The sequence below is a fragment of the Leisingera sp. ABM4_060 genome (assembly GCF_056158765.1).
Genome location: NZ_JBSWTX010000001.1, coordinates 1,953,643 through 2,010,508, shown reverse-complemented (window position 1 = coordinate 2,010,508; position 56,866 = coordinate 1,953,643). Strand labels below are relative to the sequence as shown.

The window sequence follows — 56,866 nt, the reverse complement described above, 5'->3', positions numbered from 1 at the left end:
CCGTGGCTTTGCCTCAGTCCCCGGCCAAAGAGCAAGACCGCTACCGGGCCGTCACCGCCGCTGGTGAGATCGAAGCCAGCGAATTGCATGTGTTCTGGGTCACGAAGGACGCCGAGACAGGCTATCGCGTCATCGCACCGTTTGTGACAACCGATGGCAGGCGGGTTCTGCTGGACCGCGGTTTCATTCCGGCCGCTGAGAAGAGTGCGGCGCGCACTTACGGATCCGCGTCAATCACCGGAAACCTGCTCTGGCCGGACGAAGGCGATTGGACCACGCCCGCGCCGGACGCTGCCGCCAATATTCTGTATGCCCGGGACGTGGCCTACATGGCAGAACAGCTCGAAACAGAGCCTGTCCTGATCGTCGCCCGCTCCGCTGCGCCCGAGGCCGCTGTGACGCCGCATGCCGTGACAACTGCGGGCATCCCCAACAACCACTTGCAATATGCGATCACCTGGTTTTCGCTGGCCTTTATCTGGGCCGCGATGACCCTCTACTTCCTGCGGCGCAGCCGCCCCTGAACTGAAAAGAGCTGAAGGCGATGAAATATATCTCGACCCGGGGCCAAGCGCCCGAGCTGACCTTTGAAGATGCCATGCTGACCGGGCTGGCGCGTGACGGCGGCCTTTATGTGCCGGCCGAAATCCCGCAGATGTCCCACGACGACATCGCGGCGCTGGCGGGCCTCTCCTACGAAGAAACCGCTTTCCGCGTTATGCGTCCCTTCATCGGCGATTGCTTCACTGACGAAGAATTCCGCGGCATCATCGCCCGTGCCTACGAGGGCTTCGGCCATGCCGCCCGCGCGCCCTTGAAGCAGCTGGCGCCGAACCACTTCCTGCTGGAGCTGTTCCATGGCCCCACGCTGGCGTTCAAGGATTTCGCCATGCAGCTGATCGGCCAGCTGTTCCAGGCAGCACTTGAGCGCCGCGGCGACCGGGTGACCATTGCGGGCGCCACCTCCGGCGACACCGGTTCGGCCGCCATGGAGGCCTTCCGGGGCCTGTCGAACGTCGACGTCTTCATCCTCTACCCGCATGGCCGTGTCTCTGAGGTGCAGCGCCGCCAGATGACCACGCCGCAGGACGCCAACGTCCACGCACTGGCGGTTGATGGCGACTTTGACGACTGCCAGGCGCGCGTCAAAGACATGTTCAACGACTTCGATTTCCGCGATGGCGTGAAACTGGCGGGCGTCAATTCGATCAACATCGCTCGCGTGCTGGCGCAGGTGGTCTATTACTTCTCCTCTGCCGTCTCCCTGGGCGCACCGCAGCGCAAGGTGAGCTTCACCGTCCCCACCGGCAACTTCGGCGACATCTTCGCAGGCTTCATCGCCAAGCAGATGGGCCTGCCCATCGGCCAGCTGGTGGTCGCCACGAACCAGAACGATATCCTGCACCGCTGCCTGTCGGGCCAGGGTTATTACAAAGGCGACACCCAGCCCTCGATCTCGCCTTCGATGGACATCCAGGTGTCGTCCAACTTTGAACGTGCTCTGTTCTACGCATACGGCAAGGACAGTAAGGCCATCGCCCAGCTGATGGATGAGCTGAAGACCGGCGGCTTTGACGTCTCGCAAGGCGCGATGCAGGCGCTGTCCGAGACCTATGCCTCGGGGCGTACCTCTGAAGAAGAGACGCTTGCCACCATCAAGTCCGAACTGGCTGCTTCGGGCGAGCTGCTCTGCCCGCATGGTGCCGTCGGTGTGAAGGTTGCCAATGAGCACCGTAACGCAGACGTGCCGATGATCACCCTGGCCACCGCCCATCCGGCGAAATTCCCGGCCGCCGTGGAAGATGCCAGCGGCATTCATCCGCCCTTGCCTGCGCGCATGGCAGACCTGTATGAGAGGCCGGAACGGGTGACCCGGATCGCCAACGATCTGGCTGCCCTTGAGGATCACATCAGAAAGAACATCGCGCATTGACCGTACAGCAGCACACACTCGCCAACGGGTTCCGCATCGTCTCCGAGCATATGCCGGGACTGGAATCCGCGGCGGTCGGGATCTGGGTGAGCGCCGGCGGCCGCCACGAGCGGCTGGAGCAGAACGGCATTGCCCATTTCCTGGAGCACATGGCCTTCAAGGGCACCAAGATCCGCTCGGCCTTGCAGATCGCAGAGGAGATCGAGGACGTGGGCGGCTACATCAACGCCTACACCTCGCGCGAGGTGACGGCCTATTACGCGCGCGTGTTGAAGGATGACGTGCCGCTGGCGGTGGATGTGATCGGGGACATTCTGCTGAACCCGGTGTTCGACCAGCGCGAAATCGAGGTTGAGCGCGGGGTGATCCTGCAGGAGATCGGCCAATCGCTCGATACGCCCGATGACGTGATCTTTGACTGGCTGCAGGAGGAAAGCTACCGCGGGCAGCCGCTGGGGCGGACCATTCTTGGCCCGGTCGAGCGTGTCAGCAACTTTTCGCGTGAGGACCTGCAAGGGTTCGTGGCAGAGCATTACGGCCCCGGCCAGATGATCCTGGCCGCGGCCGGTGGTGTTGATCACGACGCGCTGGTCAAGCTGGCGGAACGTCTGTTCGGCCACATGGAGCCCAAACCCGATTTCACTGCCGAGGGCGCCACCTTCACCGGCGGCGAGGCGCGGCAGGTGAAGGATCTGGAGCAGGCGCATTTCGCGCTGGCCTTTGAGGCCCCCAGTTACCGCGACCAGTCGATGTACACCGCGCAGATCTATGCCAGCGCCCTGGGCGGCGGCATGTCCTCGCGGCTGTTCCAGGAGGTGCGTGAGAAACGCGGCCTCTGCTACACGATCTTCTCGCAGGCGGGGTCTTATGCCGATACCGGCTCGATGACCGTCTATGCGGGCACCTCTGGTGACCAATTGACAGAGCTGGCGGGCATCACCATCGACGAGATGAAGCGCGCCGCGGATGACATGAGCGACGCCGAGGTCGAACGCGCCCGGGCGCAAATGAAGGCCGGCATGCTGATGGGGCTGGAAAGCCCCTCGAACCGGGCTGAACGGCTGGCGCGGCTGGTGCAGATTTGGGGCAAGGTGCCGTCGCTGGAGCGCACCGTGGAGCGCATCAACGCGGTGACCACCAAAGACGTGCGCGAATTGGCCGAGACCATGGCAGTCGCGGCTCCAGCAGCGCTGGCGCTCTATGGCCCGGTGGATGGCGCGCCCGCATTGGAGAGGCTGCAGGAGAGGCGCGCCGCCTGATGCTGCTCAACCGCCGCAAGGTCCGTATCGAAACCGAACGCCTGACTCTCAGGCCGCCGGTGCATGCGGATTTTCACGGCTGGGCGGCGCTCAGGCTGCAAAGCCAGGCCTATCTGACACCCTGGGAGCCGAGCTGGGCGGCGGACCATCTCAGCCGCAAGAGTTTCACCAACAGGGTCTACTGGGCGCGCCGTTCGGTCTCGGGCGGCACCGCGCTGCCGCTGTTCCTGGTCCGCCGGTCGGACAATATGCTGGTGGGGGCGATCACGCTCGACAACATCCGCCGCGGCCCGGCGCAGGCGGGGACGCTGGGGTATTGGACCGGCCAGAGCTTTGCCCGCCAAGGCTACATGCGCGAGGCGATTGGCGCGGTGGTGCACTATGCCTTCAGCAAGCTGGACCTGAGCCGCATCGAGGCCGCCTGCCTGCCGGAAAACCAGGCGTCCCGCGGGCTGTTGGAGAAATCGGGTTTCAAATACGAAGGCGTCGCCCAGTCCTATTTGCAGATCAACGGACGCTGGCGCACCCATGTGCTCTATGCCTCCCTGCGCCACGACCGCCGCGGCAAGACACTGGCGGGGCAGGCCTGACCGCTGCAGGAAAGCCGGTGAGTGCAGGGCGGGATCTCTCCCGCCCGTCGCAGGTGCATCTGTGATGCACCGCTCCCGTTGGGCGTAGCGCCGCCCCTGCGGCGCGGCGCAGTCCGCTCTTGCGGCCGGAAGAACCGGGTGCAGAGACGAACCGCCCGCGCCGGGCCGCAGGCCCGGCGCTCTGCCCAACTGCGACGCAGAATTACCAATTCTGACGGAGCAGGCGGGAGCGCTTCTGAGAGGATTTTCCACCCAAAGGGCTGACAGCGGGCAATTGCGCCCTAGAACCTGCGTCATGCGCGCTTTGTTCTGGTTCCTCTGCCTGACCCTTTGTGCCGGTGCCCTGCAAGCGCAGGAGCGGCGGCCGAGCCATTGCATCGCCTTGGCCGCCGGCACGGACGGGCTGGAATATCTGCAAAACGCCAGCTGGCAGGACCCGGTGGCAGAAGACAGCGTCCATATCCGCTACATCGCTCATGCCTCCTTCCTGCTCAGGACCGAAGGCGGGCTGAACGTGGTGACCGATTTCACCGGCTTCACCGGTGCGGCACCGCTGATTCCCGATGTGGTCACCATGAACCACGCCCATGAGACCCATTGGACCGCCCATCCCGACCCCGCGATCCCGCATGTGCTGGAGGGCTGGGGGTCGTTTGGTGCAGGTATCGAGCATCACCTCGACCTTGGCGAGATGCTGATCCGCAATGTGCCCACCGACATTCGCAACATGTTCGGCGGGGTGGAGGAAAGGGGCAATTCGATCTTTGTATTCGAGGCCGCAGGCCTGTGCATCGGCCATCTGGGCCACCTGCACCATGTGCCGACGCCGGAGCAATATGCCGCGCTGGGGCGGCTGGATGTGGTGATGGCGGCGGTGGATGGCGGCATCACCCTGCCGCTTGATCAGATGCTGGAGGTGCTGGGGCGGCTGCGGTCCTCGGTGATCATCCCGATGCATTGGTTCAGCGACTACTCGCTGCAGAGTTTCCTGTCCCGGATCGGCCCTGAGTTTGATGTGGTGGACGAGGGCAACAGCGAACTGTCAGTGTCCCTGCGCAGCCTGCCCAGCCGCCCGACCATCCATGTGCTGCGGCCCAAGTACCTGCTGGCGGACGAGTGAGCCGCCTTGCCAGCCGCGGGGCCTTGCGGCATGGATAGGGCATGACGCTGAACCCCTTCGATCCCGCCTTTGCTGCCCGTCTTGCAACTCAGCTGCCTGAGGACGCGCTGCGGGATGCGGAACCGCGCTACCTGGAAGAGCCGCGCGGCCGCTATCAGGGTCAGGCGGGGCTGCTGGCGCTGCCGCGCAGTGTGGAGGAGGTCTCCATCCTGATCCGCGAAGCCAATGCCGCGCGGGTGGCTGTGGTGCCTTACGGCGGTGGCACCGGGCTGGTGGGTGGCCAGGTGATGGCGGACGGGGTGGCGCCGCTGGTGATCTCGCTGGAGCGGATGGCAGCGATCCGGGCGGTGCACGCCCGCGAGAATGTCCTTATCGCAGAAGCGGGCGCCATTCTGGCGGATGTGCAGGCCGCGGCGCAGGAGGCCGGGCGGCTGTTCCCGCTGTCTTTGGCGGCGGAAGGTTCCGCGCGGATTGGCGGCAACCTTTCGACCAATGCAGGCGGCGTCAACGTGCTGCGCTACGGCAATGCCCGCGACCTCTGCCTGGGGCTGGAGGCGGTGCTGCCCTCGGGAGAGATCTGGCACGGGCTGTCGCGGCTGAGGAAAGACAACACCGGCTATGACATTCGCAATCTCTTGATCGGGGCCGAGGGCACATTGGGGGTGATCACCGCTGCGGCGCTGAAATTGTCGCCGATCCCGGCGTCGCAGGGCACCGCGGTCTTCACCGTGACGGACCCGCGGGCCGCCATTGATCTGCTGGCCCTCGCCCGCGATCACGCGGGCGAGGGTGTCAGCGCCTTTGAGCTGATCCACCGGCAGGGGCTGAAATTCCTGGCAGAGACGCAGCCGCAGGTCCGCCAGCTCTTTGCGCAGGCGCCGGAATGGTGCGTGCTGATCGAGCTGGGCCTGCCGCGCGGGCTGGAGGCGGAAGACACCCTTGCTGCGCTGTTTGAAGCCGCGGAGGCGGCGGGGCTGGCCAATGACGGGGTGATTGCCCAATCGGACAGCCAGCGGCAGATGCTGTGGGCGGTGCGCGAGCATATCCCGCTGGCCAACAAGGCCATAGGGTCGGTGTCCAGCCATGACATTTCGGTGCCCATTTCGGACATCCCGGCCTTCATCGAACAGGGCCAGGCGGTGGTGGCCGGGCTTGGGGATTTCCGCATCAACTGCTTTGGCCATCTGGGCGACGGCAACCTGCATTACAACGTGTTCCCGGCCAAGGGCCGCAAGCGGGAGGACTATGAGGCCCTGCGTGGTGCGGTGAAGGAGGCGGTGCATGATCTGGTGCATGCCTTCGGCGGCTCCTTCAGCGCCGAGCATGGGGTCGGGCGGATGAAATCAGGCGATCTGGAGCACTACGGCGATCCGGCCAAACTGGCCGCGATGCGGGCCATCAAACAGGCGCTGGACCCCAATGGCATCATGAACCCGGGTGCGGTACTGCACACGGAGTGATTTGGTTTTGTGTCTTTGGAGGGCTCCCGCACCCGCGGCTGCCCGGCTGTGCCGGACCGCCTGGCGGCTTTGGGCCCGGCGCCGCGCGGAGGCGCGGCGTGCCTTTCAGGCTCCTTCAGGAGCCTGAAAGGCCATGCCCAACTGGTGAAGCCCATTCTATGAATGGGTTGAGACGGGCGGGAGTGTTTTTCTGTGGTATGTGCCAGGCAGGAGCAGTCAAAGACCTTCGAATTCACAGAGCACATGCACATCCATGCCCGCGTCCTCCAGCAGCTTGCGGCCGCCCAGTTCGGGCAGGTCGACGATGAAGGAGCAGGACACGATCTCACCGCCCAGCCGCTCGATCAGCTTGATGCCTGCACCCGCGGTGCCGCCGGTCGCCAGCAGGTCGTCCACCACCAGGATCTTTTCGCCCGGCTTGATGGCATCGTTGTGGATCTCGACGATCGCCTCGCCGTATTCCAGCTTGTACTCCTGGCTGATGGTGGTGCCGGGCAGCTTGCCCTTTTTGCGGACCGGCACAAAGCCGACGCTCAGCTGGTGGGCAATGGCGCCGCCCAGGATGAAGCCGCGGGCCTCAAGCCCCACCACCTTGTCGATGCGCTCGCCCGCATAGGGGTGCAGCATCTGGTCGATCGCCATGCGAAAACCGCGCGGATCGGCAAACAGGGTGGTCACGTCGCGGAACATGATCCCTTCATGGGGAAAGTCCACGATGGTGCGGATGTAATCCTTGACGTCAGCTTTCCTGGGCATGGGCGGGCTCCCCTTGGCTCAATTCATCTTTACTGGCCAGGTCTGACCCGGGCCACCGGCGGTTTCGCCGAAGCGGCCGGTTCATGCAAGGGGGAACCGGTGTCTTTCCCGCCGAAGTGACCGCCCGGGCGAGGGCTGGGCCAGACGCTCAGGCCGGCTGTTCAGGCCGGGCGGCGCAGCAGCGCGGTGGCGGCCCCCATACCGATCAGCGCCAGCCCGCCGGTACGGGTCACCGCGGCAGCAGCTGCGGGCCTGGCAATCCAGCGCCTCAGCTTGTCCGCCAGCAATGCATAGGCCAGGGTGTTCAGCGCGGCGAGGCCCACGAATGTTGCTATCAGAACGGCAAACTGCGGCGCCAGGCTGTTCCCGGGCTGGAGGAACTGCGGCACAAAGGCAATGAAGAAAGCAATGGATTTCGGGTTCAGCGCCGTCACTGCCGCGGCATGGCCAAAGACACCGCGGGCCTGCACGCTGCTGTCCGGCTTGAACCGCTCAACCGCCGCTGCCGGCGCGCTGCGCCACAGCTTTATCCCCAGCCAGACGAGATAGGCGGCGCCTGCCCATTTCAGTATGGAAAACAGCGTTGCGGATGCGAGCACCAGCGCACCCAGCCCTGCCAGCGAGGCGCTCATGGCAATGAAATCCCCCAAGGCCACGCCAAGCGCCGAGGCCACCGCCACCTGCCGCCCCTTGGAGAGCGCATAGCTCAGCACAAGCAGCACGGTCGGCCCCGGGATCATCAGAAGGGCGATGGACGCGGCGCAGAAGGCCAGCCAAAGGTTCAGGTCCATGGGTCTCTCCAGGCATAGGTTCGATTGCAGCAAGCCCGGGAAACAGCCCCGCGTCAACGGGGGAAACTTGTGCTCCAGCGCATCAGCGCCTCCAGCGGGCCGCGTTTGGCAATGAGGAGCCAGACCCGGGACAGCACCATCGACAAGACGCAGAAACCCAGAGAATAGCCGAAAATCCGGGCTGCGCTGAGGGAGCCATCCAGCTGCCCCAAGGCCTCCAGCGTGCCCATGCCCAGCAGGATATGCGCCACGTAAAGGCTCAGCGCCTGCTGCCCCGGTGCCGCCAGCCATTCGGCCAGTCCGGCCCTGTGCAATGCGGGCCCCGCCGCCAGCAGCAGCCCGGTGACCGCCAGAGCGCTGCCGGAGGCCGAGACAATGTAGAACGGCCCTGGCGGGATGGCACTGGTGTTTACCAGGTCGATCAGCTCTGGATCCTGCACCAGCAGGCCCGGCAGGGCGCCCGCCGCCGCTGCAACTGCCCCCCACAGCACCAGTTGCGTCTGCACGCTGCTGCTGGCCAGGTTCAGGCGGCCGGCCCACATGCCCAGAAACAGGAAGGCGGTCCAGGGAAATACCGGGTGCCAGCCGTTGAAGAAGGAATGGCGCAGAAAGCCTTCGAGGGTCCAGAAATCCGCGTAGGTCAGGGTTTCCCAATCCCAATGCGCCTCGTAGTCCAGAGCCAGAAGCGCGGCCAGCCCGGTCAGCAGCGTGCCAGCGGCGGCCCAGAGAAGCGTTCGGCTGGACGCTGTCAGGAAGGGCAGCGCCGCCAGGAAGTAGAGCGCGTAGAAATGCAGGATATCGGCGTCGAAAACGGTCAGGTTCAGCACGCCGGCCGCAAACAGGAACAGCGCCCGGCGGAACAGGGTGGCCCGGTCCGGGCGGCCCAGCGACACCCCGATCCCGGCCAGCACCACAAACAGCGCCGCGGCGCGGCCTTCCAGCGCGTTGGTGAACAGCGAGATGGCATCATCGCCGGGTGCCACCTGCGCGGCGATGCGGAAGTTGACCAGCACCATGCCGCAAAAGGCGAGGAAACGGGCAATGTCCAATCCGTGCAGGCGCATGGGAAAGTCCTGAAATCAGCGGGTTCAACCTGCCGCAAGATAAAGGCACGGAGGCCGGAAAAGAAAAGGGGCGGCACCCTGCGGCCCGCCCCCAAGCTTGCTGTCTGTTGCCGTCCGGCCTCAGCCCAGCACCCGGCCCGCAACCGCGTCCAGCTTGGCCAAAAGCGCCGGGTCGCGCTTTTCGGGCGCGGTCATGATCGCGTATTCCAGCGCGGTGTCGCAGCCGTGCGGGCAGGCCGCGCGGGTCTGCCCCAGGAGTCCGGGCAGGCGGCGCACCAGTGTGCGCGCATTGGCCGAGTTTCCTTGCAAAGTCGCAATGATTTCAGTGATTTCCACGGCGCCGTGCTCCGGGTGCCAGCTGTCGTAGTCGGTGACCATGGCGATGGAGGCATAGCACAGCTCCGCCTCGCGGGCGAGCTTGGCTTCGGGCATGTTGGTCATGCCGATGACGTCGCAGCCCCATTGCTCGCGGTAGAGTTTGCTTTCCGCCATCGAGGAGAACTGCGGTCCTTCCATGCACAGGTAGGTGCCGCCGCGATGGACCTTGACGCCAGCATCCCGCGCCGCGGCCTCCGCCGCGTCAGAGAGCCGCTCGCAGGTCGGATGCGCGACGCTCACATGGGCAACACAGCCGGTGCCGAAAAAGCTTTTCTCGCGCGCGAAGGTGCGGTCAATGAATTGATCCACAACAACAAAATCGCCCGGCGCCATCTCCTCGCGGAACGACCCGCAGGCCGAGACCGAGAACACATCCGTCACCCCCAACCGCTTCAGCGCATCGATATTGGCGCGGTAGGGGACCTCGGTCGGCGAATGCACATGGCCGCGGCCGTGGCGGGGCAGGAAGGCCATCTTCACACCGTCCAGGGAGCCGGTCAGGATCTGGTCCGACGGCGCCCCCCAAGGGGTTTCCACCGAGACCCATTCGGCGCCTTCCAGCCCGTCGATTTCATAAATGCCCGAGCCGCCGATCACGGCAATCATGGTTTCACGGGGTGTTGCTGCGGTCACGTGCTGCCCTCCTGATGCTGCTGGTTGGGATATGCGCAAGCGGCGCCGGATTTGGCAAGAGCAAGGTGATAAACAGGGGGTGACACGCGTGCACCGGCTGTGCACCACCCGTGCACCGGAGGGGTGCCGCACGGTCGGGTTTTGCCTTCGGCAAGAGTATTTGGGAAAGATGAAAAGGCGGGGCTATTCGCGCCGGATGATCCCGGTCAGCGCCGCGGCACCCAGGGCGGTGACGATCCAGCCCAGGGTGGTGAAGACCCAGCGCTGCCACCAGAGGTGATACCCCCAGGCGCCGCGCTCGGCCGAGGGGGCCCAGGCGTCGGTCTGGCCGAAGTCGATGATGGGGATCACCACGTCCGCGGCATAGGCGAGGGAGTGGAAGCTCTCCCAGTCGCGGCCAGTGGGTGTTTTTGAGGTCCAGGTGGCCGCGGCGTTGCCTTCCAAGGGAAGGGTGTTCCACTCCGGGTGCTGGAGCATGACGGCGGAGTTCGGGGCGAAGTCCCCTGCGTACCAGGTACCGATCGTGGCGATCCAGAAGGCAGCGATTAGGCCGGTCAGAACGGCCAGGCTGCGGAAGGGTTTGTACCCGTAGCCGACAACAATGCGCAGCAGAATGCCTGCGACGTGCTCTCCGCTCAGCAGCAGGCGGCTGGAAATTGCTATACCCATTTCCGGAGCTAACCGCCTAACATTGGCTATCTCACGGCGCAGTTCTTGACGCCGCTGTTCACCAAGTTTGCGTGAGAGTGTGTAAAGTACTTCTCGTGCTTCTCTCTCATGCCCCATGTTGTTGAGAACTTGGGCGAGCTGTTTGTAGGGTTGGGGGTAGAAGCTATCCTGCTGCCCCTCGCTCAATTTTAGCCATTCCAGCCGCTTAGTTGCGTTTGTGGAACCGTGAAGAATAGTATACCTGAAGCCGTTAATGTTTAGTGGGCCTCGACAGGCGGTTTCCCAATCAATTTGGTTGTCTACTAGATCCCTGGCGAAGGCTGCGGTCAGATCGATACCACCTACAAATTTTGTCTTACCATCAAGGAACAAATTCGAGTTTACCTTGGCGTCTTGCATATCGAGTGAAACATCACCTTTCTTGATGTGCCTAAAAGTCGTCCCCGTGATCGAAAGCTGGCCGTTTACTTCGACCCCGACAAAATTTGAGAACCCGTGAACTTTTAAATCTCTCAAAAAACAGTCACTTCTGAATTTGGCGGCTTGGAAATGTAACGGGGGCAAGCTGTAAGATTTAAGTTCTATGCGTTCCAAAATTACTTGTGAGTGGAATTCAGATTCCGCAAAATGCAGATGTGTTACGGCACAGTTCTCAATGTTGAGCGGGCTGCGCCAGATTGACCGTTCGGCAGTTATTCCCATAGAAAAGCGGCAATCAAGTAGACTAAGCGAATGATGAACATTAACCTCCGTGAGATCTAATTGGCCTATAATATACCCCCCCTATTATCTTTATGCCTTGTTGCGCAGAAGGGGAATTGATCTTCTTCTCAAGAAAAAAACGTAAGACACCGGATCTTACCGAGCGGCGTTCAGGAATGTTGTTCCAGTTACTCTGCGTTTCTGGGAGTTCCTTGCGGATGCCCAATATGCAAGGGTGTCCAACTTCTACAGCTCTTTTGAGCTTCAACTCCGCTTCCGTAGCCGTCGGTTCAATCTCCGCCCAAGAGGTAAAGCGCTGCATTGATGTATCCTTCAACTCAATGCCCAACTCATGCGCAGGGAAACCATACTTGGCAAGACTGGTGGCGAGCCGCCAACCCTTAACAAACGCTAAAGTTTAACGTCAGCGGTTTTGACCCAATGTTTCGTGCGCGAAACATTGGGGCAGTATTGCTGACCTGTTTGCGGAGTGTCAGTCCAGCAGGCTGCGGGCGGCGGCTTGGGTCTGGAAATCGGCAAAGGCCGCGGCAAAGCCTGCCAGCGGCCAGGTGAGGTCCTGCGCCATGCCATGGCGGTCGCGGAAGGTGAAGCGGAAGGCGCCGCCCGATTGCATCCGGGCGATCAGCACATCCGCTTCCTCGCCGGTGAACGTGCAGCTGAGGCCGGTCAGGCAGCCGGGGGCGCGGCTGCGCCAGGCGGTCTCTCCATTCTGGTCGATGCGGAAGCCGCCGGGGGTGAACAGGGTGCCGGGCTCGATGCCGAAGTCTGCCTTCCAGCCGCCGTCCTGCGGCGTGATGAACAGGAACTGGGCGGCGAACTTCGGGTGCGGCGAGAACACGTCCACCCAGCGGATGTAGCAGCGCTGGACCAGGGTGCCGTCCTCCTCGCGCTCATCGCAGACCGAGTTCCAGATGCCGAAGCTTTCGTAGTGCTTGACCCGCCAATTGCCGGGGGTGTCGTTGCCGTCGCGGTCCTGGGCTGCGGCCGGGGCGGCAGGGACGGCGAGGAGGGCGAGGCAGGTGAAGAGGGCGCGCATGGGTCATCTCCCGGGGTGACGGCAGCAGCCTGCGGCTGACGGGAAAGCGGTGCAAGTCACATTGGCGCGACGGCTGATGCGCGGGCGGCTGGCGGGCGGAGGGAGAGCGGGGCAATCAAACCTTGTGGCAAAGGCGGATTTCCGCTAGGGGCGGGCAGCGAACCCCCATCCTCCCGAGCACAGGTACTGACATGAGACGCGCAGCCGTGGCTTTGCTGGCCAAGCAGATTTCCCCGCCCAATCTTTCGATCATGCAGGACGAGGGCTTTACCGTGGCCCGGGTGCGCACCGAGCTGTTGTCGGGGCTCACCGTGGCGCTGGCGCTGGTGCCGGAAGCGGTGGCCTTTGCCTTTGTCGCGGGCGTGCATCCGCTGGTGGGGCTTTACGCTGCCTTTATGGTTGGGCTGATCACCGCTGTGTTCGGCGGCCGGCCGGGGATGATCTCTGGTGCGACCGGCGCGCTGGCGGTGGTGATGGTGGCGCTGGTGGCGCAGCACGGGGTGGAATACCTGTTTGCCACCGTGGTCCTGATGGGGATTTTGCAGATCATTGCGGGGGTGATGCATTGGGGCAAATTCATCCGCCTGGTGCCGCATCCGGTGATGCTGGGCTTTGTCAACGGGCTGGCGATCGTGATCTTCCTGGCGCAGCTGACCCAGTTCAAGGTGCCGGGCAGCGGCGGTGCGGAATGGCTGAGCGGGATGCAGCTTTACATGATGCTGGGGCTGGTTGGCCTCACCATGCTGATCATCTGGGGGATGCCGAAGATCACATCCGTTATCCCGGCGCCGCTGGCAGGGATCGGTGTTGTGGCGGTTCTGGTCATTGCGCTGAATATCGACGTGCCGACCGTGGGCGATATGGCCTCAATCAAGGGCGGGTTCCCGAGCTTCCACAACCCGTTTGGCACCGGTGAGGGGCTGTATGGCACTGCGCTGGCGCCCTTCACGCTGGAGACGCTGTGGATCATCCTGCCCTATGCGGTGATCCTGGCCGCCATCGGCCTGATCGAAAGCCTACTGACGCTGAACCTGGTGGGGGAGATCACCGGCAAGCGCGGCGGTGCTTCGCAGGAATGCATTGCGCAGGGCGCGTCCAATGTGGTCACGGGCTTCTTTGGCGGCATGGGCGGCTGTGCGATGATCGGCCAGTCGATGATCAACGTGAAATCCGGCGGCCGGACGCGGATTGCGGGCATTGCCGCGGCGCTGTTCCTGCTGTTGTTCATCGTTGCCGCCTCGCCGCTGATCGAGCAGATCCCGCTGGCCGCATTGGTCGGCGTGATGTTCATGGTGGTGATTGGAACCTTTGCCTGGAACAGCCTCAAGATCATGCGGAAGGTGCCGCCGATGGACGCCTTTGTCATCGTGCTGGTGACGGTGGTGACGGTGATGTCGGACCTGGCGGTTGCGGTGGTTGTCGGCGTGATCGTCTCGGCGCTGGCCTATGCCTGGAACAATGCGCGCCGGATCCACGCCTATACCCGCGAGTCCGAAAGCGACAAGGGCGCCAAGGTTTATGAGATCGAGGGGCCGCTGTTCTTTGGCTCCACCGACGGGTTCATCGAGCTGTTTGATGTGGCGGGCGATCCGGATCATGTGATCGTGGACTTTGCCCGCAGCCGGGTGGTGGATCAGTCGGCGTTGCAGGCCATCGAGGCGGTGGCCGGAAAGTATGAGGCCGAGGGCAAGAAACTGGTGCTGCGGCACCTGAGCCGCGATTGCCACCAGCTCTTGACCAAGGCGGGCCATCTGATGGTCGATAGCGATGACGACCCGGAATATGAGGTCGCGGTGGATTACTCGGTCAAGACCGGGATCCTGGGCGGCCACTGACGCCTGGCCGGTGTTGGAAAAATGTCCGCGGTTCTGGCGAACCGCGGGCTTTTTTGTTTTGAAGAGGGGGCTTCGGGCCCACCATACCAGCAAAAGCTGGTCTTGATCCGCCATCACCTGATCCGTGCCTGCCACCGCTCCTCGCGCCGGGCAAGCACAATGGCCGCATCCACGCCTGGCGGCGCGGAGCCTCGGCAATTCTGCTGGCCCGCCGCTGCGGGCGATGCCCGTCCGGCCTCAGGCGACGGCGGCTCCGGACCAGCAAGGGCCGGGTGTGCGGTCAGTCGGGGGCGAGGGTTTCGAGCATGTCGAGATCGCCGGACAGCAGGGCGGGTTCGGCGCGGGTGATCAGTTCGGGCGGCCAGTCCCACCATTTGAGGCTGAGGAGGCGGGCGATCTGCGGTTTGGGGAAGCGGAAGCCTTGCACGGCGCCGGGGTTGCCGGTGACGATGGCATAGGGCGGCACCGTGCCGCGCACCACCGCACCGGCGCCGATGATGGCACCGTCGCCGATGCGGGCGCCCGGCAGGATCAGCGCGTTGAAGCCGATCCAGACGTCTTTGCCGACGGTGGTATCGCGGGTGTCGGGCTGGTAGCCCGCCATCTGGCCCGGGTCGAACACCGGGAAGGGGTAGCAGCTAAGCCCGTCCTGGGCGTGGTTGGCCGAGGCGGTGATGAAGCGCGCGCCATGGGCGATCTGGCAGAAGCGGCCGATTTGCAGCCGCTCGCGGGCGCCGGGGAACAGGTAGGGGGCAAGGTGCTGCGCCCAGTTGTCCGGCGGGTTGAAGTCGGAGGCATAAGAATAGTCTCCGGCCTGGATATTGGGGTGATCCAGCACCTGGGACAGCATCACCGTGCCCGCGTGGGGCGTGCCGTCCGGCAGGAGGATCGGATTGCGTTTGCGGGGATCGGGAAGCGGCATGGCGGGCCTCACTCGCCGGGGCGGGACAGGGAAAACAGGTCGCGCACGACCGAGTAGTCGCGGTAGCCGAGGCGCGCCAGCGGCTGGAAGGCGGTGACGTCGAAGGCGCCGTCCTTCAGGCAATCGTCGCGCAGGTGCACGCCGGTGACCTCGCCGAACACCACCTTGTTGGCCTCGCCCGGCAGGGTGACGATTTGGGTGAGCCGGCATTCCAGCGCAGCGGGGGCGGCGGCGGCGCGGGCGCAGGCGATGGTCTCGCATTCCACCGCCTCCAGGCCGGCATGGGTGAATTCATCCGCCTCCTTGGGCAGGGCGGCGGAGCTGGCGTTCATCGCATCGCGCAGCGCATAGGAGACCACGTTGACGCAGAAGACGCCGGTGGCCGCGATATTGGCAACCGAGTCCTTGGTGCCTTCCTGGTCCGGTTTGCTGCTGGTGGAGGCAAACATCACCTGCGGCGGGGTATAGGCGACCGCGTTGAAGAAAGAGTAGGGCGCCAGGTTGTTCACCCCGTCCGCCGAGCGCGAGGAGATCCAGCCGATCGGGCGCGGCGTGACGATGGCGTTGAACGGGTTGTGGGGGAGGCCGTGGCCGTCCTCGGGGCGGTAGAACATGCGGGGGTCCTGCTCTGGTCTATAGGTGTTTGCCCAAGGCTTACGCCCGTGTTAGGCCAAACGCCAGCCTGCAGGGGAAATTGGCGGAGACTGCGGCGTGGTGAGGGGCGGAGACTTGGCGGCGTGATCGAGCTGACAGCGGAAACTGCGGACGACCGGTGGGAGGTTGAGGCGCTGTATGACCTGTGCTTTGCGCCGGGCCGAGAGGCGCTGTCGTCCTACCGCCTGCGCGACGGGGTTCCGCCGGTGGCGGGCCTCAGCCAGGTGGCGCGCGACAGCGACGGCATTCTGGCTGCGGCGATCCGGTTCTGGCCGGTGCTGATCGGGGACGCGCCTGCGCTTCTGTTGGGGCCGGTGGCGGTGCACCCGACCCGGCAGGGCGAGGGGCTGGGCGGGTCGCTGATTCGCGACAGCCTGGCCAAGGCCGGGGAAACCGGCTGGGCGCGGGTGATGCTGGTGGGCGATGCGCCCTATTACCGGCGCTTTGGATTTACCAAGCTTTCCGGAGTGGAAATGCCGCCGCCGACCAACCCGGAGCGGGTGCTGGGGCTGGCGCTGGAAGACGGTGCCTGGCAGGGCATTCAAGGCCAGGTCGCCCGCTGGCAGGGTTGAAATCAGGCCTCTTGCTGCCGATCTTTGAGAGGGCAGAGGAGGCACATGTGGCAGATATTCTGACAACGGCGCGGGACATGAGCCCGCAGGATGTGGAAGCCGAGCTGGACGCGCTGGCCAAGCGGTACCGTGCGGCCGGCGGATTTGGCGTTGACCTGCTGAACAAGCTGGGCGGCAGCGGCGAGAGCCTGCTGGAACGTTTGCCCGCACCGGTGCGGGAGGGGCTGACAGGAGCCGCGGAATCCGCGCTTCGGCTTGCTATGAAGGGCGCCAGCCGGTCGCGCCGCCTGGTGCCGGACCAAAGGCCGGGTGTCGACCGGGTGGTGAGCGCTGCCATGGGCGCGGCAGGCGGTGCTGCGGGCCTGCCGGGAGCGCTGGTGGAACTGCCTGCGACCACGGCCTTTCTGCTGCGGAGCATTCAGGGGGCGGCCGCTGCCGAGGGTTTTGATCCCGAGGCCGAGAGCGTGACCTTCGATTGCATCCAGGTGTTTGCGTCGGCCGGGCCTCTGGCGGAGGATGACGGGGCGGATCTGGGCTTTGTCTCGGTGCGGCTGGGGCTGCCGGGGGGCTTGCACAAGCTGATCGCCCAGGTGGCGCCCAAACTGGGGGCGGTGCTGGGGCAGAAGCTGGCCGCCCAGGCGGTGCCGGTGGCGGGTGCGGTGGCGGGCGCAACCATCAACTATGTGTTTGCGGGCTATTACCGGGAAATGGCGCATGTGCATTTCGGGCTCAGGCGGCTGGCGGTGGAGGCCGATGTGCCGCAGGAGGAGCTGGCGGCCCGGTTGCGGATGCGGCTTGCGCGCCCCGGAGCCGGGGGGTGAGCGCCAAGGGGCCTTGCACTTGCCTCAAATGGAGATTTAATCAGCCTTTCCTGCTAAGAGGGAAAGCATGATTCAATACAGCCTCAAATGTGCGGACGGCCATGCGTTCGACAGCTGGTTCCAGTCGGCGGCGGCGTTCGACAAGCTGGCAGCGGCCGGGATGGTCTCTTGCGCGGTCTGCGGCGGCACCAGCGTTGAGAAAGCCATTATGGCACCGCGGGTGCGTCCCGGGCGCAAGGCGGTGTCCGGCGTGGGCGAGCCGGAGCGGCAGGCGGCAGCGGCCCCGGCCCCGGCGCCTGCTCAGGTCCCTGCGCCGGTTCCTGCTCCGGCAGGTCCGGGCATGCTCAGCCGCCCGTCCGGGGAGGTCGAGCAGGCGATTGCCGATCTGCGCAAGAAGGTCGAGGAAAACTCCGACTATGTCGGGGACAGCTTTGTGCAGGAAGCCCGTGCCATGCATCTGGGCGAGGCGCCGGAGCGGGCCATTCATGGCGAGGCCCGGCTGGAAGACGCGCGCGAGCTGATCGAGGAGGGCGTGCCGGTGATGCCGCTGCCGTTCCGCCCGGGCCGGAAATCAAACTGACGTAATTCGAAGTGAAGGGCCTGAGGCATGCATGCAGTTGTGACGGGAACCAGCCGCGGGATCGGCAAGGAGCTGGTGAAGCGGCTGCAGGAGGCCGGCTATGAGGTGACCGGCACCTCGCGCGACCATTCCTCGGGCGTGCGGCTGGATGTGTCGGACCCGGGCCAGCAAGCGCGCTTTGCCGCCCAGATCAAGGACCGGCCGGTGGACCTGCTGGTGTGCAACGCCGGGGTCTATATCGACAAGGCGATGGGGCTGGAGGATTATTCGGCCGAGGTCTGGGCCAAGACGCTTGCGGCCAATGTGACGGGTGTGTTCCTGACGGTGCAGGCGATGCTGCCGAACCTGCGGCTGGCGAAAAACCCCAAGATCGCCATTCTGTCGTCGCAGATGGCCAGCCAGGCGCGGGCGCCGGGCGGCAGCTATGCCTACCGCGCGTCCAAGGCGGCGGCCTTGAATATCGGCCGCAACCTGGCCACCGATCTGCAGCCTGAGGGGATCGCGGTGGGCATTTACCACCCGGGCTGGGTGCGCACCGATATGGGCGGCGATGAGGGCGACATCACGGTCGAGGAGTTGGTGGCCGGGCTGATCAATGAATTCGAGGTCCTGACTGTGGAGACCTCCGGCTGTTTCCACACCTGGGACGGCCGTATTCATCCTTATTGATTTCCACCTGGTGAACCGGGCCGCCCGGCACCGGGCGGAAGGCTCCCGCGCCCGCAGGTGCCTGGCTGCGCCAGCCCCCTTGGCAGCCTTGGGCCGGGCGCCGCGCATCCGCGCGGCGCGGCACCGCACCCAGGTGCGGTGCCATGCCCAACGGGGGAAGGGCCTGAACAGGCCCGAAGCCGGGCGGGAGCACTTCGCCGTAGTGTGTGAAAACTCTCTGGCCGGCAGAAAAAAGCCGGTGCGGGGAACGCACCGGCTGATGATTTTGGAAGCGGATGGCCCTGCAGGGGCCCGGCGCTTATTCCCAGCAGCTGACCAGTACGGTCATGCCGGAAGCAAGCCGGGTGATTGCCGCATTGGGCAGGCTGCCTGCGGAGGCGCTCTGTTCGGCGGCGCTGAGGCCTGCGGCGCTGAGGGCGCCGCGGATGGCTTCGGCGTTGACCGCAAAGCTCACGCCTTCCGGCAGCTGCTTGCCTTCGATCTGGCGCGGCAGCAGCATGCCCAGCACCGCACCGGTGCTGTCCAGCACCGGGCCGCCGGCATCGCCGGGCTGTGCCGCCAGATCGAGGCGGGCCACACCGGTGTTGCCGTCCAGGCTTTTGACGTCGGCGATCTTGCCCCAGGTGAGGCTGGGAGCACCCAGTACGCCCTCATAGGAGAAGCCGGAGACCGCGACCTCGGATTGAAGCCGCGGCGAGGCGGTGCTGAGGCCGGCCACCGCGGCAGGCGCCAGCGCCTGTGCGGGCTTCAGGATGGCAATGCCGTCGGCGGTGTTATTGGCGGCAACCTCTGCCTGGTAGCCGTGGTCCAGGGTGATCCTTGTGCAGCCGGCCACCACATCGGAGGTGGTCAGCACGCTGCCGCTCCCGTCCACAAAGAAACCGGAGCGCGACAGTTTCGGCTTGCGGATGTCCAGACCGGAAACCAGGTCGATGCTTTGCACGGCATCGCCGCCCTCAGCCGGGTCCAGCACGCCGTCCAGACGGGTGAAGCTGGCTTGCATTGCCGCCAGCACACGGGCGCGGCGGTCTTCGTCGCCTGCGGGCCAGATCAGGGTGAATCCCTTCACTTCGCCGTTCTTCAGGCTGGCCTGGGTGAAGGAGACGATCTTATCGTTGCGGCCTTCGATGGTGAAGCTGTCACTGCCGCGCTGGCGCGGGCCTTCCAGCGGCACGATCTCCAGCGTTTGCAGGATGTCGTAGAGGCCGAACAGGGTGCGCTTGTCGCCGGGCTGGCTGATCAGCAAAAGCTGGGCGCCAAGATCGCCTGTGCCGGTGTAATGGGCAAAGGGCGATTCATAGCGGTCGAACCCGACCTCACCCGCCGGGATCTGCAAGGCGATGCCGGCCTTGGCGTCCTCAACCCGGGCCATGCCGACAGAGATCAGCGGCGCGTTGTATTCATCCATCAGCACCTGGCGCTGGGCGGTGGTCAGCACGCCGGTCGGCTCAAAGCCGCGGGCGGCCTGCCAGTCGCTCATCGAGGCACGGGTGCCGCGCCCGAAAGCGCCGTCGATCGAGGAGGTGTAGAACCCGGCCGCCTTCAGTGCCACCTGCAGTTCCATCCGCTGTTCGCGGCTGAGCGCACGCTCGCTGCGGCGGGCCTCTGCCGGGGTCTCGTCGGGCAGGGTGGTCTGAATGGCCGCCTGCTGCTGCGGTTCCGGCTCTGTCTGCGCGGGCGCTGCCGGGGCAGGGGCCGGTTCCACCGGCTGGGTGGCATCTGCCGCCACCGGGTAGAACTGGCTGCGCAGGTTGCGGCGGAAGGCGATGAAGCTGTCGCGCGGGATCTGGCCTTCGGCGCGGTAGACCTGCAGCACGCGTTCGGCGTCTTCACGGGCGTAGGGCCCGATCACCACGCCGTACCAGCCGCCGCCAAGCGCATAGCCCGAGACATCGGGCAGGCGGGCGGCATAGGTGCGGGCTTCAGTCTCGGCCTCGCGCAGGGAGGGCCGGGCGGCGATCTGGATCCAGACCGCGTCGCGGCTGCTTTGCGCAGACACCGGCGCAGCGAACGCAATGGCCAGCGCAATCAGCGGCAGGGCCAGAGCGGCAATCAGTTTTTTCATTGTCAGGGCCTCGTATCCCAGCGAACTCTTATTCTTTGGTGCGGAGATTAAGCATTTTGCGAGCGTAAAGGGAACTCCTGATCTGGCGGGGAATTCCCGACCTGTTGCCGCATTTGTGCAATTTTGTTGCCGATTGGGGGCAAAGTGCGGTCCGGAAGGCGTGAACCAGAGGGGCAGAGGGCGTTGACCCTGCCTATAGCCTTGCATATGACCCTGTCTATGCCATTTCTATGGCGCTATTGGTGCCATTTTCGTGGCATTGCAAAGACCAATCACCGCAATTGCAGCCCTAACAGGGATGACAGATGACCCAGATCAACGGCGCGCCGCGCTCCTTCCAAGAGATTATCCTGAGGCTCCAGAATTACTGGGCCGCCAAAGGCTGCGCGGTGATGCAGCCCTATGACATGGAAGTCGGCGCGGGCACGTTCCATCCGGCGACCACACTGCGCTCGCTGGGGAGCAAGGCCTGGGCCGCGGCCTATGTGCAGCCCTCGCGCCGCCCGACCGACGGGCGCTATGGCGAAAACCCGAACCGGCTGCAGCACTACTACCAGTACCAGGTGCTGATCAAACCATCGCCGCCGAACCTGCAGGAGCTGTATCTGGGCAGCCTTGAGGCGATTGGCGTTGATATGGCGCTGCATGACATCCGCTTTGTCGAGGACGACTGGGAGAGCCCGACGCTCGGCGCCTGGGGCCTGGGCTGGGAGGTCTGGTGCGACGGCATGGAAGTTTCGCAGTTCACCTATTTCCAGCAGGTCGGCGGCCATGACTGCCACCCGGTCTCGGGCGAGCTGACCTATGGTCTGGAGCGCCTGGCGATGTATGTGCTGGGTGTCGACCATGTGATGGACATGCCGTTCAACGATCCGGAGGCGATGATCCCGCTGACCTATGGCGATGTGTTCAAGCAGACCGAAGAAGAATACGCCCGCTGGAACTTTGACGTCGCGAACACCGAGGTATTGCTGCGCCATTTCGAGGAGGCCGAGACCGAATGCGCGGCCATCCTGGCTGAGGAGCATCAGGACCCGAAAACCGGCAAGCGCATTATCATGGCGCACCCGGCTTATGACCAGTGCATCAAGGCCAGCCACATCTTCAACCTGCTGGATGCGCGCGGGGTGATTTCCGTCACCGAGCGCCAGGCCTATATCGGCCGTGTCCGGGCGCTGGCCAAGCAATGCGCCGATGCCTTTGTGCTGACCGAGGCCGGCGGCTACGCGCCCGAGAGCGCGGCCTGAGCAGGGGGCGGCATACTATGGGGAAATTCCTTGCCCTGATCCTGATCGTCTCCGGCCTCGCCGCTGGGGGGGCGATGTATTACCTGCAGGTCTATGGCTTTTATGATGAGGTCGCGCTGCAGCCCGGCCGCGACGTGGTGCTGGTGCCGCTGGACGGCGGCGAGGGCCAGCCGATTGCCTATGCGGACTTCGAGGCGATTGACGCCGACAGCTCGCCCATCCGTTACCGCGCCTGTTTCACCACCAAAGTGTCGCCGGATGAGCTGGCGCAGGTCTTTATCCTGTCGGACAAGGTTGAGCCGCGCAATGCGCCGGACTGGTTCGACTGTTTCGATGCTGCTGCCATCGGTGCCAAGCTGGCGGACGGCTCGGCCAAGCCGTTTCTGTCGGTCAAGAACATCTCTTACGGTGTCGATCGCATTGTCGCCGTCACCGATGAGGGCCGCGGCTATGTCTGGCATGAGCTGAATGACTGCGGCCAGAAAGCCTATGACGGCACCGTGGTGGGCGAGGAATGCCCGCCCCGGCCTGAGGCGGGCGAGGGCAACTGATGAGCCTTCGCCCCATGCCCGCCATTTCTGAATTTTCTGCTGCGCCCGCCCGCGCGGCCACGCCCGAGGATATCTGATGCCCGATCTGCTGATTGAACTGTTTTCCGAGGAAATCCCGGCCCGCATGCAGACGCGCGCGGCGGAGGACCTGAAAAAACGCGTGACCGACGGTTTGGTCGAGGCGGGCCTCACCTATGCCGGGGCCGCGGCGCTGTCGACACCGCGCCGCCTGACCCTGGCGGTGGACGGCCTGCTGGCCGAAAGCCCGACCATCCGCGAAGAGCGCAAGGGCCCCAAGGTCGGCGCGCCGGACAAGGCGATCGAAGGCTTCCTGCGCGGCGCGGGCCTCACCTGCGAGCAGCTGGAGGAGCGCGAGACCCCCAAGGGTTCGGTCTATTTCGCGATGATCGAAAAGCCGGGCCGCCCGGCGGCGGAGATCATTGCCGAAGTGCTGGAAGCCACCATCCGCAACTTCCCCTGGCCGAAATCCATGCGCTGGGGTGCAGGGTCGTTGCGCTGGGTGCGGCCCTTGCATTCGATCCTCTGCATCCTGTCGGATGAGGCGGGCGCCACCGTGGTGGATCTGGACATCGACGGCATCAAGTCGGGCAACACCACCCGCGGCCACCGCTTCATGGCGCCGGAGGAGATCTCCGTCACCGGTTTTGATGATTACGCCGCCAAGCTGAAGCGCGCCCATGTGGTGCTGGACGCCCGCGAGCGGGCCGAGGCGATCTGGCAGGAGGCGACCAATCAGGCCTTTGCCAGCGGGCTGGACGTGGTTGAGGACAACGGCCTGCTGGCTGAGGTCGCAGGGCTGGTCGAATGGCCCGTCGTGCTGATGGGCGCGATTGACGAAGAATTCCTGGAACTGCCGCCGGAGGTGCTGCAGACCTCGATGAAGGAGCACCAGAAGTTTTTCTCGGTCAGAAACCCGAAAACGGGCCGCATCGAACGGTTCATCACCGTTGCCAACCGCGAGACCGCGGACAATGGCGCTACCATCCTGGCGGGCAACCAGAAGGTGCTGTCGGCGCGTCTGGCCGATGCCAAGTTCTTCTGGGAGAACGACCTGCGCACGGTGAAGGAGCATGGGTTCGAGCCATGGGTGGAGAAGCTGGAGAGCGTGACCTTCCACGCGCAGCTGGGCTCAGTCGGCGATCAGGTGAACCGCATTGCGGCGCTGGCGTATATGCTGGCGCCCAAGGTGGATGCGGATCCGGGGCTGGCGCTGATGGCGGCGCAGGCCTGCAAGGGCGACCTTTGTTCGGAAATGGTGTTTGAGTTCCCGGAACTGCAGGGGCTGATGGGCCGCTATTATGCCGATGCGGCGGAGCTGCCGGCCGGGGTTGGACAGGCCAGCGAGGAGCATTACGCGCCGCTGGGCCCGTCGGATGATGTGCCCTCCGCACCGGTCTCGGTTGCGGTGGCGCTGGCCGAGAAACTGGACAAGCTGACTGGTTTCTGGGCGATTGACGAAAAACCCACCGGCTCCAAGGACCCCTACGCGCTGCGCCGCGCGGCGCTGGGGGTGATCCGCCTGGTGCTGGAGAACGATCTGCGGCTGAACCTGAAGGAAAGCTTCGAGGCGGCGCTGCAGACCTTGCTGAAACTGTCCGAGTGGCAGGGGGCGCTGCTGGAAGCCAAGGCTGCGGAGAAAGACGCGTCCGGTGAGGAGCTGGATGCCGCGAAGAAGCGCGTGCATGACATGGCGCATCAGGTCGAGGCTGCCAATGCGGTGACTGCGTCCGCCTCTGCGGACCTGCTCTCCTTTTTCCACGACCGCCTCAAGGTCTTCCTGCGCGATCAGGGCATCCGCCATGACGTGATCGACGCCTGCATCGCGATGGAGGGCAACGACGACCTGTCGCTGCTGGTCAAACGCGCCCGCGCGCTGGAGGACTTCCTGAAGACCGGCGACGGCGAGAACCTGCTGCAGGGCTTCAAGCGCGCCAGCAACATCCTCAGCCAGGCCGAGGAGAAGGACGGTGTCGAATACTCCTTTGGCGCCGACCGGAAGTTTGCCGAGGACGACAGTGAGAAGGCGCTGTTCGACGCGCTGGAGGCAGGCGGGGCTGCGATCTCTCCGGCCATCGAGGCCGAAGATTTCGCGGCGGCCATGCGGGGCATGGCTGCCCTGCGTGCCCCCATTGATGCGTTTTTCGAGGCGGTGCAGGTCAATGCGGAGAACGAGATTGTCCGCCGCAACCGCCTGAATCTGCTCAGCCAGATCCGCCAGGTCTGCGGCCAGGTGGCGGATCTCACCAAGGTTGAGGGGTAAGCGGAAACCCCGCTGCTTCTTTCTGGCTAAGGGCTCCGCCCGTTCGGCCCTGAAACCGTCCCCCGGACGGTTTCCGGGACGGCCCTCACACTCCCGCCGGAGGCACCGGCCTTTCCACCCGGAAAGGCCGGTTTTTCTTTGCCGGGCCGCCTGCGGTGTCAGCAATCTGTTACAAGACCCTTGCGCCATTGCGCTGCAGCCTTATGGTGACAGGCAAAGGAGACGTGCTGCAGTGCAGAAAGATTTCGTACAGACCCCGCCGGCCTCGCTGATCACTTCGACTGCGCCGATTGCCACCGCCTCTCATGGCGGCCGGGCGAAATGCCTGCAGCGGCTGGTGCGGCTGGACCTGCCGGTGCCGCGCACGGTGGCGCTGTCTTTTGACGCGGTGCATGCCATTGCCGAAGGGCAGATGCCGGATTTGCCGGCGGTGCTGGGCGAATTCGACCCGGAGGCGCTCTTGTGCGTGCGGCCCTCCTCGGAAGATCCGGACTGGGGCGGGCCGGGGGCGATCCTCAACATTGGCATGAATGATGCGCGCTATGTGGATCTGTGCGACAGCCTGGGGCGCGATGCCGCAGCGGCGCTCTATCTGCGGTTTGTGCAATCTTATGCGGTGCATGTGGCGCGGCTGGATCCGGATGTGTTCGACGATGTCGAGGATGGCGGGCCGGATGCCTTGACCGAGATCCTGCACGCCTATGAGGCGGAGACGGATGAGCAGTTCCCGCAGGACCCGGAAGAGCAGCTGGCGGCGGTGCTGCGTTCGATGGCGCGGGCCTGGGAGGGCACCTCGGCACGGCTGCTGCGCCAGGCCAAGGGCGCGCCGGCCGATGCGGGGCTGGGCCTGGTGGTGCAGGAGATGATCCCCGGTGTTGGCCAGGGCGAATGCGGCTCGGGCGTGCTGCAATTGGTGAACTCCGCCACCGGCAAGCCGCAGCTGACCGGGCGTTACCTGAGCCAGAGCCAGGGGCGCGATGCGCTGGGCGCCGGGGCCAAGGCGCTGTACCTGGGCAAGGACGCGCGCGGGCTGTCGCTGGAAGAACTGGCGCCAGAGGCTTTTGCCGATCTGAAAACCCATGCGGCGCTGATGCGGCAGCGGCTGCGCGAGGAGATGCAGGTCGAGTTTGTGATTGAGAACGGCCGGGTGCATATCCTGGACGGGGTGCGGGTGGTGCGCACGGCGCGGGCGGCGGTGCGGATCGCGGTGGCGCTGGCCGAGGACGGCATCATCCCGCAGGAAGAGGCGCTGATGCGGCTCGATGCGCATATGCTGAACGAGCTCTTGCACCGGCAAGTGGCGCCGGATGCCGCGCGCGACGTGATCGGCTGCGGCATTGCCGCAAGCCCGGGCGCAGCGACTGGCAAGCTGGTCTTTACCGCCGCCGAAGCGCAGGCCAGTGCGTCGCGCGGCGAGGCCTGCATCCTGGTGCGCCGGGAGACCTCGCCGGAAGATGTGCGCGGCATGCATGCCGCCGCAGGCGTGCTGACCGAGAAGGGTGGGATGACCAGCCATGCGGCGGTGATCGGCCGCGGGTTGGGTCTGCCTTGCATCGTCGGCGCGTCGAACCTGAAATTCCACAGCAAGCGCAAGATGCTGGGCGGCGAGGACGGCCGGATGTTCAAGGCCGGTGACATCATCACAATCGACGGCAGCAGCGGCGAGGTGCTGGCGGGCCAGCCGGACATGCTGGAAGCGGCCCAGGATGGCGCTTTGCAGACCATCCTCGCCTGGGCGGACGAAGTGCGCGACATTGATATCCGTGCCAATGCCGACACTCCGGAAGATGCTGAAACGGCACGGAAATTCAACGCCAAGGGCATTGGGCTCTGCCGTACCGAGCATATGTTCTTTGAGCCCGGCCGGCTGACGGTGATGCGGGAGATGATCTTTGCCGAAACCCCGTCGGGCCGGGCGGCAGTGCTGGAGCGGCTGCTGCCGATGCAGCGCGACGATTTCCGCGAGCTGTTCCGGATCATGGAAGGCTTGCCGGTCTGCATCCGTCTGTTCGACCCGCCGCTGCATGAGTTCCTGCCCGCCACCAAGACCGGCCAGCGGGACTTGTCGGAAGCGCTGGGGCTGCCGGTCAGCGATGTGACACGCCGGGTCGAGGAGATGGGCGAGTACAATCCGATGCTGGGCCTGCGCGGGGTGCGGCTGGGGGTCACGGTGCCGGAAATCTACGACATGCAGGCGCGCGCCATCTTTGAGGCGACGCTGGAGGCCTCGCAGGAGGGCGAGCCGGTGGTGCCGGAGATCATGATCCCGCTGGTCTCGGCCAAGCGCGAGGTGGAGCTGGTGAAAGCGCGGGTGGATGCCGTTGCCTCGGCGGTGAAATCCGAGCGCGGCCAGGATTTCACCTACCGGCTGGGGGTGATGATGGAGACGCCGCGGGCGGCGCTGAGGGCAGGAGAGATTTCGCCGCATACGTCGTTCCTCAGCTTTGGCACCAATGACCTCACCCAGATGACCTATGGGCTGTCGCGCGATGATGCCGGGCGGTTCATGTCGGATTACGTCAACCAGGGGGTGTTCCCGGAGGATCCGTTCCACGTGCTGGACACCGATGGCGTCGGGGAGCTGCTGAAACTGGGGGTTCAGCGCGGACGGGCGGAGAACGGGGACATCACGCTGTCGATCTGCGGCGAGCATGGCGGCAACCCCGAATCGATTGCGTTTTGCCGCGATGCGGGCTTTGATTATGTTTCCTGCTCGCCTTTCCGGGTTCCGGTTGCGCGGCTTGCTGCCGCACAGCTTGCAATTTCCGGCAAGACCGGTCAGATCGCTCCAACCTATACTAAATATTAAGAAAAACCGGGGCATCCAGCCGCGGCCGGGGTGACACCGGCGGCTTGGGAGGGGGTCACTGCTTTGCGGTTGCGGCTGGAAAGCTGGACGTTTCGAACCATTTCCATTAAGGGGTGCGATCGCATGTGCCAGGGGAACCTGGCGCAAGCTGCTAGGACGGGGGAACCCTGAATGAAATTGTTGACTATGATTGCCGTGATGGCTGCCACCATCACGATGGGTAAGAGTGTTGCCGCGGAAACCGGCCTGGATGCGCTGATCGAGCGTGAGCAGGCCAGTCTGAGCGCGGTTCCTGCGCGGAAATTCAGCGGATTCTTTGGCTTCCGCTCCAACCCTTTCAAGACCCGCAAGACACGCACGGAAGTGGAATACAGCAACGCCTGGCTGGATGCCCGGCCGGAAGCCAAGGGCGATGCGCAATTCGCCTGCCTGGCCGAAGCGCTGTATTTCGAGGCGCGCGGCGAGACGGTGAAAGGGCAGTTCGCGGTGGCGGAGGTGATTCTGAACCGGGTCCGGAGCGCGCAGTTCCCGAACACCCTGTGCGGGGTGATCAAACAGGGGACCGGGCGCAAGTACCAGTGCCAGTTCACCTATACCTGTGATGGCCACAAGGAAGTGGTGCACGAGAAAAAGGCGTATCAGCGGGTAGCCAAGGTGGCACGGGCGGCGCTGGACGGGTTCAAGACCGAGCTGACCGAGGGTGCAACCTACTACCACACCACTGCGGTGAAACCGCGCTGGAGCCGCACGTTCACAAACACTGCGCGCATTGGCGTGCACCTGTTCTACCGTGACGATCGCTACCAGACAGCGCTGAGCAATTGAGCGCCTGAAGGCGGCACCAAGGTGCCGCTTTCGGATACTGGCATGGCGTTTGCGGCCCTGTTATGAAGGCGCCGAAAGTCTATTGTCGGGTCCCATCACCCGACCAGCCAGCCAAAGGCCCGTTTTCCCATGCCCTCTGAAATCCGCCTTGCCTTTGCGCATCCTTCCGAGCGTTCGATGGCGACTGCCGCACCGGGCCCGCTGGACCGCATCTCCCTGCGCGACCACACGGTCGAGGTCGAGATCGGCGCCTTCCAGGCCGAGCGCGGCTCGACCCAGCGGATCAGCTTCAATGTGGTGGTCGAAATTGCCCCCTTGCCCAAGGACCTGGATGACGATGTCGACCGGATCCTGTCCTATGACAAGCTGACCGAGGCGATTGCCCATGAACTGGCGGCCGAGCGGCTGAACCTTTTGGAGACGCTGGCCGAACGCGTGGCTGAGCGGATCCTGCTGGAGCACCAGGCGGTGCGCGCATTCGTGCGGATCGAGAAGCTGGACCGCGGCCCCGGCGCGCTGGGTGTCGAGGTGGTGCGCTCCAAGGATCAGCTGACCCATTCGGTGGATGAGGAAGAACGCCCGCATCCGCGGCTGATGTATTTGTCGAACGCGGCGATCGACAGTGGCAACCTGGCCGGCTGGATCGACCAGATGCAGTGCCGCCAGCGGCCCTTGATCCTGTGCACAGAGGCGCATCCGCTGCAGGTGCCGCAGACCGGTCACAAATGGACCCAGCGGCGCATCGACCTTTTGGCGATTGAACAGAACGCCTGGCGCCTGGCGGCCAAGGATGACCGCTGTGTGGTGGTCTCGACCCGGACCGAGCTGGACTGGGCGATGAAGAACGGCCAGATCTGCGTCTGGGCGCCCTCCAAGATCGTGCTGGACGCGGTCGACGGGCCCTCTGCGCCGCCCTCGGACACGGTTGCCCTGGCGGCCTGGTTCGCGGCGACTTTTGAAGCTGGCGAGATGATTGTGCTTGGCGGGGATTTGCCTGATAATCCCGGTGTCCCCTTGCGGGCCGTCAGCGTGGAGCAAGCACAACTGTGACATATTACCGGCCGTTGGTTCGACATGGCGAGGCGCGCCCCGAAGGCGCCGTCTCTCTGGCGGGCAGTGCCCTGTGGTTCACCGAAGTAGAGATCCTGAGCCGGGAGGCGCCGCCGCGGGTGGCTCCGGTCGGCTTTGTGCCTGAGGTCGAACGCCGCCGCCTGAGCGCGCGCCGGGCCTCGATTGCCGGGCTGGACATGACCCAGCCGCAGATCATGGGCATCTTGAACGTGACGCCGGACAGTTTCTCGGACGGCGGCCGCCATGCGGGCGCCGAGGCCGGCAAGGAAGCGGCGCTGCGGATGGCGGCAGAGGGCGCCACGATCATTGATGTGGGCGGTGAATCCACCCGTCCCGGCGCCGAAGAGGTGCCCGAGGCCGAGGAAATCACCCGCACCGCGCCGGTGATTGCGGCGATCCGTGCGGAAAGCTCCGTGCCGGTGTCGATCGACACCCGCAAGGCCAATGTCGGGATGGAAGCGCTGGAGGCCGGTGCCAGCCTGCTGAATGACGTCTCCGGCTTCACCTATGACCCCGCCCTGGCGCCGCTGGCGGCGCAGGCCAGTGTGCCGGTCTGCATCATGCATGCCCAGGGCGACCCGGCGACCATGCAGGATGATCCGTATTACGCCAATGTGCTGCTGGACGTTTATGACTTCCTGGAACAGCAGATCGACCGGCTGGAGGCCATCGGCGTGATCCGCGAGCAGATCGTGATCGACCCCGGTATCGGGTTCGGCAAGACGCAGGAACATAACCTGACGCTGCTGCGCAATCTCAGCCTGTTCCACGGGCTGGGCTGCCCTATCTTGCTGGGGGTGTCCCGCAAGGGCTTTATCGGCAAGATCGGCAATGAGCCGCGCGCCGATGCCAGGGCGCCGGGCTCGATTGCAGTAGGGCTTGCGGCGCTGGCGCAAGGCGTGCAATTCCTGCGGGTGCATGATGTCGCCGAGACGGTGCAGGCACTGCGTCTGTGGCAGGCCGTTCGTTAAGGCTCTTTTGGGCAGGAAAGCATAATGCGTAAACTCTTTGGCACTGATGGCGTGCGCGGCACCGCCAATGTTCATCCCATGACCGCTGATATGGCTCTGCGCATCGGCGCGGCGGTGGGCCGGTATTTCCGGCGCGATGCCAGCGGTGTGCACCGGGTGGTGATCGGCAAGGACACAAGGCTGTCGGGCTATATGTTCGAAAATGCCTTGACCGCGGGGCTGACCTCGACCGGGATGAATGTGCTGCTCCTGGGGCCGGTGCCGACGCCGGCCGTGGGGCTGATGACCCGCTCCATGCGGGCGGACCTGGGCGTGATGATCTCGGCCAGCCACAACCCGTCCGAAGACAATGGCATCAAGTTTTTCGGCCCCGACGGTTTCAAACTGTCCGACAGCGCCGAGATGGAGATCGAAGCGCTGGTCGATGCCGGTGTCGAGCCTGCGCAATCGGCCAATATCGGCCGGGCCAAGCGGATCGACGACGCCCGTTTCCGCTATGGCGAGCGGGTCAAAAGCTCCTTGCCGCGCAATCTGGGCCTCAACGGGCTGAAAGTGGTGATCGACTGTGCCAATGGTGCGGCGCACCGGGCGGCGCCGGAAATCCTGTGGGAGCTGGGCGCCGATGTGATCCCGATCGGGGTGGCGCCGGATGGTCTGAACATCAACCGCGGCTGCGGCTCGACCCAGCCGCAGACCGCGGCCGAGGCGGTGGTGGCGCATGGCGCCCATGTGGGGATCTGCCTGGACGGCGATGCGGACCGGGTGATCGTGATCGACGAGACCGGTACTGTGGCCGATGGCGACCAGCTGATGGCGCTGCTGGCAACCCGCTGGGCCGAGCAGGGCCAGCTGTCGGGCGGTGCATTGGTGGCGACGGTGATGTCGAACCTCGGACTGGAACGCTATCTGGAAAGCAGGGGCCTGGGGCTGGAGCGCACCGCAGTGGGCGACCGCTATGTGGTTGAGCGGATGCGCGAGGGCGGTTTCAACCTGGGCGGCGAACAGTCCGGCCATATCGTGATGAGCGACTATGCTACCACCGGCGACGGGCTGATGGCGGGGCTGCATTTCCTGGCGGAAATGGTGCAGACCGGCAAGAAGGCATCCGAGCTGGCGCATCAGTTCGAAACCGTGCCGCAGCGGCTGCGCAATGTGCGCTTCCAGGCGGGGCAAGCGCCGCTGGAAGACGGGCGCGTGCAGGAGGCGATTGCGGCTGCCGAGCAGGCTCTGGAGGGGCAGGGGCGGCTCTTGATCCGCAAGTCCGGCACCGAACCGCTGGTCCGCGTTATGGTGGAATGCGAAGATGCCGGGCTGATGACGCTGACAGTCGACAGTGTTGTCGCGGCCGTTGAGGCCGCCGTCGCTGAATAACGCCTTGAGGCGTTAGCCCTCTTTGCCAAACAGCCGCCTCAGCCTGCCGAACTGGCTGAGGCCGAGGCCGCCCAGGATCATCACCATCGCGAGCAGCATCGAGGGCGGCAGCTCCTCGCCGAGAAACACGGCGCCCAGCACCACTGCCCAGACCGGCACCTGGTAATTGGTGAGGGTCATGAAGGTGGGGCCGGCTTCGCGCACCACGATGACGCGCAGCAGGTTGGCGGCGGCGGTGGGGATCAGGCCAAGGACGGCGGCAATAAGCAGCGTCTTGGTGTCCGGTATCACCGGCGGGCCTTCGGTGGCCCAAGCGGCCGGGAAGATGATGAAACAGCCGATCACCAGGAAGATGGCTGCCAGCCCCACCGGGTCCGCGGGCGGCAGGCGGCGGGTCAGGATCGAGCTGATGGAGTAACAGGCGGCTGCCGAGAGGCAGGCAGCCCGGCCGTAGGCCTCCAGCTCCGCGCCGCTGCTCTCAAAGGCCTTGCCGCCGATCAGCAGAGCGACCCCCGCAAAGCCGATGCTGAAGCCAATGAGGCGGCGCAGGGTCATCTGCTCGCCGGGCACGAAAAAATGCGCCAGCGGCAGCACCATCAGCGGGATCGCCGCCATGCTGACGCCGGTAAAACCCGAGGAGACATGCTGCTGGCCCCAGGAAATCAGCATAAAGGGCAAAGCGGTGCTCATGATGCCTACCAGGATCAGCGGGCCCCAGCTGGCCTCGCCCTTGAACAGCTTGAAGCCGCGCCAGCCCCAGACCGCGCAGAGCAGCAGCGCGGCAAAACCGATCCGCCCGGCGGCAAGCCAGAACGGGGTGATGCCGTCCAATGCCAGCTTGATCAGCAGAAAGGTTGCGCCCCAGACAAAGCCCAGGGTGGCAATCATCAGCCAGTAGCGCGGTGCGATATCGGGCATGGGTCCCTCGTGCCGGTTCACCGCGCGACAAGACCCCGCCGGGCGGGCGGGGTCAATGGCAATTGCTTTGTTATCTATCGAACAGTTTGCGCTTCAGGCCGTGCGCGGGCGGCGGCTGCGGCTGAGCAGCAGGCCGCCGAGGATCAGCGCCAGGGCGGCAAACAGCTGCGGCGGCAGGGTTTCCCCAAGGAGGGCTGCGCCGAAGATCACCGACCAGACCGGGACTTGGTAGTTCACGGTGGACAGGAACGCCGGGCCTGCGCTGCGGGCGATCTGGACCAGCAGCACCTGGGCGAGGGCGGTTGGCAAGAGGCCCAGGTAGATCACGGCCCCAAGTGGCAGGGCGGCGGGCAGGTCCGGCACGCCCTCGGCCCAGAGCGCGGCCGGGGTCATCATGGCAGCCCCGCACAGAAGCGCCGCGGCGGAGAGCGACAGCATGTTCACCTGCGGGCAGAGCCGGGTGATGATCGAGCCGATGGCGTAGCAAAGCGAGGCGCCGAGGCAGGCGAGGCGGGCCAGCGATTCAAAATCGGTTCCGGCGGAGCGGAAGGCGTCGAGTCCGATCAGCACCACAACGCCCGCAAAGCCAATGAGGAAGCTGATGGTGCGGCGCAGTGTCATATGCTCGCCCGGGACCAGAACATGTGCCAAGGGCAGCACAAACAGCGGCACCACTGCCATGCAGACCCCGGCAAAGCCGCTGGCGACGTATGTCTGCCCCCAGCTGAGCAGGGTGAAGGGCAGGGCGTTGGTAAAGAACCCCATGCCAAGGGCGCAGGCCCAGATGATCCGGCCGTCGCGTGAGCGCGGGGAGGGCAGGCCAATGCCCATTGCATAGACCACGCCCAGGAGGCACAGCGCGCCGATCGAGATCCTGAGCGCGGCGATGGTCATCGGCGGGAAACCCCGGAGCGCCAGCGACACCGCCATGAAGGAGGCGCCCCAGATCACACCGAGGAACAAAAGCTTGGCCCAATTGGCGGCGCCGGGGGAGTCTGGCATATCTTCCTCCTTGCAAAAACGTCACGCGTCAGAAGCTGAGGGCAGCGCCTGACCCTGGGTGGGTACGAAGCGCCCTCCCGTGGGGAGGGTCGGGCGCGGCCCGGCCTATCGGCCGGGCTGGGAAATGACTTCCGGAAGAAAAAGGGCGCCCCGGGATGGAGCGCCCTGCAGAGGAAAAGGCTGCGGAAGGTTCCGCGGGCGCCTTAGTTCTTCTCTTTGTCGACCATCTTGCCGGCCGAGATCCAGGGCATCATGCCGCGCAGCTTGGCGCCGGTTTCTTCGATCAGGTGCTCGTCGTTGGCACGGCGGGAGGCTTTCAGGGTCGGCTGGCCAACCTGGTTCTCCAGCATGAAGTCGCGCACGAATTTGCCCTGCTGGATGTCTTCCAGAACCGCTTTCATGCGGGCCTTGGTTTCGTCGTACTTCAGGATGCGCGGGCCGGTGACGTACTGGCCGTACTCGGCGGTGTTGGAGATCGAGTAGTCCATGTTGGCGATGCCGCCTTCATAGATCAGGTCAACGATCAGCTTCACTTCGTGCAGGCACTCGAAGTAGGCCATTTCCGGGGCATAGCCGGCTTCGACCAGGGTTTCGAAACCGCAGCGGATCAGCTCAACCAGGCCGCCGCAGAGAACTGCCTGCTCGCCGAACAGGTCGGTTTCGCATTCTTCGCGGAAGTTGGTCTCAATAATGCCCGAGCGGCCGCCGCCGATGGCGGAGCAGTAGGACAGGCCGGTTTCCAGCGCTTTGCCGGTGGCGTCGGTGTGAACCGCAACCAGGCAGGGCACGCCGCCGCCTTTGGTGTATTCGCCGCGCACGGTGTGGCCCGGGCCCTTGGGCGCCATCATGATGACGTCGACGCCTTCTTTCGGCTCGATCAGGCCGAAGTGCACGTTCAGGCCGTGGGCGAACGCGATGGCTGCGCCCGGACGGATGTTGTCGTGGACGTATTTCTTGTAGGTCTCAGCCTGCAGTTCGTCGGGCATGGTGAACATGATCACGTCGCACCAGGCCGCCGCTTCTGCGATGCCCATGACCTGCAGGCCTTCACCTTCGGCTTTCTTCGCGGAGGGGGAGCCTTCGCGCAGCGCAACAACCAGGTTCTTGGCGCCGCTGTCGCGCAGGTTCAGCGCGTGGGCATGGCCCTGGGAGCCATAGCCCAGGATGGCCACTTTCTTGTCCTTGATCAGGTTCACATCGCAATCGCGGTCGTAATAAACGCGCATGATCCACGTCCTTTCGTTTGGTGTTTGAGGGCATCATAGGCATGTAGGGCGGGAAGGCGATTGCTGTTGCGCGATAAAATCGCAGTATTATCGCGGTAGTTATTCGCGATTTTGCGTGATAGTGATGAAATCATGCTTGATGATCTCGACCGGCGCATTCTGCGCTACATGCAAAGCGACCCGGAGCAATCGATTCCGGATCTGGCCGAACGGCTGGGCCTCAGCGCCTCGCGCCTGTCGCGGCGGCTGGAGAAGCTGCGCGACGGCGGCGTGATTCTCGGCCAGCGGGCGGTGATCGACTGGCGCGCTTTGGGGTACGAGGTGGAAGTCTCCCTGCGGGTGACGCTGGACAAGACCAATCCGCGCGCCTTTGATGAGTTCATCGAGGCGGCCCGCAGCATTGCCGAGGTGATTGAGATCCAGACCTTTCTGGGCCAGGTCGATGTGCGGCTTTCGGTGATTGCGCGCGACATGCCGCATTACCAGCAGATCTACCGCGCCGCCATTTTGAACCTGCCGCATATCACCGATATCGAGGCGCTGATGCACGTGGCGCGGATCAAGTCGAACGAGGTGCTGCCGGTATGAGCGCGCTGGATGATCTTGATTTTGCGCTGCTGCGGGCGCTGTCCGAAGACGCTACCCAATCGGCCGGTGCCCTGGGCCGGCAACTGGGGTTAAGCCAGCCCGCCGCCTGGCGCCGGATCAAGCGGCTGCAAGAGGCGGGCATCATCGCGGGCCGCAGGCTGGATCTCGACAAGGATAAGCTGGGCTTTGGCGTCACCGTCTTTCTGGGCGTGAAACTGGCCACCAAGGGGCGGGTCTCGCTGGAGGATTTTGAACGCGCGGTCTCCGCTATCCCCGAGGTGCAGACGGTGGAGCATGTGCTGGGCATGTATGACTACCGCCTGCGGGTGACGGCGCGGGATATATCCGACTTTGAACGGGTGCTGCGGCGGCGGGTGATGACCTTGCCGGGGGTCGGCAATGTTGAGGCCAATGTGCTCCTGAGCGAGGAGCGGAGGCCGGGGCCCTTGGGCTGACGTTTGTTTCCGATGCGAAACACCCTTGGCGCAAATTCACCTGCTTTCTGTCGCCCATGGGCTGTCTTTTATCCGTGCCTTCGCCAGTATCGCCCTTCGGAGGACGGCGGCCGGATGTATGCCACGGGAGGCTTTGCCAAACTGCGCGGCACCGGCTAGCCGTATGATGAGGAATGTAAGGGAGGCCAAGATGGCACTGCTCGAGACCGTCGACCCGCAGGGTCTGGATGAATTTTCGGTGGTTTTCACCGACCGCTCGCTGAACCATATGTCCAAGACATTCCAGCAGGTGATGCTGGACATCAACGGAATGCTGAAAGAGGTCTACAACGCCGAAGGAGTGGCGCTGGTGCCCGGCGGCGGCACTTATGCGATGGAGGCGGTGGCACGCCAGTTTGCCCGCGGCGCCAACGCGCTGGTGGTGCGCAACGGCTGGTTCTCCTACCGCTGGAGCCAGATTTTCGAGGCCGGCGGGTTCACCGCATCCTCCACCGTGATGAAGGCGCGCCGCACCGGCAATGAAAGCGCTTCGCCGTTTGAGCCCGCACCGATTGCGGATGTGGTGGCTGCGATTAAGGAGCAGAAGCCCGATATCGTCTTCGCCCCGCATGTTGAGACCGCGGCGGGTGTGATCCTGCCCGACGATTACGTGACTGCCATGGCAGCCGCCGCGCATGAAGTTGGCGCGCTGATGGTGCTGGACTGCATCGCCTCGGGCTGCGCCTGGATCGACATGAAGGCCACTGGTGTCGACGTGCTGATCTCCGCCCCGCAAAAAGGCTGGAGCGCCTCGCCCTCCGCCGGTCTGGTCATGTTCTCGGACCGTGCGCTGGCGCGGCTGGAGGAGACCGCTTCGGACAGTTTCGCGATCAACCTGAAACAGTGGCGCACCATCATGAAGGCCTATGAGGACGGCGGCCACGCCTATCATGCCACTATGCCGACCGATGCGCTGAAGGCCTTCCGCGACACCATGCTGGAAACCAAGGAATACGGTTTCGATAAGCTGCGCGATGCGCAATGGGCGCTGGGCAATGGCGTGCGGGCGATGCTGAAGGAAAAGGGCATCACCTCCGTGGCTGCCGAGGGCTTTGGCGCGCCGGGCGTGGTGGTGAGCTATACCACCGATCCGGAGGTGCAGAACGGCAAGAAGTTCCTCGCACTTGGCACCCAGATCGCGGCAGGCGTGCCGCTGCAATGCGATGAGCCTGCCGAATTCCGCACCTTCCGCCTGGGCCTGTTCGGTCTCGACAAACTCTATGACGTAGATGCCACCATCGCGCGCCTGAAAACCGTCGTGGATCAGGTGCTCTAAGCCCTTCCCGGGCGGGAAGCCGCCCGGATTCGCTCTTCTTCTGGCTGAAAATATCCCCGCCGGAGGCAGCGGCTTTCCCTTTGGGAAAGCCGCTTTTCTTATTTAACCCCCAGCCCCATCTGCATCAGGGTCTTGCGCACCGGCGCCAGCGAATAAAGCGCATTGAGGCCAAAGGCGCGCAGGTCGCGCAAGGGGCGCGGCGCCAGCATCGAGGTGCGGTTGAGCAGGTCGATGCCTTTCACCCGCAGCAGGATCTCATTATGGCGGGCCTTGTGGTAGGCCTCCAGCATCTGCGCGTCCCCCAGGCCTTCGGGGCGGGCTTCGGCCAGTTCCAGCAGGCTGCGCAGATCGCCGAGCGACATGTTCAAACCCTGCGCGCCGATTGGCGGCACCACATGGGCGGCCTCGGCCATCAGCGCCAGCCGCTCGCCGTTCAGCCGCGCCGCCGACTGGCTGATGATCGGCCAGATGGTGCGGCGCGAGGCCAGTTTCAGGTCGCCGAACAGCCCGCAGCTGCGCCGGGTCATGGCGGCCTCAAAGGCCTCAGGTGCAAGGTTCAGGAGCTCCTGCGCACGCGGGCCGCGCTCCATCCAGACAATCGCTGAGGAGGGCTGGCCCTGATAGTCGGGCAGCGGCACCAGGGTGAAGGGGCCGCCGGAGCGGTGGATCTCGGTGGAGACGTTTTCATGCGGCACCGGGTGGGTGACGGCAAAGGCCAGCGCCTTCTGGCCGTAGCGGGTGGTCTTGACCGGGATGCCCGCTGCCTCGCGCATCGGCGAGTTGCGGCCGTCGCAGGCGATCACCAGTTTTGCCGCAACCTGGCTGCCATCGCTGAGGCTGACGCGCGCCTCATCGGTGCGGGTGAACAGGCCCGTGGTGCCGGTGCCAAAGCGCAGGTCCGCATTGGGCAGTTCTGCCAGCCGGGCAATCATCTCGCGCCTGAGCAGCCAGTTGGGCAGGTTCCACCCGAACGGCTGTTCAGAGATGTCAGCGGCGTTGAAATCCTTGACCACGCGGGGTTCGGGCCGCACACCGCCCGCATCGACAATACGCATGATCTGCAAAGGCGCGGCGTGGTCCGCCAGCCGCGCCCAGAGGCCACAGCGCTCCAGCAGCGCTTGCGCCGGTTGCAGGAAGGCGGTGGTGCGCAGGTCGGAGCCTTCGGCGTCGCGCTCGGTCACAGGCGGGGCCGGGTCGGCGCAGATCACATGGAAGCCTTGGGCGGCAAAAGCGGCGGCTGCGGTCAGTCCCGCAATGCCGCCGCCGGAAATCAGGATGTCGCAGGTTTCGGCGCTGGTATCGGCCATGTCTCAGCCCTCCGTCTCTTTGCCCAGAGATAGGCCCGCAGGCAGGGGGAAGACAAGCCGATACCGGCAGATACGGCTTTTAGCCGCGGGTGATGGTGATCAGCAGGATGAACATCACCGGCACCATGCACAGGGCGGGGATGTAAAGCCCGGGAAGACCGAACAGCAGGATGGCGCAGCCCCAGGCGCTGACCAGGGTTGCCAGCGCGTAATAGAGGTTCTCTTCCGGCCCATAGGCGACCTCTTTCATGATCCGGCCCAGAACCGGGACGGCAAAGAGGATGCGCTGCCAGATCGTCAGCTGTGCGGGGAGAGCATATGCGGCCATGTCGAGGCTCCAGTTTCGTCGGTTTCCGCGGCGCATATAGGGAGGAAAAGATGCAGCAAACAGGTCTATTTTGCCGCAGGTGCGAAGAATTGCCGGCATGCCGTTGTGCACAATCCGGAATGCGGCAAACGGCGCTGGAATACGTCCTGGAAGGGTGCTGAAATCAGACCAGATTTGCCAGAAAACCCGCCAGATCATCCGCGTGGTGGTGTATGTGTTCCGCTGTCACAGGTTCAGGCGCCACATGCACAGTGCGCATGCCCATCTCATGCGGTGCGGCCAGGTTGCGGGGGTCGTCCTCGAACATGGCCGCCTGGACTGGCGCCACGCCGGCCTGGGCAAAGACCTTGTCAAAGGCGCGGCGCTCCGGCTTGGGGTGGTAGTCCGCGTTTTCGACGCCATAGACGCCGTCAAACAGGCCGGACAGACCGCGGGCGGCCAGCACCCGCTCGGCATAGGGGGCGGAGCCGTTGGTGTAGACGATCTTCTTGCCCGGCAGGTTGCGGATGGCGGCGGCCAGGGCTGCGTCCTTTTCCAGGTGGTCCATCGAGATGTTGTGCACCGCGACCAGATAGGGGTCGGGATCCAGATCATGCTCGCGCATCAGCCCTGCCAGGGTGGTGCCGTGTTCGCGCCAGTAGTGGCTGCGCAGGCGGTCGGCCTCCGTCTTTTCCACGCCCAAGGCCTCCATCACATAGGCCGTCATCTTGACCTCGATCTGGTCGAACAGCCGCGCTGACGGGTGATAGAGCGTGTTGTCGAGGTCGAACACCCATTGGGTGACATGGGAGAAGGATTGCTTGGGCATAGGTTCGCAGTAGGGCGCAGGCGGCGGATTCGCAATCAAAAGCGCATTTTGGCTGCGGGTTTTCAGCGCGTTGGCGCCATCAGGGTTGAATGCGGCGGCGCGGGCTGTAGAGATTGGCAGACCGGATAAGACAGGAAAGACCATGAGCCAGAGCCGCAGCAACCAGAAAGATGCCTATGCGCTGATCCTCGAGGCGATTGACGTCGGCGTCTACAAGCCCGGCGACCGGCTGGTGGAAAGCGATCTGGCGGAACGCTTTGGCGTGTCGCGCACGCCGATCCGCGAGGCGCTGCAGCGGCTGGAGACGCAATCGCTGCTGGAGCGCGACGGGCGTTCGCTGATCGTGGCGTCGCTGGACCACAACCAGATGGCTGAGCTTTACGTGGTGCGGCGCGAGCTGGAGGGGCTGGCGGCGCAGCTGGCCGCGCGCCATGCCACCGAGGAAGAGATCAAGGTCCTGAAGGAGATGGTGGAGGCGGATGATGCGCTGGTGGACAACCCCACCGAACTGTCCAAGGCCAACCGCCGGTTCCACGAACAGATCCACCTGGCCTCGCACAACCGCTATCTGGTGCAGCAGCTGGACCTGGTGCACCGGACCATGGCACTGATGGCGACCACCTCGCTGGCGGCGGAGGGGCGCAGCGAGATTGCCCAGTCCGAGCACAAGGGCATCGTCGATGCGATCAGCCGCCGCGACGAGGCAGCCGCGGGGGCGGCGCTGAAGGAGCATATTTCGGTGGCCTTCATGACCCGTTTGAAAGAGGACGCCAGCGGGCGGGGATAAACCGTCTGGCCCGGCCGCGCGGGCGCCGCTGTTTGCCGGGGCCCTTGGCGGCGGCTTTGACACCATGCGCCGTCTTGTCCCAGAAGAACGGGCAGGCGATCAGCTCATGCGCGGCCTTGGCCACGGCCAGGGCGCCCATCGGAAAATAGAGCAGCATGGCCGGCGCCCAGGGCGCGAGCCAGGGGCGCCCCATGGCAAAGGCCGCGGTGATGCTGAGGGTCAGGCCAAGCCCTTCGAAAAACACCAGCGCCGCTGCCGCCAGCGTCAGCAGCTGCGGCGCTACGGTGCCTGCGGCGGGATGCGGCAGGCCGAGGGTGATCAGCCAGAAGGACCACAGCACCGGGGCAAACAGGAATTGCCCGACTGTGCCCAGGAAAAAGGCCTGAAACCCCAGGAACCGCTTCCAGCCGATCTCGTTCAGCAGCCGCAGCGGCTGGCGCATATGCACCAGGTAGGTGACCATGAACCCCTTGAGCCAGCGCGAGCGCTGCTTGACCCAGGGCCAGGGGCGGCAGTTGGCCTCCTCGTATGTGGTGCTGGGCAGCATTTCGGTGCGGTAGCCGGCCCGGTAGAGGCGGACGCCCAGGTCGGCGTCCTCGGTCACGTTGTGGGCATCCCAGCCGCCCAGCTCCTCCAGCACCTGGCGGCGGATGAACATGGTGGTGCCGCCCAGGGGCACCACCAGCCCGAGCCGGGCGATGCCGTTCAGCACAATGCGGAACCAGCTGCCGTACTCCAGCGTGAAGCAGCGCGAAATCCAGTTGGTGCCGGGGTTGTAGTAGTCGAGCACGCCCTGGAAGCAGACGGTTTCGGGACTGGCCCGCGCAAAGGCCCGCGCCACCTGGTCCAGCTGGTCCGCTTGCGGCGCGTCCTCCGCATCCCAGACCCCGATCAGATCGCCGCGGCAGAAGTTCAGCGCATAGTTCATCGCCCGCGGCTTGGTGGTCAGCCCGCCGAAGGGCGGCACTTCCACCACCCGGATCCAGGGCGGCAGGCGGGTGGCGGCCAGGGCGGCGCGGGTGATGCAGTCATGGGCCTCCAGCACCAGGATCACGTCGGTCAGCGCGCGCGGGTAGCTGAGCTTGCGGATCCGGGCCAGCAGCGCCCGGCTGATCTCGGCTTCCTTGTAGAGCGGCACCATGACCGATATGACCGGCCGCTTTTCCTGAGGCAGGCCGCGGGCCGGCGGCGGTGCGGCATCTGCGCGGCGGGCCCTGGCGGTCCAATAGGCCGCCAGGCCGCACAGCTTCAGCGCGGTGAACAGCAGCACCGACAGCAGCGCCAGCAGGCTGAGGGCCGTGAAGACTGCCGCCGGGGCGGTCCAAAGGAAGTAGAAGGCGGGCAGGGCGCAGGCAGTCAGGACCGCACGCCCGTGTGCGGGCTGCATGGTGCGGCAGCTTAGCCGCGGCACCACGCTGCAGCTGGCCTGGCGCACCAGGGCGGGGCTGAAATGGGCGGTGAGCAAGGCGGTGATCTGGTCTTCGCTGGCCAGAACCGGGGTGATCTCGGGGAAGCTGTCTTTCAGCTCTGCGGCAAGTGCGGCAAAGCGGTCGGGATGGGCGATCGCGATGGTGACGCGCTGGCCCAGCTGCATCCAGGGCAGGGCGCAGTGGCGCAGCCAGAATTGCGCGGGCTTGCGGGCCAGCAGCCGGGGGTTGGCAACCTGGCCGGACAGATCGGCCCGCTGCATCCGGTACTGCCGGGCCAGCGTGTCCTGCACCTGATCCTCGGTGGCCAGCCCTTCGGCCACCAGCACCCGCCCCAGCGCCGCCTTCTGATGCTGCCGCAGCACCAGCGCCTTCATCATGCTGCCGCCGTCGGCCCGCAGCGGCAGGGCGGCCGCGCGCCTGCGTTCGGCTGGCTGCGGCGGCCTGGGCCGGCGCAGCGGTTGTGACATGAAACTCATCGCCGGCCTGCAACAAAACTCACCAGAGGCGTTCAGGCTGGCGGCGGCGGCTTAAAAATTGGTAAATGCAGCGTTAACCATGCCGCCAAACGGCATGGTTAACTGATTTTTTACGCAGATTTACGCTCGGCCATGGCCTCGGCGAAGCGTTCGAACAGATAGAAGCTGTCCTGCGGGCCGGGGCTGGCCTCGGGGTGGTGCTGCACCGAGAACACCGGCTTGCCGGCAATGCGGATGCCGCAGTTGGAGCCGTCAAACAGCGACACATGCGATTCCTCGACACCTTCCGGCAGGGTCTGCGCGTCGACGGCAAAGCCGTGGTTCATAGAGGTGATTTCCACCTTGCCGGTTGCATGTTCCTTGACCGGGTGGTTGGCGCCGTGGTGGCCGTGGTTCATTTTGACGGTCTTGCCGCCAAGCGCCAGCGCCAGCATCTGGTGGCCGAGGCAGATGCCAAAGACCGGCAGGTCCGCTTTCAGCACGTCCTGGATCATCGGCACCGCGTATTCGCCGGTGGCCGCCGGGTCGCCGGGGCCGTTCGACAGGAACACGCCGTCGGGATTATGCGCCAGCACTTCCTCAGCTGTTGCGGTGGCGGGCAGCACGGTGACGTCGCAGCCGGCCGAGGCCAGGCAGCGCAGGATGTTGCGCTTGGCGCCATAGTCGATCGCCACAACCTTATGCGCAGGCGCTTCTTGACGGGAATAGCCGTCCGGCCAGGCCCAGCGCATCTCGTCCCAGCGGTAGCTTTGGGCGCAGGTGACGTCCTTGGCCAGATCCAGGCCGACCAGCCCCTGCCAGCCGCGGGCCTTGGCGACCAGCGCTTCGACGTCGAAGTTGCCTTCGGGGTCATGGGCCAGGGCGACATGCGGCGCGCCCTGCTGGCGGATCGCGCGGGTCAGGCGGCGGGTGTCGACGCCGCCGATGGCGATGCGGCCGGTGCGGGTGAGCCAGTCCTTCAGCTCTTCCGTGGCGCGCCAGTTGGACGCCAGCGTCGGATCCCATTTGACCACCATGCCGGCCGCGACGGGATCGCCGGTCTCGTCGTCCTCAGGGGTGACGCCGGTGTTGCCGATATGGGGGAAGGTGAAGGTGACAATCTGGCCGGCGTAGGAGGGATCGGTCATGATCTCCTGGTAGCCGGTCATCGCAGTGTTGAAGCAGAGCTCGGCCACGGTGTCGCCGGTGGCGCCGAAACCGGTGCCGTAAAAGACGGTGCCATCAGCGAGCGCCAGGCATGCGGTGGGCTTGGTCGGGGCGGAAGCGGCCATTGCGCGAGTCTCCATGCGGGATAAATTCATGGGCTTGTAAGGGGAGCGCCCATGCGGGTCAAGCCTGCATGGACGGGGGCGGGGGGCGGCGGGCTGACGCCGCGGCAGGTTGCAGAAAATTACTGTAAACTTGCGCCAGTGCCGCATTTTGGATAACCATCGGTGTCCGGCAACCACGAGGATGCTTTTGCACATGGATACGCGCACCCGGGTCAACCAGGCCCTGAAGCAAGCGATGAAAGACAAGGCCGCCGCCCGGCTGGCCACCCTGCGGCTGATCAACGCGGCGATCAAGGACCGCGAGATCGCGGCCCGCGCCGATGGCGAGGAAAGCAGCATCGGGGACGCTGAAATCCTTGCCATCCTTGGCAAGATGACCAAGCAGCGCAATGAAAGCGCCCGCGCCTATGAGGAAGGCGGGCGGCTGGATCTGGCGGAGCAGGAACTGGGCGAGATCGCCATCATCGAGGAATTCCTGCCGCAGCAGCTGAGCGACGGGGAGGTGGCCGAGGCAATCAAGGCTGCGGTGGCTGAGACCGGTGCCGAATTGATTCGCGACATGGGCAAGGTGATGGGCGCCCTGAAGGCGAAATACACCGGCCAGATGGATTTCGGCAAAGCCGGTCCGATGGTGAAGGATCAGCTCTGCAGCAAGGGCGATTGCTGACGGGAATGCGCGCTGATGCGCGCGGCCTCCGGCGGGAGTATTTTAAGAAAGATGAAAGAGCGGGTCCGCAGTGCGGGCCCGCTTTGCCTTTCAGCGGGCGAAGGCGGTTTTGAGGTCGCCGTAGAGCGCCACCCGTTCATCCTCGGACAGGAAGGCGCCGATTTCCACCTCGCGGCCGCCGCCCTGCAGGGTGACGTAATGGGGGACCGGGCCGTCGTGATCGTGCATCCCGACCCGCGTCCAGTAGCGGTTGCACTGCCAGCTTTGACGGCGGCCGTCGGGGGTGAACCGTTCAAGCCGCGCGTTTTCCGGCCCGATGGTCAGAACCTCGAGAATCTGGTGGTCGCGGCGGTTGCGGTCGAGTGCCCATTTCATCCCGAACAGGGTGAGCAGCAGGAAGGGCAAGAGCCCCCAGAGCAGGAACGAGCCCAGCAGCGGCACCAGCGGCACGCAGATCAGCGCGGCGGTCAGCCCCAGGAAGCGCACATAGCCGCGGGGGCGCAGCGACTGATGCGGCCAGAGGTGCAGTTCGCGCTGGGCGCCGTGTTGCGGCTGGGTCCAGTTGTAGGGCATCGCATGCGGCCTGTTGCAGGATGGGATCTTGTTTAAAGATGCGGCGGAAACAGCAGATTTCCACTGCGGCGTTTTAGCCGGTGCGGCGCCCATGAAAAAGGCCCCGGAGCATTAGCTCCGGGGCCTTTCGTCTTCAGAAACTCAGCCGCTTAGTGCGAATGCGAGCGGTCCCACTCTTCCTGCTTGGGCAGGATTTCGAAGGTGTGCTCCGGCGGCGGAGAGGGCAGGGTCCACTCCAGGGTGTCCGCGTATTCGTTCCAGTAGTTGTTCTGGGTGACGCGGGCGCCGCGCAGCAGCGAATAGATCACCACGCCGAAGAACAGCAGGAACGAGGCAAAGGAGATGAACGCGCCGTAAGAGGAGATCTTGTTCCAGTAAGCGAAACCTTCCGGGTAGTCGATGTACCGGCGCGGCATGCCCTGGCGGCCCAGGAAGTGCTGCGGGAAGAAGGTGAGGTTGGCGCCGATGAAGAACAGCCAGAAGTGGATCTGTGCGCCCAGCTCGTTGTACTGGCGGCCGGTCATCTTGCCGAAGTAGAAGTAGATGCCCGAGAAGATCGCAAAGACGGCGCCCAGCGACATCACGTAGTGGAAGTGGGCAACCACATAGTAGGTGTCGTGATAGGCCCGGTCCACGGAAGCCTGCGACAGCACCACGCCGGTCACACCGCCGACGGTGAACAGGAACAGGAAGCCGAAGGCAAACATCATCGGGGCTTTGAACTCGATGGAGCCGCCCCACATGGTGGCGATCCAGGAGAACACCTTAACACCGGTGGGCACCGCGATCACCATGGTGGCCAGCATGAAGTAGGCCTGCTGGTTCAGCGACATGCCGACGGTGTACATGTGGTGCGCCCAGACGACAAAGCCCAGTACGCCGATGGCGATGATGGCCCAGACCATCGGCAGGTAGCCGAAGACCGGCTTGCGGGCAAAGGTGGCGATCACGTGGGAGATGATGCCGAAGCCCGGCAGGATCACGATGTACACTTCCGGGTGGCCGAAGAACCACAGGATGTGCTGGTACAGGATCGGGTCGCCGCCGCCGGCTGCATCAAAGAAGGTGAAGCCGAAGTTGCGGTCCATCAGCAGCATGGTGATGGCGCCGGCCAGAACCGGCAGGGACAGCAGGATCAGCCAGGAGGTGACGAAGATCGACCAGGAGAACAGCGGCACCTTGAACAGGGTCATGCCCGGTGCGCGCATGTTCAGGAAGGTGGTGATCATGTTGATCGCACCCAGTATCGAGGAGGCGCCCGAAACGTGCACGGCAAAAATCGCCAGGTCCATCGAGTAGCCGCCCTCTTTCACCGACAGCGGCGGGTACAGAACCCAGCCGACGCCGGAGCCCAGCTGGCCGTTGCCGCCCGGGGAGACAACCGAGAGAACCGCCAGCGAGGTGCCTGCGACATACATCCAGAACGACAGATTGTTCATCCGCGGGAACGCCATGTCCGGCGCGCCGATCTGCAGCGGCATGAAGTAGTTGCCGAAGCCGCCGAACAGCGCCGGGATCACCACGAAGAACATCATCAGGATGCCGTGCGCGGTGATCATCACGTTCCAGAGGTGGCCGTTCGGGGTACAGGGCTGCGACGGATCCGCGAAGAAACGCGCGCCTTCGCCGCACATGTACTGAACACCCGGATCCATCAGCTCCAGCCGCATGTAGACGGTGAAGATGACGGAAATGAGACCTGCGATCGCCGAGACGATCAGGTAGAGAATGCCGATGTCTTTGTGGTTCGTGCTCATGAACCAGCGGGTAAAGAAGCCCCGCTCGTCCTCGTGGCCGTGACCATGAATGGCTGCGTCTGCCATTTATGTGCCTCCTGCTGCATAACGAAAGGCCCCCAAAGACGGACTTCGGGCGGCCTGGATTCCTTGGGAGTATTAGAGCGGCCTGACGGGGCCTTCAATGGCGGAGTTTGATCTCGATCAAGAATTATTGCCGCAGGGGCTTGAATGCCATCGCCGGGCGGCCCGTGCCCGATGCTTGACCTGGCCGCGGCGCGGGCGCACAACCGGGAAAACAGCGAAACAGGAGGCCCGGCGCATGCCCGCTTATGATCCCGACAATATCTTTGCCAAACTGCTGCGCGGCGAGATCCCCTCGGCCCGTGTCTATGAGGACGGGGAGACGCTGGCCTTCATGGATATCATGCCGCGTGCGGACGGCCATCTGCTGGTGATTCCCAAAACTCCCTGCCGCAACCTGCTGGATGCCAGCCCGGCGCAGCTGGCGGCGGTGATGCAGACGGTGCAGAAGCTGTCGCAGGCGGTGATCAAGGCTTTCGGGGCCGATGGTGTCACGGTGCAGCAGTTCAACGAGGCCGCGGGCGGGCAGGAGGTGTACCACCTGCACATGCATGTGCTGCCGCGCCACGAAGGCGACCGGCTGCGCCCGCCCGGGCAAATGGGCGACCAGGCCTTGATCCAGGAACAGGCGGAGAAAATCCGCGCCGTGCTGGAAGCAGGCTGAGACCGGAGCGCCTGCTTTAGGAACTACCTGGAAACGCCGCCTCTCCGGGCGGCGTTTCTTATGCAAAATACCGCATTTGAATTAAATGTTGAATTTCGGTTGAATTTGCTCATAGCTGGTTCTCAAATTGGTTGTAGTTCGGAGAGGGCGCGCGCGCCCAAGCGTATGGGAGCCCAAGAAGTGGGCCGGTCCGGCACCGTATGCCAGCTCTGACGAGGGGCGGCATCAGCCGGGTATTTTCAGTTGACAGGCAGATTGCCTGAAACGGGCGGGCCGTGGGGCCCGGACCCATACCTATGCTTGCACGGCGCGCTGCCCTCTTGATGTGGGAAGCAGTATTGGAGGGGCAGGAGTGACGCTCTTGTGCCGTGCGCAGGCCTTGTCGCAGGACCAGGTTGTGGCCGCAATTTATGAAACGATGATCCGGCCCGAGCAGTTCGACCGGTTTTCTTCCGGGCTGCAAGCCGGTCCGGGGGAAGCTGCGGGCCCGGGCGGCCGCTGGCCGCGGGAGCGGGTCCGGGCGGCACCGGTGCTGCAGGCGCATTTTGCCCGCGCGGCGGAAATCCAGGAACAGGAATGGCAACGGGCAGGGCGGCCGCATCCGGGCAGCTATTCCGGCAACTGCTGCCGGTTCTGGCTGCTGGCCGGGACCGGGCCGCGGGCAGCGCTGCTCAATGCCTCGCAGCGCGCGGCCCGGCAGGTGACCGGCGCCGCCGGCCTGCCGGCAGCGATGGGGCTGACGGCGGCGGCGGCCGGCCGCTGGAGCAATTTTCTGGAGCAGGTGCGGCAGGGGACGGTCCCGGCACAGGATGTCCTGGTGCTTGAAACCAGCCGCCCCGGCGAGAAATTCCTGTGCCGTCCGGTCTGGCCTGGCAAGGCGGGTGATACGGCGGCGGTGATGGCCGAGCGGCTGGATGTGGACTGGAGCTGCGATGCGGCAGCGCCGCTGGCTGCGGCTTTCGGCTTGCAGACGGCGGATCTGAAGCCGCTCAAGGCCTTGCTGACCGGATCCGGCCGGGGCGCGGCAGCGGAACTGGGGCCGATTGCCGCCCGGGCCGGCGCGCCGGGCGCTGCCGAGCTGATCCGGCTCACGGCCTTTCTGATGGAGGAGCGGACCCGGGATCTGAAAATCGCCCGGGGCGAGATGCTGCCGCCTTCGGATGAGTTCCAGGGCGGCGATGGCCGGCGCATTCAGTATTTCCGCCTGGGCGGGGATACCGGGCAGCCGGTGATCTATCTGCACGGGCTGCTGGACGGGATCGCACCGCTCCAGCGCCTGCAACCGCAGCTGCGGACGCTGGGATTCCGGGTCTATGCGCCGATGCGGGCTGGCTATGGCGGCACCGCGCCGCTGCAGCGCGGGCAGGACCCCGGAGATGTCTTCGTGCGGCAGCTGGATGCGCTGATCGCCCGCGAAAACCTGCAGCGGCCGGTGCTGCTCAGCCACCGCGGCGGCGCGCTGTATGGCTGCCTGGCCGCCAACCGGCTGCACCAGCAGGTGGCAGGGCTGGTGGCGGTGGCGTCAAATTGCACGATCACCTCAACCCGGCAGTTTTCCAGCCTCAGCGGCTACGCCTGGCTGGTGGCCTTTTGCGCGGCCCGGGCCCGGTGGATGCTGCCTGCACTGATGAAGGGCTGGTCCGCTGCCCTGCATTGGTACGGCCACGAGAAGCTGCTGAAAATCCAGTCCGCCCGCGGCGGAAAAGAACGCCGTATGCTGGATGCAATGAACCTGCTGCCGCTTTTGAAGCACAGCCAGGGGCTGTTTCTGCAACAGGGCGGGGCGGGGTTTGTGGCGGATGTGCAGATGCTGCGGCAGGGGTTCCGGAAACTGGCCCTGGCCCGGGACACGCGGGCGGTGTTCGTGCATGGCGGCGAAGACCACGTGGCGCCCTTGCCAGAGATCCGCGACGCGCTGAGCGGCATCCGCAATGCCCAGCTCTGCGTCAGCCAGGAGGCGGGCGCGCTGCTGTTCTATACTTTTCCGGAACTGGTGCTGACCACGCTGCAGGACTGCGCCGCCTCCGCGCAACGCTGAGTCAGCCGCCGAACACTTGATCGAAACTGCGCTTCAGCGCCACATCCACATCCGCCAATGTGACCGGCAGCCCCAGGTCGACAAGGCTGGTGACGCCGTAGTCGGTGATGCCGCAGGGAACAATGCCGGTGAAATGCTCCAGTTCCGGCTCCACGTTGATCGAGATGCCGTGAAAACTCACCCATTTGCGGAGGCGGATGCCGATGGCGGCGATCTTGTCCTCGGCGAGGCCGCCCGAGACGGTGCGCGGCTTTTCCGGGCGCTCGACCCAGACGCCGACACGGCCGTCGCGGATATGGCCCTGCACGTTGAACTCATCCAGCGCGGCGATCACCCAGCTTTCCAGCTGCTGCACGAAACGGCGCACGTCATGGCCGCGCCGGCCCACGTTCAGCATCACATAGACCACCCGCTGGCCCGGCCCGTGGTAGGTGTACTGGCCCCCGCGTTTGCTCTCATAGACCGGAAAACGCTCCGGATCAGTCAGATCCTCGCGCTTGGCCGAGGTGCCGGCGGTATAAAGCGGCGGATGTTCGCAGAGCCAGATGCATTCTTGCGCAGTGCCCGCTGCAATCGCTGCGGCGCGCTCCTCCATGAAGGCAACCGCTTGATCATACTCAACAAGACCGTCCGATGTGATCCACTCAACCATGGCCGTTGTTGTCCTTTTCCATCCTTTTGCGGGGGCTTTGCGGGGAAAATCACCGCAAATTCCCTAGGTGCCAGCGCTGCCTGTGGAGTATCCTGATTCCGTAGCGAGTATCCATAGGGGGCGAGTATCATGTTTACTAAGCCGCTCAAGCCGGCCTTTACAGCCGTTTTCCTGGCCACCTCGGCCACCGGTCCAGCCATTGCGGATGAACTGGGAGCAGCCATCGCAGGCGCCGTGATCGGCGGTGTCATCGTCAACGAAGTCCACAGGAACAAGCAGCGCCAGCGCGCAGGCACCACTTACCGCCGCGCCCCGGTCTATTCCGCCACCCGCGCCCAAAACCGCGAGACTCAGGTGGCGCTGAACTACTTCGGCTTCAATGCCGGTTCGCCGGACGGGGTGCTGGGCCGGCGGTCGCGCGCGGCGATCACTCAGTACCAGATCCATATGGGTTACCCGGCCACCGGGCATCTGGCACCTTATGAGCGCAATTTCCTGGTCAGTTCCTACAACCGGGCGCAAGTCGGCGGCCCGCAGGTGATCAAGGCGATGCAGGGGCCGAACGGTGTGCGCGGCGTGCTGCACACCTGGCGGGACGAGGCTGCTGGCGTCCGCACTGCGGGCGGCGGCTACAGCGGCGGCGGCTATGGCGGGCTGCCGCCTGAGGTCAGCCACGCGGTGGATGAAATTGCCGCCAGTGCCGAACCCACGGGCGAACAGCTGCTGCAGCGCACTGGTTTCATGCAGCTGGCGGATCTGAACGGCGACGGCCGCAACGACTATGTGCTGGACACTTCGGTTTCCGGCAGCTCGTTCTGGTGCGGCGCGTCGAACTGCTCGGTGATGGTCTTTGCCTCCACCCCGCAAGGCTACAAGCGCAATGACTTCCTGGCCCGCGGCGTGACGCCTGCCAGCTTTGCCTGCCACCAGGGCACCTGCCGGATGGTGGACACCGGCTCTGAGGCGCCGGTGCAGGCCGCGCAGCAGAACCGCAGCACGGTGACAGCCTTTGCCGGGCAGGAGAGCGCGGCACTGGGCGGCATCACCCTGTTCGACCAGCCGGAGCAGACTGCCTCGCTCACCAGCTACTGCAGCAAGCTGAGCCTGCTGACCAGTTCCAACGGCGGCTATATGACCGCCGAGAACCTGAGCGACCCGGAGCTGGCGCTGGGCGAGCAGTTCTGCCTGGCCCGCTCCTATGCGATCAACTCAGGCGAAACCCGGGCCGGCAAGGTGCAGGGCGTGTCCCAGGCGCAGATTGACAGCCAGTGCGATGCCTTCGGGCCGGCCGTGCAGCCGTTCCTGGCCAAGCTCGGCACTGCCGGCAGCGGCGAGGTGATGGGGGATGTTCAGAAGTTCGTGCTGCAATCCGGCATGTCGATCGAACAGCTTTCGAACACCGCCGGGATCTGCCTGTTCTCCGGCTACCGCCGCGACGACATGGAGGTGGCGCTGGGCGCCGCGCTGATCCTGACCGGCACCGGCAAGCGCCCCTATGCGGAGCTGATCGGCCATCATCTGGCGCTGGGCTACGGGGTGCCGGTCACGGCTGAAAAGGCCCAGGATTGGTACGGTATGGCGATGATCTCTCTGGACAGCGGCACGCCGCCGGTCTTTGCGCCCGGCCAGCCGGGACGGGCAGAGCTGATCAGGGCCGCCTCGGCCAAGCTGGCAGGCGGCCGGGTGCAGCCTGTGCAGGCCTCGGGCGGAGGTTTCTCGCTGCCGTCCTTCGGATCCGAATAAGGCGAAACCCGCGCTTGAACGAAATGGCATGGCCGGCACCATTGCCGGCCATTTCTTTGTCCGCAATTAAGGCCAGGACCCTAGACCGCAATGGCCCCGGACGCCCGGGAAGTAGTTAAAATTGTGATGCAAGCCGGCAGCTTTGGCTGATTTTTTACGTTTTAGTGCTGGATTCCGGTATTTGACGGGATCTGTTCCCGGCTACACTCAATGCAATCACAAAGTGCATTTTTAGGGGGTATATATGCGGTTCAAGCTGCTTTCCACATTCGCCATCAGCCTGTCGCTGGCGCTGACACCTGCGTCCCGCGTTGCAGCGGATGCAGGCGATTTCGCAGCCGGTGCCATCATTGGCGGGATCATCGGCGGCGCCATCGGCAAGAACCAGCAGCGCCGGTCCGGAAGCAAACAGGTCCGCCGTTCCCGGCTGCCTTCCACCCAGGAGGGCCGCCAGATCCAGCAATCGCTGAATTACTTCGGCTTCCCGGCAGGAACAGTGGACGGCCAGCTGGGCCGCAAGTCGCGCCAGGCGATTTCCGGCTATCAGGCCTATCTGGGCTATCCGGTGACCGGCCAGCTCAATGACTTTGAACGGGACCTGCTGATCGGGTCTTTCCAGCGGGCCCAGGCCAGCGGCTATCTGGCCGCCCAGCAGGCCATGGCGCATCCCGACGGGCCGCGGGGGCTTTTGAAGATCTATCTGGCCGAACGGCTGGCGCCGCAGCCGCAGCAGCCCCAGTATCCGCTGCCCAATACCACCATGGCCGGCGCCAATGCGGGCACCTACGGCGTGCCGCAGCAATACGGGCAAAACGTTCAGCAGCCGCAGTACGGCCAGCAGCAGATGGGCTTTGCCGCAACCACCCAGACCTATGGCGTTCCGCAGCAGCCGCAGTATCAGGGCCAGCAGGGGCAATATGTGCCGCAAGGCCAGCAGGGGCAGTATCTGCCGCAGGGCCAGTACGGCCAGCAGGGACAGGTGCCGCAGCAGGGGCAATTCGTCCCGCAAGGCCAGGTGATCGCCTCGGTGCAAGGACAGGGGCAGATGCAGAACGGCGCGGTCATCCTGCAAAACGGCACTGCCGCTGCGGCCACACCGGTGCTGCTGCAGCAGAATGACGCCGCCGCGCCGCTGATCAGCCGCCGGGCGCTGGTAATCGGAGTGGACGGCTACCAGAACCTCGCAGCGCTGCAAAAGGCCCGCAATGATGCGCAAGCAGTCAGCAGCACCCTCGCCGGGCTCGGCTTTGAGGTGACCACGCTCTATGATGCCAGCCGCCGCGACATCAACAGCGCGGTCTCCACCTTTGCCAACCAGATCAAGCCGGGCGACGAGGTGCTGTTCTACTTTGCCGGTCACGGGGTCGAGGTCGACGGCCGCAATTATCTGCTGCCCTCGGATGTGCCGATGGTGAATTTCGGCGACGAAAGCTACCTGACCGGCGAGAGCATTCCGGCAGCGCGGGTCCTGGACACCTTCCAGCGCAAGGGCGCGCGCTCGACCATCATGATCCTGGACGCCTGCCGCAACAATCCCTTCCCGCAGGACGGCCAGCGCTCGGTCGGCGGCACCCGCGGCCTGGTGCGGATGGAGCCGCCGGAAGGCGCCTTTATCCTTTACTCCGCCGGGGCCGGGCAAACTGCGCTGGACCGGCTGTCGGATGCGGACGCCGATCCCAACTCGGTTTTCACCCGGGCGCTTCTGTCGCGGCTGCAGGAGCCGGGAATGACGCTGCACCAGCTGGCCAAGCAGGTGCGCCGCGACGTGCAGGACCTGGCCGCATCGGTGAATCACGATCAGTTCCCGGCCTATTACGACCAGATGTCTGGCGACATGGTCCTGCGCCGCCAGATCGCGGCCCAAGGCAACTGAGCCGCGCCGCCGCAGCAAAAAACCCACTGGAAACAGCCGGAAAACCCGGCTGTTTTCCGGCGCATAGACGGGCCGTGCGAGGGCCGCAAACATTCTGTTCGAAAATGGCGATTTTCGGCTTCACATCACTTCCGCGCTGGTCTATACGCCCCTACACCAAGCCTAAGACAGTGCGGTCGTGGCGGAATTGGTAGACGCGCAGCGTTGAGGTCGCTGTTCCTTAACCGGAGTGGAAGTTCGAGTCTTCTCGACCGCACCATTTTACATTTCAGTGTAAAATCCAATAAAAAATCAAATATTACAGACACTTGCGGAGTTCGAAAACCGTTTTCACGGTCGTATGCCAATGGTGACACGAAGGCCATTCTGAGCACGATTTTGCGCAGGGTCAGGTTGCCTTTCTCCCATACATTCCAAGGGTTTGAGAGGAAGGTCTTCAAAAGTTCGAAAATTTCCCGCTTGGTGTATCTTGGTTTGCTGTTTTGAGTGAGTTTATCAGCCAGCAACAGCTTCTCATCTTCCAACTTAGCAACCTTGTCTTCATAGGCAGACACCACCTTTGCATTGGTCGCATCGACTAGCTTTCCCAGAAGTGAGTCTTGCTGTTTGTCGAGCGGTGCAATGTCCCGTTTGATCTGTGCCTTACCGCTAATGCTATGGGCGGTGCGCTGATCCCAGGCATCCGAAAGCATGGAGGTCACGATGGAGAGCAGATTCTTCGATGGCGTCAGGCTCTTGAGTAGGGCTTCAAAGCCTGCGTCCACTTTCTCAGCCTGGATGTTTTTCCGGTACTGCGAACAATCGCGCGTCTGGCACCAATAGTAGGGGTAGCGTTTGCCTATGCCGCTGCGTGACCAGCAGGAAGTCATCGGCTGATCACAGCAAGCGCAGTTCAGTGCCCCGCGCAGAGGGAAGTCCACATGAATGTTTTGCTTGGCGGTGGTCTTCCCCCACTGAAGTGGTCCTCCGCTATGTTTAGTAAAACGGAGGAAACGCATGGCCAACAAGCGACCAAAGCCAGAAGAGATTGTCACGAAGTTGCGGCAGGTTGAGATACTGACCGCGCAAGGAATGCCGCGTCTGGATGCGATCCGGCAAATTGGCGGGACATAGAACGTCGCTTCCGCGACCCCCATCTTGCGGCAAATCTCTCCAACCCTCGTCCCGGCTTCCGCTTGCCTCAAAGCAAAGGCAATCTGTTCGTCGCTGAATTGTTTCTTCGGCATCGGTACACTGCCTCTCTTGCCAGAAAAGCACCCAAAAATGCGCATTCACTCCGGACTGGTTTCAGGGGGCAGGACCAGGTATCGGAGGCTGCGCGGCTGGAAGCAGCTGGAAACTTCTTTTGCTGAACGCACCTGGCGTGTGCTCAATTCCGGATGGGCGCGGCGTGGCAGGCTGTTGCGGGAATATCAGCTGTAAAGGGCTTTGGCGGCGGGGGCGGGTGTTTCCCGGTTCCGGGTGCCCTGCAGGCCGGTTATAACAGGTCTGCCCTTGATGTTTTGCAGACTGGGGCCAACGACACCAAAAGCGACGCAGCAGTATGGCAAGCAATCCAGCTTCCGGGAGCCGTTCCGGCCTGATCCTTGAACGCGAACTCAGCGCTTTGTCCCTGGCTGGGGAGGTGCTGCTGGATGCGGTGGCGGTGCCAGGTCCCGGCGGGGCGCTGGCCCGGCTGTTTTTCAAATCCGGCACTCCGCGGGAGGCCGTTGCCGCAGTGTCTCCGGCCGGAAAGACGGTGCTGCAGAATTACGGCGGCGCGCCTGTTCTGGAGGCTGAAATCGAGGCGGCCGGCCATGGCTTGACGGTGTCGGTTCACGGCGAACGCTATACGGCTGCCTTGACCCCTGCCGAGACTGAGCTCTTTGCCGGGCTCAACGTGCTGGCCGCAGTCCGCAACGGCGAGACGCCAGAGATCACCGCTGCCTGGCTGCGGTTCCACATCGAGCAGCATGGCATGCAGGGCGCTGTCATCTTTGACCGTGCCCAGCCACAGGACAGCCGCCGCTATGTCGAGGCGCTGCGGGACCTGGCAGAGGGGATCGAGGGGCTGGAGCGGCTGGTGGTGGTGCATGCCAAGCTGCCGCTTGGCAAGGAGGGGCTGCCGGAGGAGGCGCATCCTTTCAACGTGCCGGGGGCGCCGGGCAAGGACCGGATGGAGATCCCGCCCGCGGATCCCTGGCGGGCGCCGCTGGGCGAGTTTCTGATCTACGAGATTTTGCGCGCCCGTTTCCTGGACCGCGCCCGGGCAGTGGCCAATATCGATTTGTTTGATCTGCTGGCACCGGGCGAGGGGCCAAACGTCTTTGACCGCGCCGTGCAGGCACCCAGCGGCTGTATCCGGCTGGGCGGGGTGCAGGCCTACCCCTGGCGGGTGCGCAATGGCGACGAAGCCTCTTTCGGCGACCACATCTGCACCCAGTTTGATGCCGCGGGCTTGCGGCCGCGCTGGTGCCTGGCGCCGGGGAAGACCAAGGAAAACAGCATTTGGCGGCTGATCCGGGTGGTGGGGGCTGAGCCGGACCCGGCTGATGATTGCCGGTTCTACCGCTGCATGGCGCTGCGCCATCCGGCGGACACGGTCTCCAAGATCGTGCCGAAGACCAGCCTGGTGGAAACGCCGGAGCTGCTGGCGCTGGCCACGGGGTATTTCCAGGCCAAGCCGGTGCGCATTCCCGAGGAGCAGGCGGTCCGCCGCAGCACCGGCAAGCCCAAAACCACCATCGTCACCACAATGAAGAACGAAGGCCCGTTCATTCTGGAGTGGCTGGCCTATCACCGGGCCATCGGGGTGGATGATTTTCTGGTCTACACCAACGACTGCACCGATGGCACCGACACCATGCTGCAAATGCTGCAGGAGAAAGGCATCGTGCAGCACCGGGAAAACCCGTTCCGCGGCACTGATCTGAAACCGCAGCACGCGGCACTGCAGGCCGCGGAGGAAGAGCCGGTGATCACCGGTGCCGACTGGCTGATCTGCATGGATGTGGATGAGTTCATCAACATCAAATGCGGCGATGGCCGTTTGCCGGATCTGTTCGATGCGGTGGGCGAGGCCAACATGATCTCGATGACCTGGCGGCTGTTCGGCAACAACGATGTGCGCGACTTTACCGGCGATCTGATCCTGCGCGAGTTCACCCGCTGCGCCTTTGAGGTGACGCGCAAGCCGCATCAGGCCTGGGGCTTCAAGACCCTGTTCCGCAATACTGGCATCTTCAAGAAACTGGGGGTGCACCGGCCCAAGGGGCTGAAGCCGCAGCTGT

49 protein-coding genes, 1 tRNA gene and 2 pseudogenes (2 of these 52 running past the window's edge) are annotated in these 56,866 nt (G+C 64.6%); 30 read left to right on the top strand and 22 right to left on the bottom strand.

All coding sequences use genetic code 11. From position 1 onward, the window contains the following. The 6 genes from ACXAEH_RS09960 to ACXAEH_RS09935 form a co-directional block, all read left to right on the top strand. Positions 1–524 carry the 3' portion of an SURF1 family protein gene (locus ACXAEH_RS09960; RefSeq protein WP_475032415.1) on the top strand. Its footprint begins 139 nt before the window's first position, so 524 of the gene's 663 nt are visible here — the last part of the coding sequence; its start codon lies off the left edge, out of view; it ends in the stop codon at positions 522–524. A 20-nt stretch (positions 525–544) separates the two neighbouring features. Next, complete coding sequence (gene thrC / locus ACXAEH_RS09955; protein ID WP_475032413.1) at positions 545–1,933, top strand: threonine synthase; 1,389 nt, start codon at positions 545–547, stop codon at positions 1,931–1,933. After that, positions 1,930–3,192, top strand: coding sequence for a M16 family metallopeptidase (locus ACXAEH_RS09950; RefSeq protein ID WP_475032411.1), 1,263 nt, complete (start codon positions 1,930–1,932; stop codon positions 3,190–3,192). The genes thrC and ACXAEH_RS09950 overlap by 4 nt, the downstream gene beginning before the upstream one ends. Continuing rightward, entirely contained in the window at positions 3,192–3,782 is a 591-nt protein-coding gene (locus ACXAEH_RS09945) for a GNAT family N-acetyltransferase (protein WP_475032409.1), read from the top strand. The genes ACXAEH_RS09950 and ACXAEH_RS09945 overlap by 1 nt, the downstream gene beginning before the upstream one ends. A gap of 295 nt (positions 3,783–4,077) precedes the next feature. Further along, a complete protein-coding gene (locus ACXAEH_RS09940; RefSeq protein ID WP_475032407.1) occupies positions 4,078–4,902 on the top strand; it encodes an MBL fold metallo-hydrolase in 825 nt (274 codons plus the stop codon). A gap of 41 nt (positions 4,903–4,943) precedes the next feature. After that, positions 4,944–6,362, top strand: coding sequence for an FAD-binding oxidoreductase (locus ACXAEH_RS09935; protein ID WP_475032405.1), 1,419 nt, complete (start codon positions 4,944–4,946; stop codon positions 6,360–6,362). A gap of 216 nt (positions 6,363–6,578) precedes the next feature. Here ACXAEH_RS09935 and ACXAEH_RS09930 read toward each other — a convergent pair whose 3' ends face one another. From ACXAEH_RS09930 to ACXAEH_RS09905, 6 genes are all read right to left on the bottom strand, one after another. Continuing rightward, a complete protein-coding gene (locus ACXAEH_RS09930; protein WP_475032403.1) occupies positions 6,579–7,118 on the bottom strand; it encodes an adenine phosphoribosyltransferase in 540 nt (179 codons plus the stop codon). A gap of 161 nt (positions 7,119–7,279) precedes the next feature. Continuing rightward, positions 7,280–7,909 (bottom strand): LysE family translocator, encoded by a 630-nt coding sequence (locus tag ACXAEH_RS09925; protein ID WP_475032402.1) that lies wholly within the window; start codon positions 7,907–7,909, stop codon positions 7,280–7,282. Positions 7,910–7,962: 53 nt separating this feature from the next. Beyond that, positions 7,963–8,973 (bottom strand): DUF418 domain-containing protein, encoded by a 1,011-nt coding sequence (locus ACXAEH_RS09920; RefSeq protein ID WP_475032401.1) that lies wholly within the window; start codon positions 8,971–8,973, stop codon positions 7,963–7,965. 120 nt (positions 8,974–9,093) lie between these two features. Beyond that, entirely contained in the window at positions 9,094–9,957 is an 864-nt protein-coding gene (locus ACXAEH_RS09915) for an S-methyl-5'-thioadenosine phosphorylase (protein ID WP_475035554.1), read from the bottom strand. A 210-nt stretch (positions 9,958–10,167) separates the two neighbouring features. Then, on the bottom strand, positions 10,168–10,653 hold the full coding sequence (locus ACXAEH_RS09910; protein ID WP_475032399.1) for a hypothetical protein: 486 nt from the start codon (positions 10,651–10,653) through the stop codon (positions 10,168–10,170). A 1,195-nt stretch (positions 10,654–11,848) separates the two neighbouring features. Continuing rightward, positions 11,849–12,412, bottom strand: coding sequence for a hypothetical protein (locus ACXAEH_RS09905; protein ID WP_475032397.1), 564 nt, complete (start codon positions 12,410–12,412; stop codon positions 11,849–11,851). Between the two features lie 191 nt (positions 12,413–12,603). Between ACXAEH_RS09905 and ACXAEH_RS09900 the strand changes: the two genes are divergently transcribed. Then, entirely contained in the window at positions 12,604–14,247 is a 1,644-nt protein-coding gene (locus ACXAEH_RS09900; protein WP_475032395.1) for a SulP family inorganic anion transporter, read from the top strand. 280 nt (positions 14,248–14,527) lie between these two features. Here the strand turns inward: ACXAEH_RS09900 and ACXAEH_RS09895 are convergent, their stop codons facing one another. Further along, on the bottom strand, positions 14,528–15,169 hold the full coding sequence (locus ACXAEH_RS09895; RefSeq protein ID WP_475032393.1) for a CatB-related O-acetyltransferase: 642 nt from the start codon (positions 15,167–15,169) through the stop codon (positions 14,528–14,530). Positions 15,170–15,177: 8 nt separating this feature from the next. Further along, the gene (locus ACXAEH_RS09890; RefSeq protein WP_475032391.1) at positions 15,178–15,783 is read right to left on the bottom strand and encodes a flavin reductase family protein; all 606 of its coding nucleotides are present in this window, start codon (positions 15,781–15,783) and stop codon (positions 15,178–15,180) included. A gap of 123 nt (positions 15,784–15,906) precedes the next feature. On the opposite strand from ACXAEH_RS09890, the gene ACXAEH_RS09885 reads away from it, so the two are divergent. From ACXAEH_RS09885 to ACXAEH_RS09870, 4 genes are all read left to right on the top strand, one after another. Next, a complete protein-coding gene (locus ACXAEH_RS09885) occupies positions 15,907–16,395 on the top strand; it encodes a GNAT family N-acetyltransferase (RefSeq protein WP_475032389.1) in 489 nt (162 codons plus the stop codon). 47 nt (positions 16,396–16,442) lie between these two features. Then, positions 16,443–17,216, top strand: a complete 774-nt coding sequence (locus ACXAEH_RS09880; RefSeq protein ID WP_475032387.1) for an EcsC family protein — start codon at positions 16,443–16,445, stop codon at positions 17,214–17,216. Positions 17,217–17,283: 67 nt separating this feature from the next. Continuing rightward, positions 17,284–17,796 carry a DUF1178 family protein gene (locus ACXAEH_RS09875; RefSeq protein ID WP_475032385.1) on the top strand — a complete coding sequence of 171 codons (513 nt, stop codon included), beginning with the start codon at positions 17,284–17,286 and terminating at the stop codon, positions 17,794–17,796. Positions 17,797–17,823: 27 nt separating this feature from the next. Beyond that, positions 17,824–18,465 carry an SDR family oxidoreductase gene (locus ACXAEH_RS09870; protein ID WP_475032384.1) on the top strand — a complete coding sequence of 214 codons (642 nt, stop codon included), beginning with the start codon at positions 17,824–17,826 and terminating at the stop codon, positions 18,463–18,465. A gap of 298 nt (positions 18,466–18,763) precedes the next feature. On the opposite strand, the gene ACXAEH_RS09865 is transcribed toward ACXAEH_RS09870, so the two are convergent. Next, a complete protein-coding gene (locus tag ACXAEH_RS09865; RefSeq protein ID WP_475032382.1) occupies positions 18,764–20,530 on the bottom strand; it encodes a trypsin-like peptidase domain-containing protein in 1,767 nt (588 codons plus the stop codon). Positions 20,531–20,835: 305 nt separating this feature from the next. On the opposite strand from ACXAEH_RS09865, the gene ACXAEH_RS09860 reads away from it, so the two are divergent. The 8 genes from ACXAEH_RS09860 to glmM all read left to right on the top strand — a co-directional run bounded on the left by ACXAEH_RS09860 (position 20,836) and on the right by glmM (position 31,656). Further along, positions 20,836–21,777 (top strand): glycine--tRNA ligase subunit alpha, encoded by a 942-nt coding sequence (locus ACXAEH_RS09860; RefSeq protein ID WP_475032380.1) that lies wholly within the window; start codon positions 20,836–20,838, stop codon positions 21,775–21,777. 17 nt (positions 21,778–21,794) lie between these two features. Beyond that, positions 21,795–22,328: a DUF6446 family protein gene (locus ACXAEH_RS09855; RefSeq protein WP_475032378.1), complete on the top strand. Its 534-nt coding sequence runs from the start codon at positions 21,795–21,797 to the stop codon at positions 22,326–22,328. A 76-nt stretch (positions 22,329–22,404) separates the two neighbouring features. Beyond that, a complete protein-coding gene (glyS, locus tag ACXAEH_RS09850) occupies positions 22,405–24,609 on the top strand; it encodes a glycine--tRNA ligase subunit beta (protein WP_475032376.1) in 2,205 nt (734 codons plus the stop codon). Between the two features lie 232 nt (positions 24,610–24,841). After that, the gene (locus ACXAEH_RS09845; RefSeq protein WP_475032374.1) at positions 24,842–27,418 is read left to right on the top strand and encodes a putative PEP-binding protein; all 2,577 of its coding nucleotides are present in this window, start codon (positions 24,842–24,844) and stop codon (positions 27,416–27,418) included. A 171-nt stretch (positions 27,419–27,589) separates the two neighbouring features. Beyond that, entirely contained in the window at positions 27,590–28,243 is a 654-nt protein-coding gene (locus ACXAEH_RS09840) for a cell wall hydrolase (RefSeq protein WP_475032372.1), read from the top strand. Positions 28,244–28,372: 129 nt separating this feature from the next. After that, the gene (locus ACXAEH_RS09835) at positions 28,373–29,293 is read left to right on the top strand and encodes a dihydroneopterin aldolase (protein ID WP_039163632.1); all 921 of its coding nucleotides are present in this window, start codon (positions 28,373–28,375) and stop codon (positions 29,291–29,293) included. Then, positions 29,290–30,285: a dihydropteroate synthase gene (gene folP / locus ACXAEH_RS09830; RefSeq protein ID WP_475032370.1), complete on the top strand. Its 996-nt coding sequence runs from the start codon at positions 29,290–29,292 to the stop codon at positions 30,283–30,285. Before ACXAEH_RS09835 ends, folP begins: the two co-directional genes overlap by 4 nt. Before the next feature lie 24 nt (positions 30,286–30,309). After that, positions 30,310–31,656 carry a phosphoglucosamine mutase gene (gene glmM, locus ACXAEH_RS09825; protein ID WP_475032368.1) on the top strand — a complete coding sequence of 449 codons (1,347 nt, stop codon included), beginning with the start codon at positions 30,310–30,312 and terminating at the stop codon, positions 31,654–31,656. Positions 31,657–31,668: 12 nt separating this feature from the next. Here the strand turns inward: glmM and ACXAEH_RS09820 are convergent, their stop codons facing one another. From ACXAEH_RS09820 to ilvC, 3 genes are all read right to left on the bottom strand, one after another. Next, positions 31,669–32,574, bottom strand: coding sequence for a DMT family transporter (locus ACXAEH_RS09820; RefSeq protein WP_475032366.1), 906 nt, complete (start codon positions 32,572–32,574; stop codon positions 31,669–31,671). A gap of 93 nt (positions 32,575–32,667) precedes the next feature. Further along, positions 32,668–33,576, bottom strand: a complete 909-nt coding sequence (locus ACXAEH_RS09815) for a DMT family transporter (RefSeq protein WP_475032364.1) — start codon at positions 33,574–33,576, stop codon at positions 32,668–32,670. A 203-nt stretch (positions 33,577–33,779) separates the two neighbouring features. Then, positions 33,780–34,802, bottom strand: coding sequence for a ketol-acid reductoisomerase (ilvC, locus tag ACXAEH_RS09810; RefSeq protein ID WP_019298383.1), 1,023 nt, complete (start codon positions 34,800–34,802; stop codon positions 33,780–33,782). 132 nt (positions 34,803–34,934) lie between these two features. On the opposite strand from ilvC, the gene ACXAEH_RS09805 reads away from it, so the two are divergent. The 3 genes from ACXAEH_RS09805 to ACXAEH_RS09795 all read left to right on the top strand — a co-directional run bounded on the left by ACXAEH_RS09805 (position 34,935) and on the right by ACXAEH_RS09795 (position 37,160). After that, positions 34,935–35,390, top strand: a complete 456-nt coding sequence (locus ACXAEH_RS09805; RefSeq protein ID WP_475032362.1) for an Lrp/AsnC family transcriptional regulator — start codon at positions 34,935–34,937, stop codon at positions 35,388–35,390. Then, positions 35,387–35,845 carry an Lrp/AsnC family transcriptional regulator gene (locus ACXAEH_RS09800; protein WP_475032360.1) on the top strand — a complete coding sequence of 153 codons (459 nt, stop codon included), beginning with the start codon at positions 35,387–35,389 and terminating at the stop codon, positions 35,843–35,845. The genes ACXAEH_RS09805 and ACXAEH_RS09800 overlap by 4 nt, the downstream gene beginning before the upstream one ends. Positions 35,846–36,035: 190 nt before the next feature. Then, positions 36,036–37,160 carry an aminotransferase class V-fold PLP-dependent enzyme gene (locus tag ACXAEH_RS09795; protein WP_475032358.1) on the top strand — a complete coding sequence of 375 codons (1,125 nt, stop codon included), beginning with the start codon at positions 36,036–36,038 and terminating at the stop codon, positions 37,158–37,160. 98 nt (positions 37,161–37,258) lie between these two features. Here ACXAEH_RS09795 and ACXAEH_RS09790 read toward each other — a convergent pair whose 3' ends face one another. The 3 genes from ACXAEH_RS09790 to ACXAEH_RS09780 all read right to left on the bottom strand — a co-directional run bounded on the left by ACXAEH_RS09790 (position 37,259) and on the right by ACXAEH_RS09780 (position 39,603). Next, the gene (locus ACXAEH_RS09790) at positions 37,259–38,467 is read right to left on the bottom strand and encodes a UbiH/UbiF family hydroxylase (protein ID WP_475032356.1); all 1,209 of its coding nucleotides are present in this window, start codon (positions 38,465–38,467) and stop codon (positions 37,259–37,261) included. Between the two features lie 79 nt (positions 38,468–38,546). Then, positions 38,547–38,795, bottom strand: a complete 249-nt coding sequence (locus tag ACXAEH_RS09785) for a hypothetical protein (protein ID WP_475032355.1) — start codon at positions 38,793–38,795, stop codon at positions 38,547–38,549. A gap of 163 nt (positions 38,796–38,958) precedes the next feature. Continuing rightward, positions 38,959–39,603, bottom strand: a complete 645-nt coding sequence (locus ACXAEH_RS09780) for a pyrimidine 5'-nucleotidase (RefSeq protein ID WP_475032353.1) — start codon at positions 39,601–39,603, stop codon at positions 38,959–38,961. A 142-nt stretch (positions 39,604–39,745) separates the two neighbouring features. On the opposite strand from ACXAEH_RS09780, the gene ACXAEH_RS09775 reads away from it, so the two are divergent. After that, the gene (locus tag ACXAEH_RS09775; RefSeq protein ID WP_475032351.1) at positions 39,746–40,390 is read left to right on the top strand and encodes a GntR family transcriptional regulator; all 645 of its coding nucleotides are present in this window, start codon (positions 39,746–39,748) and stop codon (positions 40,388–40,390) included. Here ACXAEH_RS09775 and ACXAEH_RS09770 read toward each other — a convergent pair. Then, entirely contained in the window at positions 40,350–42,287 is a 1,938-nt protein-coding gene (locus ACXAEH_RS09770; RefSeq protein WP_475032349.1) for a glycosyltransferase, read from the bottom strand. The genes ACXAEH_RS09775 and ACXAEH_RS09770 overlap by 41 nt on opposite strands. Before the next feature lie 119 nt (positions 42,288–42,406). Beyond that, entirely contained in the window at positions 42,407–43,567 is a 1,161-nt protein-coding gene (carA, locus tag ACXAEH_RS09765; RefSeq protein WP_475032347.1) for a glutamine-hydrolyzing carbamoyl-phosphate synthase small subunit, read from the bottom strand. Between the two features lie 193 nt (positions 43,568–43,760). Between carA and ACXAEH_RS09760 the strand changes: the two genes are divergently transcribed. After that, positions 43,761–44,234, top strand: a complete 474-nt coding sequence (locus ACXAEH_RS09760; RefSeq protein ID WP_475032345.1) for a GatB/YqeY domain-containing protein — start codon at positions 43,761–43,763, stop codon at positions 44,232–44,234. Between the two features lie 90 nt (positions 44,235–44,324). On the opposite strand, the gene ACXAEH_RS09755 is transcribed toward ACXAEH_RS09760, so the two are convergent. After that, the gene (locus ACXAEH_RS09755) at positions 44,325–44,807 is read right to left on the bottom strand and encodes a DUF2244 domain-containing protein (RefSeq protein WP_475032343.1); all 483 of its coding nucleotides are present in this window, start codon (positions 44,805–44,807) and stop codon (positions 44,325–44,327) included. A gap of 149 nt (positions 44,808–44,956) precedes the next feature. Continuing rightward, positions 44,957–46,630, bottom strand: a complete 1,674-nt coding sequence (gene ctaD, locus ACXAEH_RS09750; protein WP_475032342.1) for a cytochrome c oxidase subunit I — start codon at positions 46,628–46,630, stop codon at positions 44,957–44,959. Positions 46,631–46,865: 235 nt separating this feature from the next. Here ctaD and ACXAEH_RS09745 point away from each other — a divergent pair, with 235 nt between their 5' ends. Beyond that, entirely contained in the window at positions 46,866–47,291 is a 426-nt protein-coding gene (locus ACXAEH_RS09745) for an HIT family protein (RefSeq protein ID WP_475032341.1), read from the top strand. Between the two features lie 352 nt (positions 47,292–47,643). Then, on the top strand, positions 47,644–49,329 hold the full coding sequence (locus tag ACXAEH_RS09740) for an alpha/beta fold hydrolase (protein WP_475032339.1): 1,686 nt from the start codon (positions 47,644–47,646) through the stop codon (positions 49,327–49,329). A 1-nt stretch (position 49,330) separates the two neighbouring features. Here the strand turns inward: ACXAEH_RS09740 and lipB are convergent, their stop codons facing one another. Beyond that, positions 49,331–50,041 carry a lipoyl(octanoyl) transferase LipB gene (lipB, locus tag ACXAEH_RS09735; protein WP_475035553.1) on the bottom strand — a complete coding sequence of 237 codons (711 nt, stop codon included), beginning with the start codon at positions 50,039–50,041 and terminating at the stop codon, positions 49,331–49,333. Positions 50,042–50,110: 69 nt separating this feature from the next. On the opposite strand from lipB, the gene ACXAEH_RS09730 reads away from it, so the two are divergent. The 3 genes from ACXAEH_RS09730 to ACXAEH_RS09720 all read left to right on the top strand — a co-directional run bounded on the left by ACXAEH_RS09730 (position 50,111) and on the right by ACXAEH_RS09720 (position 53,856). Next, the gene (locus ACXAEH_RS09730; protein ID WP_475032338.1) at positions 50,111–51,724 is read left to right on the top strand and encodes a peptidoglycan-binding domain-containing protein; all 1,614 of its coding nucleotides are present in this window, start codon (positions 50,111–50,113) and stop codon (positions 51,722–51,724) included. Between the two features lie 244 nt (positions 51,725–51,968). Then, positions 51,969–53,597, top strand: a complete 1,629-nt coding sequence (locus ACXAEH_RS09725) for a caspase family protein (RefSeq protein WP_475032336.1) — start codon at positions 51,969–51,971, stop codon at positions 53,595–53,597. 172 nt (positions 53,598–53,769) lie between these two features. Next, positions 53,770–53,856: transfer RNA gene (locus tag ACXAEH_RS09720), tRNA-Leu, on the top strand. Between the two features lie 493 nt (positions 53,857–54,349). Here the strand turns inward: ACXAEH_RS09720 and ACXAEH_RS09715 are convergent. Both ACXAEH_RS09715 and ACXAEH_RS09710 read right to left on the bottom strand, forming a co-directional pair. Further along, positions 54,350–54,595: pseudogene (locus ACXAEH_RS09715) on the bottom strand (recombinase zinc ribbon domain-containing protein); the annotation flags it as partial. A gap of 111 nt (positions 54,596–54,706) precedes the next feature. Further along, positions 54,707–54,823 (bottom strand): annotated as a pseudogene (locus ACXAEH_RS09710) (transposase); the annotation flags it as partial. Positions 54,824–55,140: 317 nt separating this feature from the next. On the opposite strand from ACXAEH_RS09710, the gene ACXAEH_RS09705 reads away from it, so the two are divergent. Continuing rightward, positions 55,141–56,866, top strand: the 5' portion of a protein-coding gene (locus tag ACXAEH_RS09705; RefSeq protein ID WP_475032335.1) for a glycosyltransferase family 2 protein. Its footprint extends 554 nt past the window's final position; the window shows 1,726 of its 2,280 coding nt (coding positions 1–1,726); its start codon is at positions 55,141–55,143; its stop codon lies beyond the right edge, outside the window.

Bases quoted from the DNA above. Each gene is read 5' to 3' on its own strand.
- ACXAEH_RS09900 (WP_475032395.1), top strand. From the start codon at position 12,604: ATGAGACGCGCAGCCGTGGCTTTGCTGGCCAAGCAGATTTCCCCGCCC.
- ACXAEH_RS09820 (WP_475032366.1), bottom strand. From the start codon at position 32,574: ATGCCCGATATCGCACCGCGCTACTGGCTGATGATTGCCACCCTGGGC.
- ACXAEH_RS09865 (WP_475032382.1), bottom strand. From the start codon at position 20,530: ATGAAAAAACTGATTGCCGCTCTGGCCCTGCCGCTGATTGCGCTGGCC.
- ACXAEH_RS09730 (WP_475032338.1), top strand. From the start codon at position 50,111: ATGTTTACTAAGCCGCTCAAGCCGGCCTTTACAGCCGTTTTCCTGGCC.
- ACXAEH_RS09745 (WP_475032341.1), top strand. From the start codon at position 46,866: ATGCCCGCTTATGATCCCGACAATATCTTTGCCAAACTGCTGCGCGGC.
- ACXAEH_RS09910 (WP_475032399.1), bottom strand. From the start codon at position 10,653: ATGGGTATAGCAATTTCCAGCCGCCTGCTGCTGAGCGGAGAGCACGTC.
- ACXAEH_RS09915 (WP_475035554.1), bottom strand. From the start codon at position 9,957: ATGATTGCCGTGATCGGCGGCTCGGGCATTTATGAAATCGACGGGCTG.
- glyS (WP_475032376.1), top strand. From the start codon at position 22,405: ATGCCCGATCTGCTGATTGAACTGTTTTCCGAGGAAATCCCGGCCCGC.
- ACXAEH_RS09840 (WP_475032372.1), top strand. From the start codon at position 27,590: ATGAAATTGTTGACTATGATTGCCGTGATGGCTGCCACCATCACGATG.
- ACXAEH_RS09870 (WP_475032384.1), top strand. From the start codon at position 17,824: ATGCATGCAGTTGTGACGGGAACCAGCCGCGGGATCGGCAAGGAGCTG.
- ACXAEH_RS09790 (WP_475032356.1), bottom strand. From the start codon at position 38,467: ATGGCCGATACCAGCGCCGAAACCTGCGACATCCTGATTTCCGGCGGC.
- ACXAEH_RS09815 (WP_475032364.1), bottom strand. From the start codon at position 33,576: ATGCCAGACTCCCCCGGCGCCGCCAATTGGGCCAAGCTTTTGTTCCTC.
- ACXAEH_RS09925 (WP_475032402.1), bottom strand. From the start codon at position 7,909: ATGGACCTGAACCTTTGGCTGGCCTTCTGCGCCGCGTCCATCGCCCTT.
- thrC (WP_475032413.1), top strand. From the start codon at position 545: ATGAAATATATCTCGACCCGGGGCCAAGCGCCCGAGCTGACCTTTGAA.
- ACXAEH_RS09860 (WP_475032380.1), top strand. From the start codon at position 20,836: ATGACCCAGATCAACGGCGCGCCGCGCTCCTTCCAAGAGATTATCCTG.
- ACXAEH_RS09875 (WP_475032385.1), top strand. From the start codon at position 17,284: ATGATTCAATACAGCCTCAAATGTGCGGACGGCCATGCGTTCGACAGC.
- ACXAEH_RS09945 (WP_475032409.1), top strand. From the start codon at position 3,192: ATGCTGCTCAACCGCCGCAAGGTCCGTATCGAAACCGAACGCCTGACT.
- ACXAEH_RS09800 (WP_475032360.1), top strand. From the start codon at position 35,387: ATGAGCGCGCTGGATGATCTTGATTTTGCGCTGCTGCGGGCGCTGTCC.
- ctaD (WP_475032342.1), bottom strand. From the start codon at position 46,630: ATGGCAGACGCAGCCATTCATGGTCACGGCCACGAGGACGAGCGGGGC.
- ACXAEH_RS09755 (WP_475032343.1), bottom strand. From the start codon at position 44,807: ATGCCCTACAACTGGACCCAGCCGCAACACGGCGCCCAGCGCGAACTG.
- ACXAEH_RS09935 (WP_475032405.1), top strand. From the start codon at position 4,944: ATGACGCTGAACCCCTTCGATCCCGCCTTTGCTGCCCGTCTTGCAACT.
- ACXAEH_RS09725 (WP_475032336.1), top strand. From the start codon at position 51,969: ATGCGGTTCAAGCTGCTTTCCACATTCGCCATCAGCCTGTCGCTGGCG.
- glmM (WP_475032368.1), top strand. From the start codon at position 30,310: ATGCGTAAACTCTTTGGCACTGATGGCGTGCGCGGCACCGCCAATGTT.
- ACXAEH_RS09930 (WP_475032403.1), bottom strand. From the start codon at position 7,118: ATGCCCAGGAAAGCTGACGTCAAGGATTACATCCGCACCATCGTGGAC.
- ACXAEH_RS09920 (WP_475032401.1), bottom strand. From the start codon at position 8,973: ATGCGCCTGCACGGATTGGACATTGCCCGTTTCCTCGCCTTTTGCGGC.
- ACXAEH_RS09855 (WP_475032378.1), top strand. From the start codon at position 21,795: ATGGGGAAATTCCTTGCCCTGATCCTGATCGTCTCCGGCCTCGCCGCT.
- carA (WP_475032347.1), bottom strand. From the start codon at position 43,567: ATGGCCGCTTCCGCCCCGACCAAGCCCACCGCATGCCTGGCGCTCGCT.
- ACXAEH_RS09785 (WP_475032355.1), bottom strand. From the start codon at position 38,795: ATGGCCGCATATGCTCTCCCCGCACAGCTGACGATCTGGCAGCGCATC.
- ACXAEH_RS09795 (WP_475032358.1), top strand. From the start codon at position 36,036: ATGGCACTGCTCGAGACCGTCGACCCGCAGGGTCTGGATGAATTTTCG.
- ACXAEH_RS09835 (WP_039163632.1), top strand. From the start codon at position 28,373: ATGCCCTCTGAAATCCGCCTTGCCTTTGCGCATCCTTCCGAGCGTTCG.
- ACXAEH_RS09760 (WP_475032345.1), top strand. From the start codon at position 43,761: ATGGATACGCGCACCCGGGTCAACCAGGCCCTGAAGCAAGCGATGAAA.
- ACXAEH_RS09770 (WP_475032349.1), bottom strand. From the start codon at position 42,287: ATGTCACAACCGCTGCGCCGGCCCAGGCCGCCGCAGCCAGCCGAACGC.
- ACXAEH_RS09940 (WP_475032407.1), top strand. From the start codon at position 4,078: ATGCGCGCTTTGTTCTGGTTCCTCTGCCTGACCCTTTGTGCCGGTGCC.
- ilvC (WP_019298383.1), bottom strand. From the start codon at position 34,802: ATGCGCGTTTATTACGACCGCGATTGCGATGTGAACCTGATCAAGGAC.
- ACXAEH_RS09805 (WP_475032362.1), top strand. From the start codon at position 34,935: ATGCTTGATGATCTCGACCGGCGCATTCTGCGCTACATGCAAAGCGAC.
- ACXAEH_RS09905 (WP_475032397.1), bottom strand. From the start codon at position 12,412: ATGCGCGCCCTCTTCACCTGCCTCGCCCTCCTCGCCGTCCCTGCCGCC.
- ACXAEH_RS09775 (WP_475032351.1), top strand. From the start codon at position 39,746: ATGAGCCAGAGCCGCAGCAACCAGAAAGATGCCTATGCGCTGATCCTC.
- ACXAEH_RS09780 (WP_475032353.1), bottom strand. From the start codon at position 39,603: ATGCCCAAGCAATCCTTCTCCCATGTCACCCAATGGGTGTTCGACCTC.
- ACXAEH_RS09895 (WP_475032393.1), bottom strand. From the start codon at position 15,169: ATGCCGCTTCCCGATCCCCGCAAACGCAATCCGATCCTCCTGCCGGAC.
- ACXAEH_RS09890 (WP_475032391.1), bottom strand. From the start codon at position 15,783: ATGTTCTACCGCCCCGAGGACGGCCACGGCCTCCCCCACAACCCGTTC.